The sequence below is a fragment of the Microbacterium sp. WCS2018Hpa-23 genome (genome assembly GCF_031843845.1).
Classification (GTDB): domain Bacteria; phylum Actinomycetota; class Actinomycetes; order Actinomycetales; family Microbacteriaceae; genus Microbacterium.
This window is the reverse complement of record NZ_JAVTIZ010000002.1, coordinates 341176-396102: the sequence shown is the minus strand read 5'-3', so window position 1 is coordinate 396102 and position 54927 is coordinate 341176. Positions and strand designations below refer to the sequence as shown.

Here is a 54927-nt window from a genome sequence, read left to right as displayed (position 1 = left end):
ACGTGATGCCCCACATTCGCGAGCTCGCCGAGTCGTTCGGCGATCGGGTGATCGTGACACGCTGGATGCCGACCGCCGATCGCTCGACATCCTGGGGCGCGTACTTCGCGGCCTGGCCGTTCGCAGACCGGCCCGCGGATGATCCGCTGTTCGACCTTGTACCCGACGCGGTCGGTCTGTCACCGCATCCGACGCTCGACCTGCCGACGTTCGGCAAGTGGGGCAGCGACATCGAGGCGATCGTGGGTCGTGGCGCCCATGTCGTGCTCGCGGGCGTCTCGACGGACTGCTGCGTCATCTCGACGGCGCTGGCCGCAGCGGATGCCGGAGCCCACGTCACGGTCGCAGCCGACGCGTGCGCGGGGTCGACGGCCGAGAACCACGCCGCGGCGATGCAGGTGATGGGGCTGTATCCGCCGCAGATCACGGTCAGCGACACCGCGGCGGTGCTCGCGGTGCGCTGACGCATGCGACCTAGACCGCGCGCACGGCCGCGGCGATGTCGGCGGGCGACCCTTTCCACGGCGCTCCGTGCCCCGGCAGCACCCAGGACGCCGAGACATCTGCCAGCCTGTCGAGAGAGGCCAGCGCCCGTTCGGGCTCATCCGTGAACGGCGCAGGTTGAGCACCGACTCGCCCCGTCAGCACGTGTCGGGTGGTCAGGGCATCGCCGACGAAGACCGCATCCGCACCGGGAACGTGCACGGCGATGCTGCCGGGCGAATGCCCCGGCATCCCGATGACGACCGGGGATCCGGGCAGGTCGAGGACCCGCCCGTCCTCGACCTCCACGACCTCCGAGACAGGACGTGTGCGCAGCGCGTTCTTGCGCACCCCGTACGCGAGGAAGCCCAGCATCGGACCGATCCGGGCCGGCCCCATCGGAGTCTTCGGCTTCTCCCCCGTGCGCACCCGGTGCGCGTCGGCTGAGTGGATGAAGACCGGCACCCCTGTTTCGCTGCGCAGCCGCTCGGCGAACCCGATGTGGTCGCTGTCACCGTGGGTGAGGACGAGCCCTCGGATGTCGGACAGCGGGCGGCCGAGCTCTGCCAGCGTCCGCCGCAGGTCGTTCCAGTGCCCTGGTAGACCGGCGTCGACGAGCGTGATCCCCTCGGGCAGGTCGATCAGGTACGACGCGACGATGTCGTTGCCGAGTCGATGCAGGTGCGGGGCGAGCTTCATGACCGTTCCTTCCAGAGAATGATTGACGATGGCTACCTTACGTAGCTATCATGGCTACTGTCAATAGCCATGAAGGAGCTCAGGATGCCGACACCCGAACGAACCTCCCTGGTCGCGATCGTCGCCGCCGGCCGCGACATCCTCGAATCCGCCGGACCCGCGGGCCTCACGATGCAGGCGGTCGCAGAACGCGTGGGCGTGCGGGCACCGTCGCTCTACAAGCGGATCCGAGATCGTGACGCGCTGATGTCCGCGGTCGCGGAGGCATCTGCCGACGAGCTCACGAGTCGCCTCGAGAGCGCCGGCGACGAACTCGCCGCCCTTGCCGCCGTGTACCGCGGCTTCGCGCACGAGCATCCGGAGTCGTTCCGTCTGCTCTTCACCGCCGCAGCCCCCGAAGAGTCGCTGCACCGCACCTCCGCTCCGGTTCTGCGCGCCTGCGCCCACCTCGTCGGCCCCGAGCACGCACTGGACGCTGCCCGACTGTTCACCGCCTGGGCGACCGGGTTCCTGCAGATGGAGCTCGCCGGCGCCTTCCGTCTGGGCGGAGACGTGGATGAGGCGTTCGACTACGCGCTGGGCCGCATCATCGTCGGGCTGACCGCCGCCTGATCGCCGCCCGTCACCAGGCGGTCCACGCCTTCCACAGCTCGGCGTACGGACCAGCCGTCGTGACGAGATCGTCGTGGGTGCCGGACTGCACGACCTGCCCGTCGCTCATCACGAGGATCCTGTCGGCGGTCATGGCCTGACTCAGTCGGTGCGCGATCACGATGCCGGTGCGGTCGCCGATCGCACCCGACGATGCCTCGTCGAGCGCCTCCGAGTCCGCTGAGCCCGCCTCGGCCGTCGCCTCGTCGAGGATCACGACGGATGCCTCCGACAGCGCCACCCGCACGAGGGCGAGGTGCTGGGACTTCCCCGGCGTGAGCGGATGCCCCGCCTCACCGATCTCGGTGTCGAGACCCTCGGGCAGCCGCAGGATCCACTCCGCACCGAGCTGCGTGATCACGGCCCGCATCCGCTCGTCGTCGGCATCGCTGAACAGCGCGAGGTCGTCTCGGACGGTGCCGGCGAAGACGTGCGGCTCCTGGCTGAGCATCACGACGGCATCGCGCAGGTCATGCGGATGCCAGCGCTCGATGCCGAACCCATCGTGGCGCACGACTCCCTCGCCCACCGGGAGTGCGCCTGCGAGCACGCGGGCGAGCGTCGTCTTGCCTGCGCCGCTCGCCCCCACGATCGCGATCCTCTCGCCCGGCGCGATCGACAGCGAGACCGCGTCGAGGTCGCGTCGGTCGGGGCGGTGGGCGAAGCCGAGCCGGTCGACCTCGATCGCACCCCGGCGCGCCACCGCGGCCTCGGACTGCAGATCGCCCTCCTCACGAGGCCCCGGCGACGGCATGCCGATGACGCCGAACAGACGGGCAAGGCTGGCTCCGGCATCCTGCAGCTCGTCGATGCGGAACAGCACCGCCCCCATCGGTCCGAACAGCCCGAGGAAGTACAGCGATGCGGCTGTCGCCGCGCCCAGCTCGATCTGCCCGCCGGTCACCAGCAGATACCCGACCACGAGCACGGCCGAGAGCCCCACGAGCTCGGCGCCGTTCAGGAACACGTTGAAGTCGTTGCGCACCCTGGTGGCTCGCACCTCGAGCGCGATGGCCTGCTCACTCGCTTCGCCGATGCGCTCGAGGTGCCGCTCCTCGGCGCGCAGAGCGCGGACGGTGTCGACTCCCCGCACGGCCTCGATCGTGCGCTGACCGCGCTCGGCCACGACGACACGGTGCTCGCGGTAGACCGGCGCCGAACGCCGCAGGAACCAGCGGAGCGCGAACACCTGGATGGGAGCTGCGACCAGGGCGGCGAGCGCGAACCGCCAGTCCATCAGTCCCATCCCGAGCAGGCTCAACAGGATGCTGAAGAGCGCTGAGAGGAACGCAGGGAGCGCCTCTTCGACGACCTGCCCGACCGCACGCACATCCCCCGAGAGCCGCGCGACCAGGTCGCCGGTGCCCGCGGCCTCGATGCGCGCCGTCGGCTGCGCGAGCGCCGTGCGGAACGCCGCCTCGCGGACCTCACGGATCGTGCCCTGTCCGAGTCGCGCGAGCAGCACGCGACCCGTCCAGGTCAATCCGGCTCCGGCCGCGATCGACGCGGTCAATGCCAGCCCGAACGGCAGCATCGATGCGCCTCCGGCCACGATGTCGTCGACCATCAGGCCGATGATCCACGGCGCCACGAGAGCGGCGCCGACTCCCGCGCACAGGGTCAGGACCGCGAACACGGCGAGTGCACGTCGATGGCCGAGTGCGGCGAGCAGACCGCGGGCCGTGTCTCGACGCGTCGCGATGGGCAGCTTCTGGTCGCTCACGCGCTCGCTCCCCTCAGGTCGTGGACGCGGTGACAGCTCGACAGCAGGGAGGCCCGGTCGGTGAGCAGCACGATCGTGCGGCCCTCCGCCGCGAGCCCCGCGGCCACCTGCGCCTCGGTGATCGGGTCGATCGCGGTGGTCGGCTCGTGCAGCACGATCAGCCGCTGCGGCTGATGCAGAGCTCGGGCGAGCAGAAGACGCTGACGTTGACCGCCCGAGAGTCGCAGCCCGCGCTCCCCCACCTTCTCGTCGAGTCCGTCGGGGAGTCGATGCAGAACCTCGTCGAAGGCTGCGGCGTCGAGGTGCGCGTGATCGATCCGCGCCGAGATGTTCTCGGCCGCGGTTCCGGTGAACACGGCGGCATCGTGCGGTGGGGCGAAGACCTCGATGCGCAGACCGTCGTGACCGAGGCGGGTCGCATCGATGTCGCCGATCACGAGCTCGCCCACCGCGGGCGTGCGGAGCCCACCGAAGAGACGGGCGAGATCCACGATCCGATCGGGATCTGCACGGATGCCGGTCACCTGGCCGTGCGCGATGTCGATGGTCGTTCCCTCGACCGCCAGGCGGGCCACGATCGCGGAATCGCCGCGGGTCGGTGTGCCTTCCGCCACCACCGTCTCGCCGATCACGGAAGCCGGCGTCGCGACGGCATCCGTCACCGCGCCCGCCTCCGCCGAGAACTCCGCGATGCGGGTCGCCGATCCGTGCTTCGAGGCGATCTGCGCGGGCAGGTATCCGAGTGCTTGCAGGGGGCCGCGGATGGTCTGGGCCAGACCCATCGCGGTGACGAATCCGCCGATCGTGATGACGCCGTCGAGCGCCAGCCAGCCACCGAGCACAGCGATGCCGGTGAAGGCGAGGCCGCTGATGAGCAGGTTCAGCGCAGTGAGACCCGCCGCGGCCTTCTCGGCGCGATACGCGGCCTCGGCGGCGACGGCGCTCTCGGTGACGTAGCGATCGGCCGCCCGCGACGCGCCACCGAGTGCGCCGAGAACGCGCAGGCCGGCGGCGAAGTCGGTGCTGACCGCATCCAGTCGTGCGGCCTGCTTCTGTGCCTCGTACCCTCGGCGTCGCAGCCCGCCGCTCACCAGATGCACGAGCAGGGCCTGAACGAGCGTGCCGATCACGACGGCGACGGCGAGCGGCCAGGCGATCACGAGCAGGGTGATGCAGGCGACGAGCACGGCGGTTGCGGCGGCTGCCTGCTCGGCGATGACCCAGAAGAAGCCGGCCGTCTCACTCGCATCCGAGGAGGAGATCGTGAGCACCTCGCCGGCGGGCCGACGGGTGCGACGGCGGAGCGCGAGGCCGAGGATGCCCTGACGCAGGACATGCTCACCCTGCGCATAGACCTTGGTGCCCGCGCGGTCGCCGACCTGCCACGAGACGATGAGCACAGCGAACACCGCGACGAGGAGCGCCAGCGCCCACCCGAGAGCCACCGGGTCACCCGGCGCGATCGCGCGATCGATCACGACGCCGACAGCCACCGGGACCATCACCTCGGCGAGCTGATGCCCGCAGAATCCGGCGATCGAGACGGCGGCGCGTGCCCGACGGCCTCGCCCCCAGACGCCCTCGCGGAAGACCCCTCCGACGGTCGTGGTCACCGGAGCCTCGCCGTTCTCCGGTGATCGGTGCCCGTATGGGGCGCACGGAACCGGGGGCGCGCGGAGACAGGGCGCGCAGAGATGGAGCGCGCCGAAGCGAAGCGCGCAGAGGCGAAGGGGGACATCGGGGACTCCAGAGACGTTCGAGGGGTCACGCGTGATTGCGGTGAGCACCCAGATTCAACATAAGCGCATGCGATGTCGCGCAGCGGACGAGCTGTGCCGGGCCTACGCCGAATCTCACCGGAATACTGCCAAGATGATGCGCGGAGAGGGGTTTCCGTGACCACCAGTGCGCCCGAAGTCGAGTCCGTCCGCCCGAAGAAGGCCCGTCGGCCGTGGCACCGGACGAAGGTCGCTCTCGCGCTGATCCTCGCCGTCACCGCGGTGATCGCCATCATCGGAGCGCTCACCCCCTGGCCCTCCGCCATGCTGATCCGCGCCGTGTTCACGAAGGGCGGCGACGAGACCGCCGCCGAGATGGACAAGCACGTGCCCGACACGAAGCTCACCGAGCAGCTCGATGTCGCCTACGCCGACGGCGGCGCCGACACCACGATGGACGTCTTCACACCGGCATCCGCCTCCGGCCCGCTGCCGACGGTCGTCTGGATCCACGGCGGCGCCTGGATCTCGGGATCGAAGGAGAACGTCGACCCGTACATGCGCATCCTCGCCGCCGAGGGCTACACGACCATCGCGGTCAACTACACGATCGGCCCGGAGGGCGTGTATCCGCTCGCCGTGCACCAGCTCAACGACGCGCTCGCCTACATCGACGAGCATGCCGACGAGCTCGGCGTCGACCCGAACCAGATCGTGCTCGCCGGGGACTCGGCCGGTGGCCAGCTCGCCAGCCAGATGGCGACGCTCATGACGAGTCCCGACTACGCCGAGATCCTGGACATCACTCCCGCGCTGACGAAGGACCAGGTCGTGGCGACCGTGCTGAACTGCGGCGTCTACGACCTCGCCGCCCTCGCAGCTCTCGACGGAGTGGTCGGCTGGGGCCTCAAGACCTCGATGTGGGCGTATGCGGGAACCAAGACGTGGGCGGAGGACTCGACGGGCTCCACGATGTCGACGATCGACTGGGTCACCGAGGACTTCCCGACGACCTACATCTCGGGCGGCAACGGCGACGGACTCACCTGGCTGCAGTCGATCCCCATGGCGAAGCGTCTCGACGAGCTCGGGGTGGATGTGACGACCCTGTTCTGGCCCGCGCCTCACGAGCCGGCGCTGCCCCACGAGTACCAGTTCCACCTCGACATGCCCGACGCGCAGACAGCCCTGCAGAAGACGATCGACTTCCTGAACGCGCACACCACGCGCTGAGCGCGGCTTGACGGCCCGATCTGCGGATGTCGTCCCATGTGATGGCCGAACTGCGGAGATCCGTCCGCTGTTCGGGACCGGGTCCGCAGATCGGGCGCGGCCGGCCTACTTCATCGTGTCGAGGATGCCGACGAGGTCGTCGAAGGTCGTGAGCGGGTTGAGGATCGCGAACCGCGTGTTCGGACGACCGCGGTGCGAGCTCGGAACGACGAACGCCCGCTGCGAGTCGAGCAGCTCGTCGGACCACCGGTCGTAGTCCTCGCGCTCCCACCCCTCGCGTTCGAAGACGACGACCGAGAGCTGAGGATCCCGCACGAGTCGCAGCTCGGGGCGGGCGGCGATCTCGGCGGCGATCGTCTTCGTGAGCGTGAGCGTCGCACTCACGGCCTCGCGATAGGCGGTCACGCCGTAGGTCGCGAGGGAGAACCAGAGCGGCAGCCCGCGAGGGCGCCGAGTCAACTGGATCGAGTAGTCCGACGGGCTGAAGTCTCCTGCGTCGGTGAGGGTGTCGAGGTACTCGGCGTGCTGCGTGTGCGCACGGCGGCCCGCATCGGGGTCGCGGTAGATCAGCGCACAGCAGTCGAACGGCGCGAACAGCCACTTGTGCGGGTCGACGATGACCGAGTCGGCGCGCTCCACTCCCGCGAAGATGCTCCGAGCCTCGGGCGCGAGCATCGCGGTGAGGCCGTAGGCCCCGTCGATGTGCAGCCAGAAGTCGAACTCGTCCTTGAGCGCGGCGATGCCGGCGATGTCGTCGACGATTCCGAAGTTCGTGGATCCGCCGGTCGCCACGACAGCGCAGATCTCGTCGCCGTGCACGCTCAGCGCCGCGCGCACGGCATCGGCGCGCAGCACGCCGTCGTCACCTGCGGGCACGAGCAGTACGTCGGCATCCATGACCTTCGCGGCCGACTTGTTCGAGGAGTGCGCCTCGACGCTGCACACGATCTTCCAGCGGCGGGGCAGCTCTTTTCCGGCGTCGAGCAGCTTCGCCTTCGCGGCCTCGCGAGCGGCGACCAGCGCCGACAGGTTGCCGATCGTGCCGCCCTGCACGAACACTCCCCCTGCCGTGTCGGGGAGGCCGAACTCGGAGGCGAGGAACGAGAGCACCTCGTTCTCGGCGTGGACGGCGCCGGCTCCCTCGAGCCAGCTTCCGCCGTAGAGACCGGATGCCGAGACCACGAGGTCGAAGGCGATCGATGCGATCGTCGGCGCGGTGGGGATGAACGACAGATACGACGGGTGGCTCGTCGTCAGGCACGCGGGGGCGAGGATGTGCTCGAACACGCTCAGCGCGCGCTGCGAGCCGAGCCCGGCATCCGTGATCGTCGTGCCGACCAGCCTGTCGAGCTCGGCCGGGGTCTGCGGCTTGTCGAGCGGCACGTCGGCCGCGAGCATCCGTCGTCGCGAGTAATCGAGCACGGCGTCGACGATGGCCGTCGATTCGGCCGAGGCCGCGTGCATGCGTTCTGCTCCCATGTGCTGTCCTAACTGTGGTTCTCTGCGAGCGATGTCGCTGCGAGCGATGCCGTCTCGAGCGGATGGGGGGTGGCCGGAGCCTCGACGGGCACGTCGAGCACCGCCGAGAGCGTACGGCGGGCGAGGTCGGCTCGGTCGCGTGGCGCCCAGTGCACCAGCGAGTGCGCGCTCATGCCGTCGACCATGGCCAGCAGCATCCACGCCGATGATGCGGGGTCTATCGCCGATGCCGCGTGCACCCGGTCTTCGGCGATGGCGCGGGCGATGAGGTCTTCGAGGGCGCTGTGCCAGAGGTCCATCTCGGCCCGCACCCGCGCGCCGAGAGCCTCGTTGCGCGCTCCCAGCGCCCACGACTGCACCCAGACCATGGCGACGTCGTCGCGCGAGTCGTCGAGCAGCGTCTCGATGAGTCGCAGCAGGTTCGCGCGCAGGTCGACGGCGTCGTCGTATGCGGCGATGACCTCGTCGCGCTCGGCGGACACGATCGCGGTGAACACCTCGGCGACGAACGACTCCATCACGGGCCGGTAGTGCGCGACGAGGGCGGGAGTCACGCCCACTCGGGCGGCGACGGCACGCACCGTCAGGGCTTCGAGCCCGCTCTCGGAGGCCAGCGCCACGGCACCGTCGAGGATCGAGCGCTCACGCTCCTCGGGCGGCAGCCGGCGAGGTGCGGCAGCTCTTGACGTCGTCTTCATCACGGGCTACCGTATCACCCGTTGGACACGTGTTCAATAGCGATCACGATTCCTCATCCGCGAGGTCGAGATCAGCAGCGAGGGAGACAATCATGGCCTGGCACATGCCCGCCGAGACCGCACCGCACGACCGCACCTGGATGGCGTTCCCCGCCGAGGGGCCGACTCTGGGCGAGACCTCCGCCGAGCGCGAAGAGGGCTATGCCACCTGGACGGCCGTCGCCCACGCGGTCGCCGAGTTCGAGCCGGTCACGATGATCGTCGATCCGGCCGAGCTCTCCCGCGCCCGACGGATGCTGGGCAGTGGCATCGACATCGTCGAGGCGCCCGTCGATGAATTCTGGATGCGCGACTCCGGCCCCACCTTCGTGATCGACGACCACCGCCCCGGCGTTCTCGGCGCCGTCGACTGGATCTTCAACGGCTGGGGTGCCCCCGCCTGGGCGCAGTGGCAGAAGGCGGCGCAGCACGCGCGCATCATCGCCGGTGCGGTCGGCGCAGAGCTCGTGAGCTCGACGCTCGTCAACGAGGGCGGCGGCATCCATGTCGACGGCGAGGGCACCGTGCTGCTCACCGACACCGTGCAGCTCGATCCCCGTCGCAATCCGTTCGCCGACAGGCAGCGCGTCGAGGCCGAGATGGCCCGCACGATCGGCGCGACCACGGCCGTGTGGCTGCCCCGCGGACTCACCCGCGACTACGACGACTTCGGCACGAACGGGCACGTCGACATCGTGGCCACCCTCGTCTCGCCCGGCCGACTGCTGCTCCACGACCAGCCGAACCCCGACCATCCCGACCACGTCGTGACCCGCGAGCTGCGCGCGCACCTCGCACAGCAGACGGATGCCGCCGGCCGCCGGTTCGAGATCATCGACCTGCCCGCACCGACGACACTGCGCGACGACGAGGGCTTCGTCGACTGGAGCTACGTCAACCACCTGGTCACGAACGACGGCGTCGTCGCCTGCGGCTTCGGTGACGAGCAGGCCGACGCCACGGCGAGAGAGATCCTCGCCGATGCATATCCGGGTCGCCGCGTCGTCACAGTCGACGCCCGTCCGCTGTTCGACCGCGGCGGCGGCATCCACTGCATCACCCAGCAGCAGCCGAGCGTGGCAGTGCACTCATGATCGACGTCGTCGAAGCCTCCATCGCCGACCTGCGGCGAGCGCTCGAGACCGGTGCAGCCACCGCGGTCGAACTCGTCGACGCCTACCTCGCGCGCATCGCCGCCTACGACGGGCCCGACACCGCGACGGCTCTGAACGCCGTCGTCGTCAGGAATGCCGATGCACACGTCGAGGCCGCGGCATCCGACGCCCGTCGGGCACGCGGCGTGGCACTCGGCCCGCTCGACGGCATCCCGTACACGGCGAAGGACAGCTACCTGGTGCGCGGGCTCACGGCTGCCGCCGGCAGCCCCGCGTTCGCCGACCTCATCGCGCAGCGCGACGCGTTCACGATCGAGCGCCTGCGTGCGGGTGGCGCGATCTGCCTCGGGCTGACGAACATGCCCCCGATGGCCAACGGCGGCATGCAGCGCGGTGTCTACGGCCGCGCCGAGAGCCCCTACAGCGCCCAGTTCCTCACCGCACCCTTCGCGTCCGGATCGTCGAACGGCTCGGGCACCGCCACTGCGGCGAGCTTCGCGGCATTCGGCCTGGGCGAAGAGACGTGGTCGAGCGGTCGTGGCCCTGCGACCAACAACGCCCTCTGCGCCTACACGCCGTCGCGCGGCGTGATCTCGACCCGCGGCAACTGGCCGCTCGTGCCGACCATGGACGTCGTCGTGCCGCACGCCCGCACGATGGCCGATCTGTTCGAGATCCTCGATGTGATCGTCGCCGACGATGCCGAGGTGCGCGGCGACTTCTGGCGCGCGCAGCCCTGGGTGACGCTGCCCGTGTCGTCCGAGGTGCGCCCGGCGTCGTACACCGCCCTGGCCGACGGCGCGGGGACAGCTCTCCGAGGCGCGCGCATCGGCATCCCCCGCATGTACATCAACGCCGATCCCGATGCCGGCACGGCCGACGAGCCCGGAATCGGCGGCCCCACGGGGCAGCGCATCGAGACCCGTGCCTCGGTGATCGCTCGCTGGAAAGCCGCACGCCGCGACCTCGAGGCCGCGGGTGCGACGGTGGTCGAGGTCGACTTCCCCGTGGTGTCGAACTACGAGGGCGACCGACCCGGTGCACCAACGATCGCGACGCGCGGACTCGTGTCTCCGGAGTATCTGCGGCGCGAGATCGTCGACCTGTCAGCGTGGGGCTGGGAGGACTTCCTCCAGGCGAACGATGACCCGCAGCTGCACTCGCTCGCGGAGGTCGACGGAGCGTCGATCTTCCCGCATCCCGAAGGAGCACTCCCCGACCGCTACACCGGATTTGAAGACGACATCGCCGAGTATCCGGGCTGGGTGCGCGACAACCCGGGCGTCGGATTCGAGGACATGGCCGAGCTCCCCGCCGGACTGCGCGGACTCGAAGAGACCCGTCGCATCGACCTCGAGGAGTGGATGGACGAGAACGAGCTCGATGCCGTCGTCTTCCCCGCCGTCGCCGACGTGGGGCCCGCCGACATGGACGTGAACCACGCGTCCGCCGATCTCGGCTGGCGCAACGGCACCTGGATCGCCAACGGCAACCTGACCGTGCGCCACCTCGGCATCCCGACCGTCACGGTGCCGATGGGCCTCATGGTCGACATCGGCATGCCGGTCGGCTTGACCTTCGCCGGCCGCGCCTACGACGACTCCGCGCTGCTGCGCCTCGCCGCGGCGTTCGAGGCGACGGGAGAGGCCGGAGAGCGTCGCACCGCTCCCCCACGCACGCCCAGGCTGTGACGCAGCGAGCTTCACAGGACATTTCACTATTGTGACGCTCGCCACGATTGTTATATGTTTAGCCTGTCCGTCACGACAGGAAGCGCCCCATGAGCACCGAGAACAACGAGCGCGAGCTCGAGGCCGGCATCGTCACCGATCTGTCCGGACGCATGACCTACGGGTCGTACCTGTCGCTCGACCAGCTGCTCACCGCGCAGAATCCCGTCAGCGTTCCCGAGCACCACGATGAGCTGCTGTTCATCATCCAGCACCAGACCACCGAGCTCTGGCTCAAGCAACTGCTGCACGAGCTGTCCTCCGCGCGAGAGCTTCTCGCGAGCGACGACCTGCGCGAAGCGCTGAAGCGCGTCGCGCGCGTCAAGCGCATCCAGGACGTCATGACGCAGCAATGGGCGATCCTCGCGACGCTCACCCCCACCGAGTACGCGCAGTTCCGCGGTGCGCTCGGCAACTCGTCGGGCTTCCAATCGGTGCAGTACCGTGCGGTCGAGTTCGCCCTCGGTAACAAGAACGAGAAGATGCTGAGCGTCTTCAGCGACCACCCCGCCAACCTCGCGCTGCTCACCGCCGAGTGGCACAAGCCCACCCTCTACGACGAGTTCCTGCGCTACGCCTCTCGCCGCGGCCTGCCGATCCCTGCCGAGATCCTCGACCGCGACGTGCGCCTCCCCTACCGCGAGACGCCCGAGCTGGTGCCCGCGATCCGTGAGATCTACCAGAACCACCAGCAGCACTGGGACCTCTACGAAGCCTGCGAAGATCTGGTCGACCTCGAGGACAACTTCCAGTTCTGGCGCTTCCGCCATCTCAAGACCGTCGCCCGCACGATCGGCATGAAGGTCGGCACCGGCGGCTCGAGCGGAGTCGGGTTCCTGCAGCGCGCCCTCGACCTGACATTCTTCCCCGAGCTCTACACCGTGCGCACCGAGATCGGCGGCTGATGCACGCGGCGACCTTCTTCGACGGCGAAGGATGGCGCGACGGCATCCTCGAGCTCGTCGACGGACGGATGCTGCTGAGCGACGCGACACCCGCGCACGATCTGCCGCGCCTCGACGGCGTGATCGTCGGCGGCTTCACCGACCACCACGTGCACCTGCAGTTGGTCGACCGCACTCTGCTGCACGGGTCAGCGCTCGGTCGCGTCATCGATCTGGGCGCGAACCCGACGGTGATCGCCGCATACGCCGACGCGGCACGTTTCGTCTCGGTCGCTGGCGCTCCCTCGCTCAACGAACGACAGGATGCCGCACCCCGGCCGCACAACCAACAGCACGACACCGTACCCCGGTCGTTGAGCGAGCGAAGCCAGACGAAACGCCCGCACCCCGTCGCGGTCGAGTTCGCCGGCGCATTCCTCACCCCGGTCGGCGGCTACCCGAGCGACCGCGACTGGGCACCGGAAGGGTCCTTCCGCGAGATCGCAGCCAGCGCAGCCGCCGACAGCGCTGTCGCAGAGATGGCGGATGCCGGAGCATCCTGCATCAAGGTCGCCAGCAACGCCGATGCCGGGCCCGTCTTCACCGACGACCTGTTCCGCGCGATCGTCGACGCCGCCTCCGCCCGTGGGCTCCCCGTCGTCGCCCACGCCCAGGGCAGCGGTGAGGCCCAGCGCGTCGCGCGCCTCGGTGCCGCCCGACTGGCACATGCCCCGTTCACGGAACGCCTCGAGGACGCCGAGATCGCCACGCAGGCCGCATCCGTCGCCTGGATCTCGACCCTGTCGATCCACGACGGCGGCACCCCCGACGAGCGCGACACGCTCGCCACGGTTGTCGACAATGTCCGGCGCTTCCACGCGGCAGGCGGCACCGTGCTCTACGGCACCGACATGGGCAACGGCCCGACGCCGGTCGGCCTGAACCCGAACGAGCTCGCCGCACTCCGAGACGCCGGGATCACGGGCACCGCTCTGCTCCGCGCCCTCGCGCCGCAGGATCCCCGCGACACCGAATCCACGCTCTTCCGGCTCCCCGGCACCGACGCCGACCCGGCACTCGCCCGCCCGCTGACCAGCGCAGATCTGAAGGCAATGACATGACCGACACCCGCGACTCCACCCGCATCGACTCCGCTCTGTTCGAGGCCGCCCACGCGCTCGACGCCGCCGACCCACTCCGCGCTCACCTCGACGCGTTCGCCGATGCACCAGGCGTCGGCGCCTATCTCGACGGCAATTCGCTCGGCCGTCCGCTGCGCGACATCCCCGAGAAGCTCGCCGCATTCGTGCGTGATGACTGGGGCACCCGGCTGATCCGCTCGTGGGACGAGCAGTGGATGGCGCTGCCGATGGAGCTCGGCGATCGCATCGCCGACCTCACTCTCGGCGCGGCCGCCGGTCAGACCGTCGTCGCCGACTCGACGAGCGTGCTGATCTACAAGCTGATGCGCGCCGCGGCGACCGCCGATGCGTCGCGCACCGAGCTGGTGATCGAGGCGGGCAACTTCCCGACCGACCGGTTCATGGCCGAGGGCGTGGCCGCCGAGACCGGCATGACCGTGCGCTGGATCGAACCCGACCCGGTGCTCGGCGTGCAGATCGCCGATGTGATCGCCGCGATCTCCGAGAAGACGGCCCTCGTCTCGCTCAGCCATGTCGATTACCGCTCCGGCGCCCTGGCCGACATGCCGGGGATCACGGATGCCGTGCACGAGGTCGGCGCCCTCATGATGTGGGACCTCTGCCATTCGGCGGGGATCATCCCGATGCAGCTCGACGCCTGGGGTGTCGACATGGCGGTCGGATGCACATACAAGTACCTGAACGGCGGCCCCGGCTCCCCCGCGTTCGCGTATCTGCGGCGCGAGCACCAGGGCGTGCTTCGCCAACCGATCCAGGGCTGGTGGAGTGCCGCCGACATCTTCGCGATGGGGCCCGAGTACGTTCCCGCGGGCGACATCCGCCAGCTCCTCAGCGGCACCCCGCCCATCACCTCGATGGTCGCCATGCAGGGGATGCTCGACCTGATCGAGCAGGCGTCGATCGAGGGAGTACGGGCCAAGGCCATCTCGCTCACCGACTTCGCCGTCCGCGCGTACGACGAGCTGCTCGCCCCGCTCGAGGTGCGACTGCTGAGTCCGCGCGACGCCGACCTCCGCGGAGGTCACGTGACGATCGGGCACCCGGACTTCCGCGCCGTGACGCAGAGGCTGTGGGCCGACGGGATCATCCCCGACTTCCGCTTCCCCGACGGCATCCGCCTGGGGCTCTCGCCGCTCAGCACCTCGCATGCCGAGACGCTCACCGGCGTGCTCGCGGTGCGCGATGCGCTGGAGTCGCATGATCGCTGACACCGCCGCATCCCCGTCGACCGCGACTGCGACCGTGACCGCCGCACCCAACGCCGCACCGGACATCGTCGCCGGGCCCGTGCTCGACGACATCGACGCGCGTCCTGGCAGCACTGCATCCCTCCTCCGCACGATCGTCGGCCTGTACCTGCGTCCGCTCGGCGGATGGATCTCGGCGGCCGATCTCGTGGCTCTCGCGGACGACCTCGGGATCCCCGCCGCCCAGGCCCGCACCGGAATCACCCGCCTCAAGCAGAAGGGCCTGCTGCTCGCCGAGCGCAGGCACGCGATCGGGTATCGGCTGAACCCGAATGCCACCACGATGCTCGAACGGGGCGATCGGCGGATCTTCGAGATGCGCGAGATGACGGATGCCGACAGCTGGTGCCTCATCTCGTTCTCGATCCCCGAGAGCGCACGCAGCATCCGCCACCAGCTGCGACGCCGACTGCAGTGGATCGGCGCGGGCGTCGTGTCGCCCGCGCTGTGGATCTGCCCCGGCCACCTGCAGCGTGAGGTGCAGGAGATCGTCGACGAACTCGACGCGAGCGAGTGGGTGACTCTGTTCCAGGCCGGCACCCCGACGACGGTGCGCACACTGCCCGAGGCTGCCGCCGACTGGTGGGATCTCGAGTCGCTGCGCGCCGAGCACATCGAGTTCCAGACCTCGCTCGCGACTCTGCCGGCCGCACCGTTCGCCGCCTATGTGCAGCTGCTCGACCGCTGGCGCGTTCTGCCCTACGTCGATCCGGGGCTGCCGCCGTCGATGCTGCCGGCCGAATGGCCGGGTCGGCGCAGCGTCGCCGAGTTCCAGAGACTGTCGACGGAGTTGTCGGATGCCGCGTGGCAGCGCGTGCTCGACGTCACCGGGGCATCTGCGCGCAGTGCCCGCGCTGCCGGCGCCGAGGTCACCGAGGTGGGGCCGCCGTCGTAGCCCTCACGACGAGCCGGGTCGGCAGGATCACATGCATCTCGTCGACCTCCCGGCCGGAGAGCAACGTGAAGACCATCTCTGCCGCGACCGCCCCGAGCCGGCGCATCGGCTGCTGGATGGTCGTGAGCGGCAGAGCGCGACGCGTGGCCTCAGGCACATCGTCGAAGCCGACGACCGAGAGATCCGCGGGCACCCGCAGGCCGAGCTGGTGGGCGACGTCGATCACCGCGATCGCCGAGAGGTCGTTCGCGGCGAACACCGCGGTCGGACGCGAGTCGGAGCTCAGCATGACCCTGGCGGAGTCGCGGGTCGCCTCCAGTTCGTAGCGTCCGATGCCGATCAGGGACGGATCGAGCGGGATCCCCGCGTCGGCGAGAGCGCGCCGGTAGCCGGCGTCGCGCAGCCCCGCCGATCGCAGATCGGGGCGTCCGGCGAGGAATCCGATGCGACGGTGCCCGAGCTCGATCAGGTGCCTGGTGGCCGCGAGCGCACCCCCGAAGCTGTCGGACTCGACGGTCGGCAGGTCTGCCCGACCGGTGTGCGGGTCGACGGCGACGACGGGAATCTCGGTGCCCGCGCTCACGACGGTGGGGGTCACCATGATCGCCGCGTCGATCAGCGTGCCCGACAGGCGGCTGAGCGACCTGCGCTCCCATCCGTCGCTCGCGCCGTGGTGCGAACCGGCATACGCGAGGAGGTCGAAGCCCATGTCGTGCATGGCCGTGCCGACGCCCTTGAGGATCTCGGCGCTGAACGGCTCGAAGTCGGCGAGGAGCACCCCGATCACCCCGGTGCGCCGCGCGCGCATGCTGCTCGCGACGAGGCTCGATTCGTATCCGAGCTCCTTGACGGCGTCCAGCACGCGCTGCACCGTGGCATCCGCGATCCCGTATCTTCCGTTGACCGCCTTCGAGACGGTCGACACCGAGACTCCGGCCGCGTTCGCGACATCGTGGATCGTCGTTCGAGCCCCCATGAGACGCCAGCGTAGCGGGGCTCGAACCCGGATGGAAACTGTTTTCGAAAACGTTTGACGAACCTCGACGGTGACTGAAGACTGCATCCCACTGCGGTCTCACCCGAGCTGCCGCAGGCGCCCCGCAGTGACGCGGCGCGCAACTCGATGAGGAGAACGATCACATGAACAGCAGAAGGCTCCCCCTCGCCTCCGCGGTCGCAGCACTGGCCGTCGGAGCACTCGCGCTCTCGGGCTGCACCGCGGACTCGTCGGGCACCGGCGACGGCGGCGACACCACGATGACCCTCTGGCACAACTCGACGACGGGACCAGGAGTGAAGTTCTGGGAGAAGACGGTCGCCGACTTCGAAGGCGACAACCCCGGAGTCACGATCGAGATCCAGTCGATCCAGAACGAGGACCTCGACGGCAAGCTGCAGACGGCGCTCAATTCCGGCGACGCCCCCGACATCTTCCTGCAGCGGGGCGGCGGCAAGATGGCGGCGATGGTCAAGGCCGGCCAGCTCAAGGACCTCACGGACGTGATCACCGGCGGGGCGAAGGACGAGATCCCGGATGCCGCCTACTCGGCCAACAGTCTCGACGGAAAGGTCTACGCGATGCCGGTCGCCGTGCTCCCCGGCGGCCTGTTCTACAGCCAGGATCTGTTCGATCAGGCAGGCATCACCGAGAACCCGACCACTCTCACCGAACTCGAGGACGCCACCGAGGCGCTGAAGTCCGCAGGCATCGACCCGATCGCCCTCGGCGCCAAGGACGCCTGGCCCGCCGCGCACTGGTACTACTGGCTCGCCCTGCGCGAGTGCAGCTCCGACACCCTCGCCAAGGCCGCAGACGAGATGGACTTCAGCGATGAGTGCTGGGTGCGCGCCGGTGAGGATCTGCAGACGTTCGCCGACACCGAGCCCTTCAACTCGGGCTTCCTCACGACCCCCGCACAGCAGGGCGCAGGCAGCTCTGCGGGCCTGATCGCGAACCACCAGGCCGCGATGGAGCTGATGGGCGCATGGAACCCCGGAGTCATCGGCTCGCTGACCCCTGACCAGAAGCCGCTGGCCGACCTCAGCTGGTTCCCGTTCCCCGAGGTCGACGGCGGAGACGGCGAACCCGGTTCGATGATGGGCGGCGTCGACGGGTACTCGTGCTCGGTCGACGCGCCGGATGCCTGCGTCGACTTCCTGAACTACCTCGGCACCTCGGCGGTGCAGACCGAGTACTACAAGGCCTTCAACGCCCCGCCGGTCAACACCGTCGCGCAGGAGGCCGTCACCGAGCCGTACCTGCAGGACATCCTCACGGCGTACAACGCCGCACCGTACGCGACGCAGTGGCTCGACACGGTCTACGGCCAGAACGTGGGCAATGCGCTGAACGTCGCCGTGGTCGACCTGCTCGCCGGCAACAGCAGCGCAGAAGACCTCGTCAAGGCTGTGCAGGATGCCGCAGCGAAAGCGTGACACGCGTGCCCGGCTGGAAGTGATCCTTCTGGCCGGGCCCGCCCTGCTCGTCTTCCTCGCCTTCGTCATCTTCCCGGTGCTGATGGCGGCGTACTACGGGTTCTTCAGCTGGCAGGGCTACGGCCCTCCCACCGACTTCGTCGGGCTGAAGAACTACCTCACGATCCTCCAGGATCCGCTGTTCCATGACGCGCTCGCGCACAACGGCTTCATCCTGGTGTTCTCCCTCGTGCTCCAGGGGCCGATCGCGATCGTGCTGGCGCTGCTGCTGAACCGCAAGATGCGCGGCCAGTCGCTGATCCGCGTGCTGATCTTCGTCCCCTACGTGATCTCCGAGGTCGTCGTCGGCACCGGCTGGAGCCTGATGCTGCAGACCAACGGCGCGATCAACGCGATGCTGACGAACATGGGGCTCGGGTTCCTCGCGACCGACTGGCTGTCGGACCCGGGCATCGCGATCTGGACGCTGATGACCATCATCACGTGGAAGTACATCGGCTTCGCGGTCATCCTCTTCCTCGCAGGTCTCCAGGGCATCCCGGAGGAGCTGCACGAGGCGGCGGCGATCGACGGCGCGTCCTACTGGCAGATCCAGTGGCGCATCACCCTGCCGCTGCTCGCCCCCACGCTACGCATCTGGGCGTTCCTGTCGATCATCGGCTCACTGCAGCTGTTCGACCTCGTCTACATCATCTGGGGCCAGTACATCGCGTCCACCGCCGGCACATCGACGATGGCGACGTACATGGTCTCGGAGGGGCGCAACGCCGGCAACTACGGCTACGGCAACGCGGTCGCGGTCGTGCTCTTCCTCATCTCGCTCGTGGTCGCGCTGATCTATCAGCGAGCGGTGCTGCGCAAGGACACCGACGGCGCCCTCACCGGCGCCTCTGGCCGCAAGCGCGGCTCGCGATCGCGCACGCCGCAGGATGCCGTCGCAGATGCCGGCTCAGACGCAGACGCCGACTCCGGTGCAGACGCCACCACACAGAAGGAGTACGTCCGATGACCGCCACCTCGGTGCTCGTCACCCAGCGCCCCTCACGTCTGGGACGTGCGGGCCGCAACGCCAAGCCGCGGCTGCCCTGGGCGCATCCGACCGTGTACTTCGTCGCGCTGATCGCCGTGGGGCTGATGCTCGCGCCGATCGCGTACATCATCACCGGCGGGTTCCGCACGAACGCGCAGATCACGACCGACCCGTCGGGGTTCCCGTCTCCCTGGGTGGTGTCGAACTACCTCGACGTGCTCACCGGCGACGTGTTCTGGCGGCTGGTGGGCAACTCGACGATCGTCGCCCTGGCCACGACCGTCGGCACCGTGGCGCTGGCGCTGATGGCGGCCTACGTGCTCGCGCGCTATCGGTTCGCCGGTCGCGGCGTGCTCTACGCCTTCTTCGCCGCCGGCCTGATGTTCCCGCTGACCGTGGCGATCACGCCGCTGTACATCGTGGTGCGCAGTCTCGGGCTGATGAACTCGCTCGGCGGAGTGATCCTGCCGCAGATCGCCTTCGCCCTGCCGACGACCATCATCATCCTGGTGCCGTTCCTCCGGGCGATCCCCGACGAGATCGAAGAGGCCGCGTTCATCGACGGATGCAGTCGCATCGGGTTCTTCTGGCGGATGGTTCTGCCGCTCTCCCTGCCGGGGGTCATCACGACCGGCATCCTGGCGTTCATCGGGAGCTGGAACGGCTATCTGCTGCCGCTCTTCATCCTCAACGACGCCTCCGCGTTCACCCTGCCGCTCGGCGTGCAGTCCTTCGCCTCCCAGTACTCGGTCGACACCGCGAAAGTGCTCGCCTTCACCTCGCTGTCGATGATCCCGGCGCTGATCTTCTTCAGCCTGTTCGAACGGCGCATCGTGGGAGGGCTGACCGGTGCCGTCAAGGGCTGATGCAGTCACCGTCGCGACACCCCGCGTCGACGAGCAAGAGAACGAGAAAGAGAACACGATGTCGCAGTACGCAGGTCCCGCGCCGCACTCCCCCCGCGTCGAGGCACTCCTTGCCCGAATGACGCTTGAGGAGAAGCAGGCCCAACTCGTCGGCTACTGGGTGGACCAGGGCGTCGAGGTCGTCGCTCCGATGTCCGGCGAGAAGAAGAGCTCCTCGCGCTACGAGGATGCTTCCGCGAACGGCATCGGCCACCTCACCCGCGTGTACGGGACCAGGCCGGTCGACCCGGTGGAGCGTGCCGCATGGCTATGGGCCGAGCAGCGCCGACTGCAGCGGGAGACCCGGCTCGGCATCCCCGCCATCGTGCACGAGGAGTGCCTGACGGGGCTCGCCGCGTGGAAGGCCGCGACCTTCCCGACGCCGCTCGCCTGGGGCGCCTCGTTCGACCCCGAGCTCGTCGAGGAGGTCGGCCGGGCGGTCGGCTCGTCGATGAGCGCACTCGGGATCCATCAGGGCCTCGCTCCCGTGCTCGACGTCATCCGCGACCCCCGCTGGGGTCGGGTCGACGAGTGCATCGCCGAGGACCCGCTCGTCGTCGGCCGGGTGGGCACGGCGTATGTCCGCGGCCTGCAGTCCGAGGGCGTGCATGCGACCCTGAAGCACTTCATCGGGTACTCCGCATCGAAGGCGGGACGCAATCACGCGCCCGTGAGCGCCGGCCTGCGAGAGATCGAGGACGTTCTGCTCCCGCCGTTCGAGATGGCGATCCATGAGGGCGGCGCCCGGAGCGTGATGAACTCGTACGTCGACATCGATGGTGTTCCGGTCACCGCAGACGCGCGCTACCTGACCGGCATCCTGCGCGATCGCTGGGGGTTCGACGGCGTGGTCGTGTCGGATTACTTCGCGGTCGACTTCCTGTACAGCATGCACCGAGCCGCCGCCGACTCGGCGGATGCCGCCAGGCTCGCGCTCACGGCCGGAATCGATGTCGAGCTGCCCTCGCCCGACGCCTTCGTCACGCTCGCCGATCAGGTGCGCGACGGTCGTCTCCCGGTCGAGGTCCTCGACAGGGCCGTGGGGCGGGTGCTCGCGCAGAAGGAAGAACTCGGGCTGCTGGATGCCGATTTCGACACGCCTCCGACAGCCATCGATCTCGACCCCGCGGAGCATCGTGCCCTCGCCCGACGGCTCGCCGAGGAGTCGGTCGTGCTGCTGAGCAATGACGGAGCACTTCCCCTGGATCCGCACGTGGCATCGCGCATCGCGGTGATCGGCCCCAACGCCGACAGCGCGGAGGCGCTGATGGGCTGCTACTCGTTCGTCAACCACGTGCTCGCCCACCACCCCGAGACCCCCGCGGGGATCGAGCTGCCGACCGTGGTCGAGGCGCTGCGCGAGGAGTTTCCCCGCTCAGAGATCACCTCGACGAACGGATGCGATGTCGAGGGCGCCGGTCGTTCAGGCATCCCCGCTGCGGTCGATGCGGCGGCGAGAGCGGATGTCGCGGTCGTCGTGGTGGGGGACCGTGCCGGCCTGTTCGGCCGTGGCACGGTCGGCGAGGGCAACGACGTCGACGATCTCGAACTCCCCGGTGTCCAGCGCGAGCTCGTCGAGGCCGTCGTCGCGACCGGCACACCCGTGATCCTGATCACGATGACCGGGCGACCGTATGTCCTCGACTGGGCGCTGCCGCCGCGTGCCGGCGCCGCGGGAACGACGACGGGGTTGGGAGTGGTGGATGCCGTGGCGAGCACCTCAGCCCCTGCCGGCATCCCCGCTGCGGTCCTGCAGACGTTCTTCCCCGGAGAGGAGGGCGCACCCGCCCTCGCCGGGCTGCTGAGTGGTCGCGTCACTCCGTCGGGACGACTCCCGGTGTCGCTGCCACGATCGGCGGGGGCGCAGCCGTACTCGTACCTGCACCCCGTGCTCGGCGGCCGCGCCGATGTGACGAGCGCCGACCCGACCCCGGTACGTCCTTTCGGATTCGGCCTCAGCTACACGACGTTCGAGCACGACGGCCTGACCGTTCCCACGACCGTCGCCGCCGGCGACACATTCCGCGCGACCGTGCGGGTGCGCAACACCGGCCGCGTCGAGGCGGCCGATGTCGTGCAGCTCTACGCCCACGACGAGGTCGCGAGCGTGACCCGCCCGGTTGCCCAGCTGCTGGACTTCCGTCGGATCACGCTCGCCCCCGGCACCGAGACGCTGGTCGAGTTCGACGTGCCGGTCGACCGACTCGCCTTCACGAACCGTGACGGCGTGAAGCGCGTCGAGCCGGGGACGATCCGCCTCTGGGTCGGCGGCGCCTGCGACGACGAGGAGACCGTGACTCGATTCGAGATCGTGTGAGGTTCAGCCCTTCACCGCGGCGATGAACGCGGCGACGTGCTCCTGCAGCCTGACGATCCGCATCTCGCGAGCGAGCTCGCGGTCGTACCCGTCGTAGGCGAGGGGCGGCAGCACCCGGACGTTCTTCGAGCATCCGAATTCCGTGCACACGAGGGTGCCGATGGTGTCGCCCTTGCGACCGGCAGCCCCCGCCTTGCGGGCGACGTACAGCTGCACGTCGTTGCGCAGGGTGACGTCTTCGCACCACGAGCACTGGGCCCTGGCGATGACGCGCTGCTCCGCCCGCTGCAGGATCACGCCGGTGAGCACGTCGTCGACCCACGCGACGACGTACGAACGACGAGGGAGCTTCGGGTCGACCCAGCCGAGGTAGTCGAGCTTCTCGAAGTCGACGTCGGCGAAGCCAGGCGGCAGGGTGAGGTCGGAGACCTCTTTGCGGGAGGCGTTGAGGAAGGAGGCGCGCAGGACGCGCTCGTCGATGGGACGCATGAGGAGAGTGCTTTCGTGAAGGCCGCCGAGTGCGGCGGAAGGAGAAGAGGTGGGCGACATCCGAACCGATGCCGGGTATGACGTATCTCCGGGGACGGGATGTTCCGCCTCCGGCCGATCGTCAGCCTCTGTCCGTGGCGCTGAACGCGCCCACGGCTCCATTCCGCGCTCGATCCGGCATCCGGAGAGCGCTCATCGACAACAGCACCCGGCGAGTCTACGCCCGTTTGTTTCACACCGTGTCAGCGCGGGTTCCGTCTCGCGCGGCCCCGACCTACTCTTGCCGGAACGTCCGCTCACAAAGGAGACCACCGTGTCCACGCCGCTGAACCACCTTTCGCCCCTCTCGGTGCGTGAGCGTTCTGCGTGCATGTGCCGTCACGGATTCGCCTGCTCCTCGTTCGCGGCGGGTCACGCGCTGCACCTGATCCAGGCTCGCATCGCCTCTGCGACGCCGTCCGAGTGGACGGACGCGATCGTCGAGCACGCCGATCCGACGTCCGGCGACCTGGTCGTGCGCACGCTCGACGGCACGGGCCACGTGCTGTGGAACAGTGCGGGCGCAGCGCTCGAGGCTCCGGAGGGCACGCCGATCGCCCTGCACGTGCGCTATGGCGTGCTCGCCGTCGGCCGCACCCAGTTCAACGTCGCGCTCTCCTGATCACGACGCATGCTGCGCGGCTGTTCAGGCAGCCGCCATCATCATGTTCTTGACCGCCATGCAGGCGTCCATGCAGGCCTTGCACGCCTGAGCGCACATCCTGCAGACCTCGCTGCTGTCGGCGTGCTGCATGCACTCGTCCATGCACGTCTGGCACATGGCGATGCAGGCGTCGAGCATCGCCATCATCGATGCGGGAGTCATGCCCTGCATCCGCATCATCGAGCGCATCATGGTGTTGCACATGTCGGCGCAGTTCATGCAGGCCGGCGAGCAGTCCATCATCTGGGTCGAGCACACCGTGCACGCCTGTTCGCAGGCCGAGCACGCGTCCATGCACGCCTGCATGACGGACATGTCCATCATGGCCATGTCGGGCATCGACATCATGTTCGAGCGCATGGCGCCCATCATCATCGAATCCATCTCGTACCGCCTCCGTCGTCGGCCGCAGCCGAGGTGAGAGCGGGCAGGACCACCCGCCTGACGCCAGGTTAGCCCTCGCGATGGCCCACGTCGATGGCCGGCGTCGATGGCCGATCATGTCTGTCACGCGCAATCGTCATTGTCAATCCCGTGTGCAGGATTCCGGGCCCGTGCGACGGTGGTCATCCATTGATCGACGGATGAAAGGAATCTCCCCATGAGTGGTGCAGACGACGTCAAGAACGCAGCCGAGAAGGCCGGCGGAAAGATCAAGGAGGGCGTCGGAAAGGCGACCGACAACGAGAGCCTCGAAGCCGAGGGTCGCGCCGACCAGACGAAGGCTTCGGTCAAGCAGGCCGGGGAGAACGTGAAGGACGCCGCTCGCAATGTCGGCGACGGCCTGCGGGACTCTTCCAGGGACTGACCCCGGAACGGAGTGAGGCCCGCCGAAGCGGGCCTCACTGCGTGGATCAGCGGGTGCGGCTGCCGGAGATCGCTCGGATCAACCAAGCGATGACCGCGATGGCCAGCAGCACCAGTCCGACCCACAGCAGGAACTGCAAGGACTGAACCAGTCCGCCGGTGATCGCCAGAATGACGGCGACGACGATGACGATGATCAGCAGGATGTTCATCGGAATTCCCTTCTCGAGGACGCAGGGGGGCGTCCGTCTACGGTGAATCAACCTAGACCCGCGCCCCCTGCACCCCAGAGCCCCTTGACGCGGGGGTTCCCGACGTGCGAGAGGAAGACAGGACATGCCAGGACGCAGGAACAACTCCCTGAAGGACCCGGAGCTGTACGAAGAGCTTCGTGATGACGGCGCCTCGAAGGAGAAGGCGGCGCGCATCTCGAATGCCGCAGCCAAAGAGGGTCGCAGCGCCGTGGGTCGCCGAGGCGGAGAGCACGGCGACTATGAGGACTGGACCGTCGACGAGCTGCGCAAGCGCGCGAAGGAACTCGGCCTCACCGGGTACAGCGGCAAGCGCAAAGCCGAGCTCATCTCGGCGCTGCGCGACCATTAGGGCCGCCCTCCGTGGCCCGGTTCGGCATCGAAGAGGAGTTCGTCCTTCTCGATGAGCAGACTCTCGTCCCGTCGGCCATGAGCACGTCCACCCGACAGCGCCTCGCAGAGGAGGTGGGCGCCGGGCTCACCCCCGAATACCTGACTTGTCAGCTCGAGTCGGCGACCGAGCCGATCGAGAGCAGAGCGGATGCCGAGGCGCAGCTGCGCCACACGCGACACCTGATCGGCACCTATGCCGCCGACCAGGATGCGATCATCGGCGCGACCGGCACACCGTTCATCTCCCCCAACCGCTTCACTGTGTCCTCATCGCCGCACTACGACGCCGTCTCGGCCCAGCTCGTCGAGATCACCCGCGAGCACGAGGTCAACGGTCTGCACGTGCACGTCGAGGTCACCGACGACGAGGAGCGGGTCCGCGTGGTCAACCGCGTGAGCGCCTGGCTGCCGACGCTGCTCGCCCTCACCGGCAACGCCCCCTTCGCGCACGGCAGGGATTCGGGCTTCGCGAGCTGGCGCAGCATCCTCATCCGCCGGCTCCCGTCATCGTGGAGTCCGCCGCGCTTCCGGGATCTCGACGACTATCACGCCCACATCGCACAGCTCGTCACCATGGGAGCGATCGCCGAGGCGAGTTCGCTGTCGTGGACGGTGCGACTGTCGGAGCGATTCCCCACAGTCGAGGTCAGGGTGTTCGACGCGCAGCTGACGGTCGAAGACACCCTGTTCGCCGCTGCCCTCACTCGCGCGCTCCTCGTGAGCGATGCCCTCGACGGCCTGCCCGAGCTCGGCCTCGACGCGATCGATGCGTCGCTGTGGACGGCGGCGAGGTACGGCCCCGAGGCGTTGCTCGTCGACCCGGCGAGCGGCGACACGGCGCCCGCCCGGACGGTCGCCGACGGCCTTCTCCGGCGGCTGCGTCCGACGCTCGCGCACCTGGGCGACGAGGACTTCGTCGCGGAAGGGATCGCGCGCATCCGCACCGAGGGCACCGGCGCCCAGCGCCAGCGCGACGCATATGCCGAGAACGGAACAGCGGGCCTCCGCGAGCTGTACCGCACGAGCACCGCGACCGGCTGACCGCCCACAGGCCTTCAGGCGGCAGTAGTGTCGGCCTGTGGCATCCTCTCGCTTCGCACCCCTGCAGCGGCTCGTGATCTCGGTCGCCGTGCTCGCGTCGTTCGTGACCTTCCTCGACGGCACGGTCGTCACCGTCGCCCTCCCCGCCATCAGTCGAGAGCTCGGCGGCGGGATCACGACCCAGCAGTGGGTCGTCGACGCATACCTCATCACGCTGAGCGCGCTCATCCTGCTCGCGGGTTCGCTGTCGGACGCCTACGGGCGCGTGCTCGTGATGCGCGTCGGCCTCATCGCGTTCGGAGTGGCGTCCGTCGCGGTCGCCGCTGCTCCCGATCCGCTGATCCTGATCATCGCCCGCGCGGCGCAGGGCGCGGCAGGCGCGCTGCTGGTGCCGAGCTCCCTCGCCCTGATCACGGCGACCATGCGCGCAGACGTGCAGTCACGGGCGATCGGCGTCTGGACCGCGTTCACGACCGCCGCGCAGCTCGTCGGACCCCTGCTCGGCGGGCTCTTCGTCGACTTCCTGTCGTGGCGGTTCGTGTTCCTCATCAACGTCTTCCCGATCGCGGTGACCCTCCTTCTGCTCTCCCGGCTGAAGCTGAAGGAGCACCCGAGCGGGGTGCGCGTCGACTGGGTCAGCGGCGCGCTGTGCGCGATCGGACTCGGCGCCGTGGTGTTCGCGCTGATCGAGCAGCCGAACATGGGCTGGCAGTCTCCCGCGATCTGGTTGCCGGGCGTCCTCGGAGCCGCGCTGTTCGCCTGGTTCCTGATCCGGCAGCAGCGGTCGTCGGCGCCGCTCATGCCGCTGTCGCTGTTCCGCGTGCGCGATTTCGCCTGGGGCAACCTCGCGACCCTGTTCGTCTACGCCGCCCTGTCGCTCAACGGCTTCGTGGTCGGCGTCTACCTGCAGCAGGGTGCCGGGCTCAGCGCCACCGCCGCCGGCCTCGCGAGCCTGCCGATGACGATCCTGATGATCCTGGTGAGCTCGCGCGCGGGTTCGTGGGCCGGGCGCTTCGGGCCGCGCATCTTCATGACCGTCGGGCCGCTCATCATGGCCGTGGGCGCCCTCATGCTCCTGCTCGTCGGCGAGGACTTCGACTACTGGTGGCAGGTGCTCCCCGCCATGATCGTGCTGGGTCTGGGCCTCTCGCTCACGGTCGCGCCTCTCACCTCGGCGATCCTCGGTGCGATCGACGAGTCGCGCTCGGGCATCGCGTCCGCCGTGAACAACGCCGTCTCCCGTGTCGCGGGCCTGCTCGTCGTGGCCATGCTGTCGACCATCATCGGCGGCACGCTCGACCTCGCGGGCTTCCACAACGCCGCGTGGGTGACGGCGGCACTGCTCGTGCTCGGTGGGGTCGTGTCGTGGATCGGCATCCGGCGGAACCCTGCAGAGGACCCGGCGCCCGAGACGGTCGACGGCACACCCTCCCCGATCGGTTGACGATGTCGGCGGTCGGGCGCACACTGGGGGCATCGTCTCCCCGAGCATCCGGAGGTCCACCGTGAGCACGACCCAGACGCCGCTCCCGCCCGTCGTCGACGCCGACACCTGGCGGCGTGAGCTCGACGAGCTCCGCGTGCGCGAGAAGGCTGCGACACGGGAGCTCGATGCGATCGCGGCGCAGCGACGACGGCTTCCGATGGTCGAGCTGCCCGAGTACACCCTGGTCGGCGAAGAGGGGCCGGTGCGTCTCTCCGAGATCTTCGACGGCCACCCGCAGCTCATCGTCTACAACCACATGTGGACCGACGGCAACGAGTGGCAGTGCCCCGGCTGCACGGGCTTCACCTCGCAGTTCACCCGCCTCGATTTTCTCGAGCGCCACTACGACGCCCGGTTCGTGATCGTCACGAACGGGCCGATCGATGAGGCACTGGCCTACCGCGACAGGGTGGGCAACCGCATGACCTGGTATTCAAGCGCCGGCAGCCCGTTCGGATCCGACATGGATGCGGGGCCGAACGAGGGGTTCGGCGTCAACGTGTTCCTGCGCGACGGCGACACGGTCTATCGCACGTGGCACACGAACGGGCGGGGCACCGAGCGGATGAGCCAGCTGCAGGGGCTCGTCGACCTGCTCCCTTACGGCCGCCAGGAGGCGTGGGAGGACTCACCGACCGGGTGGCCTCAGCACGGCACGTACGATCAGGGGATGGGTTCGAAAGAGGTCGCAGAGCTGTACGGGGCGCGCAACTGAGGCGGGCGACGGTCGTACTCGCCACGACGTCGCTCTTGTCTCTCGCCGTGTCGGGGTGCACGACGACCGCCTCTGACGCGACCTCGACCTCGACCTCGACCGTCATGCTGCCGCCGGCCGGTGCGACCCCCGACTATCAGCTCGGCGGCGCCTACGAGCCGGCCGACGGCGTCGGCATCGTCGGCCGCGACCGATCGGACGAGCCCGCAGACGGCCTGTACTCGGTCTGCTACGTGAACGGGTTCCAGACCCAGCCGGGAGAGCTCGACGCCTGGCCGACCGACCTGCTGCTGCAGCGCGACGGCGAGGCCGTCTTCGACCCCGACTGGCCCGATGAAGCCCTGCTCGACACCTCGACCGATGACCGTCGCGAGCGCATCGCCGACACGGTGGCGCCGTGGATCGAGGGCTGTGCGGATGCCGGTTTCGACGCCGTCGAGTTCGACAACCTCGACTCGTACACGCGCTCCGACGACGCGCTGACCCTCGACGACAACCTGGCCCTGGCCGCGCTGCTCGTCGACGTCGCTCACGATTCAGGTCTCGCCGCAGGGCAGAAGAACGCGGCAGAAGATGCTGCGGTGCTGCACGAGCGCGCCGGGTTCGACTTCGCCGTGGTCGAGGAGTGCGCCGCCTACGAGGAGTGCCCCGCGTTCACCGACGTCTACGGCGACGCCGTGATCGACATCGAGTACTCCGACGAGCTTCCTCGCACCTTCGCCGCGATGTGCGCAGACGACGACTCCCCCGCCTCCATGGTGCTGAGAGATCGCGATCTCGTCACGCCGGGGCATGAGGAGTACGTGTTCGAGACGTGCCGCTGACCGCTCGGGCCTCGACGCGGTAGGCGCGCTCGGTAGGCTGACCCCGTGAGCAAGACGGGGGATCACGACGGCACCGCGCCGAAGATCGACGTGCGTGCGATCGTGTCACGCTGGGCGCGTTCCCTCGCCGAGGTCCCCCGCTGGATCTGGGTCGTCGCCGCCGCGCTCATCGCCCTGATCCTCGTCGTGGTCGCGATCGGCGGTTTCGCGCAGGCGCAGACGGCCCCGATTGAACTCGGCGTGGACGACGAGGCGCGCGCCTCGGTGTACGCCGTCACCGTGCTCGATGCCGAGTTCACCGACGCGGTCGAGTCCGAGTACCTCGAGGCCGACCCCGGCGAGACGCTGCTCGTCATGACGATGCGCATGGAGAATCTCTCCGATGCCCCGATCGGCGTCGGCACGACGGCCGACCGCACCAAGGCCGGCCTCGTCAACACCGACGACCCGCTGATCGAGCTCACCGGGGTCACCGCGACCGATTCGGTGTCGGTCTGGCGCGCCGACGGCTCCTCGGGCCAGGTCATCCTGCAGCCCGGCGTTCCGAGCGAGGTCATGCTCGCCTGGACCGTGCCGGACGATGCCTTTCCCGACGGAGGCGTCTCCCTCGACATCCACGAGGTCGAGATCCGCCGCGGAGCCGTCATCCTGTCGTCGAGCGTCGTCACCTGGCGCGCGATCGACACGTTCGCCCGCATCAGCGTCACCCCGACGGAGGCGCCATGAGACGCGCACTGCCGTGGATCCTCGGCGGCCTGCTCGTGATCGCCGCGGGTGCGGTCACCGCGGTGACGCCTGACGACGAGTCCCTGGTCGGGCCGACCGTCCAACGCGGCTCCTTCGGCGAGGCGGTCGGATCGCGCACCCTCGTCGCGACGGCAACCGAGGCGACCTTCGCCGACGAGGTGGCCGTGACTTCGTCCGACTGGAGCGCCGAGGGCAACTGGCTCGTGGTGACGGTCGTCGCCTCCGCACCGACCACCGAGCTGGATGCCGCGATCCAGCTCGCGACGCTGGTGGTCGGCGATCGGGTGTTCCATGCCAGCGAACGCCCCTCGGCGTCGCTCAAGGCCACCCCGCTGCGCGTCGGACTCGACACCGTCGGCATGCTCGCGTTCGAGCTGCCGCCCGAGGTCGATGCGGGAACGGCCGAGCTGCGACTGACGACCTCGTACTTCACGGCCGAGCTCGACGACCTCGTCGCGATCCCGCTCTCCCTCGACGATCTGCCCCGCACTCCGAGCGTCGAGCTCATCGACTCCGAGCTGGTCGCGCCGTGACCTGGTGGCGCGAACAGCGCACAGCACTCATCGCCCTCGTGATCGCGGCCGTCGCCGTGGTCGGGGCGACCGTGTGGCTCGACGTCGTCCCGAGCATCCGCCCGACCAACCGGGTCATCGAGGCCGAGTCGACCGTCGACATCGCGGGGCAGACACTCTCGCTGGGTCCCACCGAGTGGGGCGAGTTCGACGCCCCGCAAGGATCGCGCACGCTCAGCGTGCGCCTGAGTTCGACCGGTGGGTTCGACGCCTCGGTGTGCGGCACGGCGACGCTCACCGAGACCGACTCGTCTCGCACGTGGGTCAGCTCGCGAGCGGGCCTCGATGTGTCCTACGACGACGGCGAGAGCTCATGCACCATCGAGACGGAGGCGTACCGGATCCTGCTCGTCTTCCTGGTGCCGGATGACGCCGACGGGCCCTTCCGCCTCGACATCGAGGGCAGCGATGCCGACGTCGCCCGTTTCGTCATCGAGCCCTGACGGACGCGTGTCGAGACCGGCCTGCGGCCGCCCGATCACGCCGTCGTACGCTGTCGCGACGATCGCGACCCGCAGAGGCTCTGCCACTGCGGCGACCGCGACGGTGACGAGCGGGAAGAATCCGGCCCAGAACGCCGACTCGTGGCCGCCGACGAGCAGCAGCACACCGCGGGTGCCCACCTGCTCCGCGAACCCCCAGGCGGCGTACGCCAACGCATAGACGCCGAAGAGCAGCGGCCCGCCCCGCCAGATCACGGTGACAGCGGCCCAGAGTCCTTCGAGTCGCATCACGAGTGTGCGGGCGACGCTCATCGCGGCACCGCGCGCCGCTCCCCCGCCCCAGCGTCCGAACGACGGGGTCGAGTCGAACGTCGTCCCGAAGATCACACCGGCGACCGTCAACCACGCCGCCGGAACGATGAGGGCGGCGATGAGGATGCCGAACAGCCAGGTCGCACCCTCCCAGATCGTGGCCACGGGCTGGAGGTTGACGGCGAACCAGTCTCCGAATCCCTGCACCCAGCCGACCGCCTCGCGATCCGCGAACCAGGCGAGAACGCCGTTCCACCACCGGGCGACCATCGTGAACAGCATGAAGGTCCACAGCACCTCGGCGTAGGTTGCGAGGATGACCGTCCACCGCGGCAGCCGGTCGGCGAAACGGGTGAACAGCAGGCGCGCGATCAGGGCGACGACGAGAACCGTCACCGGCAGCACGCCCACGGCGATCAGACCGCCGCGATCTCCGATCTGCGCGAGGTCGTAACCCGAATCGGCCAGCGCGATCGCACTCGCGATCCGGAAGAAGTCGATCTGGTCGACGTCGAGCAGACCCCACGCCGTGTAGAACGCGAAGAACGGCAGGATCGCCGCGAGTGTGGCCGAGCCGAACTCGCGGATGCCCCCGGCATCCTCTCTGCGACTGTGCGGCAGCGACGGCCGCACAGTGAGGTACATCGCGACATACGAGACGAGACGAGCGGCGACCGCGAGCGGCAGCAGCAGCAGACCACCGAGCGTGGTGTGGCCCCCGACGAAGCCGGCGAGCTCGACGAGCACGCGGTGCAGGGCCTCGCCGCCGAGGTACCAGGCCATGAGCGCAGGCCAGTGCCTGGCGACGATGCGCCCGAACGTCCGGAGGGCCTGTGACATGTGCCCTACCGTAGCCGGTCGCTCGCCCTCGATGATCCGGCGCGGCGGTGCGGCTCGGCGATCCGGTGCGGCGATGCCGCCGATCGTCCACCCCGGCGGCCTACTCCGCCGCGCATCGACCGTCAACCCGGTTCTCGTCCGCGAAACTGCGCGGCAGCATGGCGTCGTGAACGCACCGACGAGGCCTCTCCTCCGCGCGATCTCGGCCGCGGTGGCACTGCTGCTCGCCGCCGCGCTTTCGGGCTGCGGCCTGACCATCCCGGCCGATCCGGACGGCACTCTGGAGTCTGTGACAGGCGCCGAGCTTCGAGTCGGCCTCTCGGCCGATCCCGGGCTGGTCGGCACCGACCGCGACACACCCACGGGCAGCATCCCCGATCTCGTGACGGGCTTCGCCGACGGCATCGACGCCGAGATCGATTGGACCTACGGCTCGGAGGAGACGCTGGTCGGGATGCTCGAACGCGGCGACCTCGACCTCGTCGCCGGCGGTTTCACCTCTGACACTCCCTGGATCGACAAAGCGGGTGTCACCCGCGGCTACCCCGAGATCGACGGGGCTGACGGTCGCGAGATCGTGATGCTCGTTCCGCTCGGCGAGAACGCGTTCCTCAGCGCTCTCGAACGCCACCTCGACGAGAGGGTGGGCTCGCGATGACCGTGCAGCGGATCGGCCGCACCGAGCTCCCGGACGAGCAGCGAACGGCGTTGCGCCGAGCGATCGGTTGGGAGTGGTTCACGATCGCCTACACCTCGGTGACGATCGCGGTGATCGCCCTCGTCGTCGGCAATTCGCAGGCGATGCGCACGGCGTGGATCGAGGACATGCTCTCGCTGATCCCGCAGATCGCCTTTCTCGTCGCGCTGATCTTCATCCGCAGGCGCCCCTCGGTGAAACATCCGTACGGGCTGCACCGGGTGATGGGCATCGGACACCTCGTGGCTGGCGTGGCACTCCTGGCCGTCGGACTCAACCTGGCTGTCGAAGCCGTCACCGGACTCATCGCCCGAGAGCACCCGACCATCGGCACCGTGCAGCTGTTCGGGCAGACGATCTGGCTCGGCTGGTTGATGGTCGCCGTGATGACCGTGGTCATCGTCGGGCCGGTGTTCTTCTACGGACCTGCGAAGGCGAAGCTCGCCCCCACGCTGCACAACAAGCTGCTCTATGCCGACGCCGATATGGCGAAAGCCGACTGGCAGACCACGGTCGCCTCGATCGTCGGTGTGCTCGGCGTGGGTGCCGGCGTGTGGTGGCTCGACGGTGCGGCTGCGCTCGTGATCTCGCTCGGGATCGTGTGGGACGGGTGGCGTAACACCAAGACCGCCGTCATCGACCTGATGGATCAACGCGCCAGGACGTATGACAGCACGCACCCGCATCCGCTCGCCGGCGATGTGCTGTCTACGATGCACTCCCGCCCCTGGGTGAAGGAGGCGGGGCTGCGGATGCGGGACCAGGGTCAGGTGTTCCACATCGAGGCGTTCGTCGTGCCGCACCGAGGCAAGGTGTCGCTCGATCACACGACCGACCTGGCTGAGCGCATCACCGACCTCGACTGGAAGGTGCAGGATGTGGTGATCGTCCCGGTGGAAAAACTGCCCGACGGCGTCGACACCTCGGGGCGCGACTGACGGTCACCGATGGAAGGGACACCCGCCGGATGCGGGTGCGGATGCCGATCGCACCTTTCCGCCCGAGCGCGGCTTGGTGGGGAGTCGGCGGCGGTTGACACCGAGTCCTTCGTCGAGGATCCGCAGGTCAGGATCGCTGAGCACCGTGATCGCGGCGGCGAGGCCGGCGATCGCGAGCTTCTCACCCGGGCAGCGGTGGCCGGTCGCGACGTCGGCGCCGCCGTGCGGGACGAATGCGGCGAGCGCCTCGTAGTCGTCTCCGACGTCACGGAACCGCTCGGGGTCGAAGCGATCCGGGCGTGCCCAGAAGCGGTCATCGGTGTTCGTGCCCTGCAGGTCGAGCACGACGCGTCCGCCGGCATCCACCCGCTGTCCGTCGATCTCGACGTCGGCGATCGCCCAGCCGGGGAGCATCGGCACGAACGGCGAGGTGCGGCGGATCTCCTGTGCGAACATGACCGACAGCGCTCCGCCGACGAGCGAGCCTCGCTCGGCGGCCTCGGCCGCGATCCGCTCACGCCAGTCGGGGCGCTCGTGCAGCTCCTTCGCCGCGAACGCGACGAAGCGCGCGACCGCGATCATCGGACGGATGCTGTTCTGCAGCTCGACGCCCGCGATGCGGGCGGGGAGCAGTTCGCCGTTCTGATCGCGATGGTGCGCCCACTGCTCGAGCGCGGTGTCCGCTTCGGCGCTCAGCGCTCCGTGGCGGACGGCCTCGATCAGTCGGGCGGAGTGCCGGTCCGACCACCAGCGGTTGGTCAGGGCCGCGATGTACTCCGGTGAGTAGGGGGAACCGAAACCATCGACGATCTGCGCGAGGCGGGCGGCCCACCGGGTCTTCGCGGCCGGGGTGCCCGGCACTCCGGCCCACCCCATGATCGCCCGGCCCAACGCGCCGACCGCCGCGTCGTAGGCGCTGCGCGTGCCGCCGTGCAACCAGGCCTGCCGCTCGCTTCGCCATTCGCGTTCGAGCCACGGGGCCAGACGGGCGACCTGCGCATCCTCGTAGGCGACCTCGACGAAGGTGGCCTTGCGATGCTTGTGCGCATCGCCGTCGAGACTGTGCACGGAGCCGTGTCCGAACAGGCTCTCCTGCACGATGGCAGGCATGGCCCCGGAGCGAGCGATACGGGTCTCGTCGTAGAAGAGCTCGACACCCTCCACTCCCCTCACGAAGACGGCATCGCTGCCGAGCAGGCGCATCGGCGCCGACCTCGCACCCGGTCGCACGCGTCGCCAGATGCGGGGACCGAACCCGTAGCCGCGCGTGAGCAGCGTGGGAGCGTCGTCGTGAACCAGCGAGCCGAGCTTTTGCGCCGCGCGCGTGGGGATGTCGATGAGTGCCATGAGCCGACGTTCGCAGAGAGTCCGCCTCCGTTCCAGGGGGAGGCGCGGATGCCGTGCGTGTGGTAGCACGCCGCAGCATCCGCGCATCCCGCCGCGTCAAGCCCCTGGGCCGAACCGTGGCGGGCGCGAGAGCATGCCGCAACGAGAGAAGGAGGCCGACATGGCGAAGAACGTCCGCACGATGAACTGCCGACCCGCCGATGTGTTCGAGGTGCTCGCGAACGGTTGGCTCTACCCGGCGTGGGTCGTCGGGGCGTCGCGCATGCGCGATGTGGATGAGGCCTGGCCGCAGCCGGGGGCAGAGCTCCATCACTCGGTCGGCGTGTGGCCCGCTCTCCTCGACGACACGACGGTGGTCGAGGAGTGGTCGCCGCCGAACCGCATGGTCATGCGCGCGAGAGGATGGCCGATCGGCGAGGCCCGCGTCACTCTGCGGGTGCGTTCGTACGACGGCGGCACCATGGTGCGCATCGACGAGGAGCCCGTCACCGGACCCGCGGCCCTGCTGCCGAGCATCCTGACCGCGCCGATCCTGCGCGTGCGCAATGCCGAGACCCTGCACCGTCTCGCCTACCTCGCCGAGGGGCACGCCTCCTGACGCGACCGCTCACCCATATATTGGTCAGGTGCCGCGACCTCCGCGGATGCGGAGGGGTGCACGATGACCGATGTGACGCAGTCCAGCTGGCGACGGTTCTGGGAGAAGGGCGGCTGGTGGCGTGCGCTCGTCCTCGTCATCGTCTACTTCGTCCTCTACAACGGCCTGTCGCTCCTGCTGACGCCTCTGGCAGAGCAGATCACGGATCCGCAGAGCGCAGAAGCGATCCTCGTCTTCTACGTCATCCCGATCTTCGTGGGCAGCCTGCTCCTCGTCGGGTTCGCGCTCTCGGTCGGTTGGCTGCGGGAGATCTTCGGACCCCAGCCGATCCGCGGGCGAGGGTGGATGTGGATCGCGATCGCCGTCGTGCTCGTGTTCAACGTACTGCGCATGCTGTCGATCGATTACGGCGCAGCCGGGTTCGAAGTCGTCGCGACGTGGCTGCTGGCCGGAGTGTTCATCGGCTTCGCCGAGGAGGTGCTGACACGTGGGTTCGTGGTGAACCTGCTCCGCAAGGCCGGACAGCGCGAAATCGCCGTCGCAGCGATCTCCTCCGCGCTGTTCGCCCTCCTGCATGCGGGCAATCTGCTCACCGGGCAGTCGCTGTTCGCGACGGCCATCCAGCTGGTCTACACCTTCGGATTCGGCGTCTGCATGTACCTCGCGATGCGGGTCACCGGCACGATCATCGCCCCGATCCTGCTGCACGCGAGCACCGACCCGAGCATCTTCCTGCAGACCGCGTACCCGGTCGAGGGCGGACTCGGCGCGCTCGCGGGGCTCGGCAACCCGGCCGTCATCATCGTGGGCATCGTCCTGCTGTTCTTCATCCGCGGCAGGGTCCAGCCGACCTCGACCGTTCCGCAGTTCGACGCGACGCGCTGACGCCCACGCGCTGAGGCTCAGACGCGCGACGGCTCAGACGCGCGACGGCTGCAGCACGACCTTGATGCAGCCGTCGTCTTTGCGCTGGAACGTCTCGTAGAGTTCCGGCGCGTCCTCGAGCGGCGCGGTGTGGGTCGTGAGATCCATGACGCCCAGCGGATCGCTGAGGTCTTCGACCAGCGGCATGAGGTCGTCGATCCAGCGCTTCACATTGCACTGCCCCATGCGAATGCTCACCTGCTTGTCGAACAGGGTCTTCATGGGCATGATGTCGGCGTCGCCCGCATACACCCCGCTCAACGAGACCGTGCCGCCACGGCGCACGACGTCGATCGATGCGTACAGCGCGGCCAGGCGATCGACGCCCGCCTTGTCGAAGACCTGTCGGGCCGCCGCGTCGGGGAGCAGTCCGACTGCCTTCTGCACGAGCGAGACGCCCGGGTTGCCGTGCGCCTCCAAGCCCACGGCGTCGACGACGGCATCCGTTCCTCGCCCTCCGGTGAGATCGCGCAGCTGCTCGACGACGTCGTCGGTGAGGTCGAAGACCTCGGCGCCGTGACGCGCGGCCATCTCGCGGCGCTCGACGACGGGATCCACCGCGAGCACCCGATAGCCACGGTGCGCACCCACCCGGGCGACGAACTGCCCGACCGGACCGAGGCCCATCACCGCCAGCGTGCCGCCGTCGGGCACGTTCGCGTACTCCACGCCCTGCCAGGCGGTCGGCAGGATGTCGCTGAGGAACAGGTAGCGCTCGTCGGGAAGGTCTGCAGCGACCTTGATGTGGTTGTAGTCCGCGAGCGGCACCCGCAGGAACTCGGCCTGACCTCCGGGCACCTGCCCGTAGAGCTTGGTGTAGCCGAAGAGCGAGGCGCCGCTGCCGTACTCCTTCACCTGGGTCGTCTCGCACTGAGACTGCAGGCCCCGCAGGCAGAAGAAGCAGTGACCGCACGAGATGTTGAACGGCACGACGACGCGGTCGCCGACCTTCAGCTCCCGCACCGCCTCGCCCACCTCGACGACGACGCCCATCGGCTCGTGGCCGAGGATGTCTCCCTTGTCGAGGAACGGGCCGAGGAGCTCGTACAGATGCAGGTCCGAGCCGCAGATCGCCGACGAGGTGATCCGCACGATGGCGTCCGTCGGGTGCTCGATCACCGGGTCGGGCACCTCCTCGACCGTCACTTTGCGCGTGCCCTGCCAGGTGAGTGCCTTCATGCTGCGTCCTCCTCATTCGGATGCCGAGTGTCCACCCTCCGTCGCGCGCGCCCGATGCGACAGAGGGTTGACAGCGTCGGTCAATGAGAGGCAGTGACGCCGAGGTGCGCCCGCTGATCCACGAGCGGGCACGAGAAGACGTCGCGCTCCCCGAGACCCACCCGATTGATGTACCGGACGACGACCGCGTACGAGGTGAACAGCCCGACCTGGGTGTACCTGACCTCGTGCGCATCGCAGTAGGCCGCGACGATCGGCGCTGCCCTGCGCAGGTGCGGCCGGGGCATCGACGGGAACAGGTGGTGCTCGACCTGGTAGTTCAGACCACCCATCACGACGTCGAGCACGCGGCTGCCTCGCACGTTCCGACTCATCAGCACCTGGCGCCGGAGGAAGTCCAGGGTCAGGTCCTTCGGCACCACCGGCATCCCCTTGTGGTTCGGCGCGAAGGCGATGCCCATGTAGAACCCGAACAGACCCAGCTGCACCGCGAGGAACACGACTGCGATGCCCGGAGACAGGACGATGAACACCAGCGTCACGAATCCGATCATCCGGGTCGCGAGGAAGGCGATCTCGGCCCAGCGCCGTTCGAGTCGACCCCGCGTGACCACCCGCCGCACGCTGGACGCGTGCAGGGAGAGTCCTTCGAGGAACAGGATCGGGAAGAACGCGAGTCCCTGGTGAGCCTGCAGCCAGGTGATCGCCGGGCTGTGCTGACGCGCCGCGGTCTCGGCGGTGACAGCGATCACCGGGAGCTCGATGTCGGGGTCGGCCCCGAGCTTGTTCGGGTTCGCGTGGTGGCGGGTGTGCTTGTGCTGCCACCACCCGTAGCTCATGCCCACGAGCAGATCGCCGAGGATGATGCTGATCCAGTCGTTCCACCGCCCGGACACGAAGATCTGCCGGTGGGCGGCATCGTGCCCGAGGAACGCAATCTGGGTGAAGACGATCGCGAGCACGGCAGCGGTGAACAGCTGCCACCACGTGTCGCCGATCCACACGAAGGCCGTGAGGCTGACGGCGACCATGAGCGGAGCGGCGATCAGCTTCGTCCAGTAATAGCCGTACCGACGGCGCAGCAGGCCGCGTTCGCGGATCTGCTGCGCCAGCTCGGTGAAGGTGCTGGATCCGCCCCGGGCGCTGTCGCGCGGCCGGGTGCGGACGGTCGGACGGATGCCGTCCATGATGACCTCTTCTCCGGCGTCGTCCGCTCTAGGAGCGGAAGGCACCGCCCTCTTCGACCCAGTCCTCGATGCGCGCGTCGTCATCGAGGACGGCGGCGATCGGACGGCGGGCGAAGACCACCGATTCGGCGAGAGCCGCGACGGATGCCGCGCGCTCCTGCTCCCGATCGGTGGCGTCCTGGAAACGCAGGGCCGCGATCTCGCGAGCGGCCACGAGGGCCCCGCTGATCTCGGCGAGGCGTTCCGCGATGACGGCAGCGAGGCCGTCGCGGAGTTCTTCCAGGTTGGTGTTCGCGATCTCCAGACGACGATCGGCGACATGGAGCTCGACGGTCGGGAATCCGTTCGCGGACAGGTGGGCGCGCGTCTCGCTGCCCTGGATCGCGGCGACCTCGTCGCGATCGGTCTTGCGCGTGAACACCGCTTCGACGGTGTAGCGGTCGGGAGCTTCGTCGGTCATCAGGGCCGCCGGAAGCGAGCCGATGAGGATGGATTCCAGACCCAGCAGTTCGGAGCTCTGCCCCGCGATCTTCAATTGTGCGTTCATGTGCTGACGTTACGCCTGCATGCTGTACGCGCTCACAGTCTCAGAGCCCGTTCCGCGCCCGTCTCCCGCCCGTTCCGCACCCGGCCCGCAGCGATATATGGGAAACTGGACGCACCACCGATGATCATCCGATCGCGCCTCATCGCAGGGGTCGTGGCGAACCGAGGAGACCATCATGGGAAAGCTCGTCTACGAAGGAAGCGTCAAGGCCGACATCGAAGACCGCGCCCTCACGCACCTGCAACTGGTCATGACCGCGAAGCTGCGCCGGGGCGAACCCTTCGCCTTCACCTGGCGTGAGGACATGAGCGTCGGCGGCGGCCGCACGACCGTCTGGGTGCACGCGGGAAGCTCCCTGGTCTTCAAGTACAGCGGCAGCCGGCAGCCCTCGATCAACCGCGCCTGGGTCGAGGCCCTCGCGTTCACGGCCAGCGCTCCGAGCGGCCTGTACCTCGTGCACGAGCCCGCGGAGGGCAGCGCACCTCCCGCAGAGCGCCTGGACGTTCCCGCGCACGCCTGACTCAGCGCACGCCTGACTCAGGGAGAATGGGGAGATGTCCCCGAACCCCCAGCGGCGACTGCTCGCCTCCGTGCGCAGGATCCTGCACACCGACCCGTCGACCGTCGCCCACACCGAGGCCATGCCCGTCATCGACGAGCGCACGGTGCCGCGCGTGCTCGACCTCGCGACCCGCATCGGCGAGTCGATGTTCGCGGTCGGCGCCTCCGCGCACGAGGTCACGCTCGCCATCACACGCGTGTGCTCGGCGTACGGGATGCGCGACGTCCAGGTCGACGTCACCTACAACTCGATCACCGTCTCGTTCCACCTGAGCGGCGAGGTCTGGCCCGAGACCCTCGTGCGCGTCGTCCGCGTCGCGGCTCCCGACCACGCCAAGCTGCAGCGCGTGCAGGCGCTCGTCGCCGACATCGACGGCGGGCTCGACCTCGAGTCCGCCCGCACCGCGTTCCGCGTGCTCCGACGCGTGCCCTTCCGGTATCAGCAGCCGGTCGTCATCGTCGCCCGTGCGCTGCTCGCGGTCGGCGTCAGCATCATGCTCGGCGCCTCGCCGATCATCGTGGGCCTCACCTTCGTCGCCGCACTCTGCGCGGCCCTGACCCAGGCGGGTCTCGCCAGGGCTCGGGTGCCCCTGTTCTTCAGCCAGATCGCCGGAGGCTTCGTCACCACCGTCGTCGCCGTCGCGGTGACGGCACTCGGCTCAGCGGGGATCGAGCCTTTCGTCGGCATCCGCCCCTCGATCATCGTGGCCTCGGGCATCGTGCTCATGCTCGCCGGCCTCACGGTGGTCGGCGCGGCCCAGGATGCGATCGACGGTTTCGCGCTCACGGCGGGCGGTCGCATCCTCGATCTCACGATGCAGACGCTCGGCGTCGTGATCGGCATCCTCGTCGGGCTCGAACTCGGCAGCGTGCTCGGATTCACGATGGGGCTGCCCGACGACCCCGCGCCCTTCGGGCCGCTGCTCAACCAGTTCGCGGGAGCGATCATCATCGCGGTCGCCGTCGCGGTGTTCAACGGCGCCGGCATCCGGATCATCCTCGTGAGCGCGCTGCTCAGCGCCGTGACGATCGCCGGCTACTCCTTCATGGTCGGCCTGAACCTGCATCCGGCTGCGGCGAGCGCGATCGGCGCACTGCTCGCGAGCTTCATCGGCATGCTGATCGCGGTGAACCTCCATGTGCCGTCGGTCGCGGTGACGACCGCGGCGATCGTGCCGCTCGTGCCCGGTGTCGCGGTGTTCCAGGGGCTCCTCGAGATGATCCACTCCGCGGGTTCTACCGCCGGCGTCGTCGGGATCGGCGGCTCGCTGGTCGACGCCGTGGTGATCGGCATCGGTCTCGCCTCCGGAGCGTCGCTCGGCCTCTACCTCGGCACGCCCGTGCGCGCGACCCTCAGCAGCGTCGCGAAGACGCGGGCGCGCGCCGTGCGACGCTGAGGTCGATCAGGCCGGACCGCCCGAATACGTCTCCCCCACCGGCACCGCGACCTGCAGCACGTTGCCCGGCTGCGCCAGAGGGCAGGCCCACGCCGGGTCGTAGGCGCACGACGGGTTGTACGCGAAGTTGAAGTCGAGGACGATCGTGCCGCGCTCGGCATCCGATCCGAGGTCCGCGCCCTTGATCGTGTCGATCAGGTAGCGACCACCGCCGTAGGTGCCGCCGGGGCGGCCGGCGAGTGCGTCGCGCACCGGGATGAAGAGTCCCCCGCCGTAGGTCGTCAGACGCCAGACGTCGAGCGACCCGGTGTCGGGGATCTCGACCCTGCCGACGCGCTCGAACGGCACGACCCCGTCGGTTCCGGTCGCGAAGTCGAAGCCGCCTGGTTCAGCGGGCAGGATCGGCAGCTCGAAACGCCACTGCGGATCGTACGAGGCGATGGGCAGCCCCTCGAACAGAGCCCTGTCGCCCGGCAGCAGCGGAGTCGCCGGGTGGTGCAGCATCAGGTCGTCGCGCTCGATGCGCCAGAGCTCGTGCGCCTCCTCCGGCGATTCCGCCCGACGAACGGCGTCGTAGAGGGCGAACACGCGACGTCGCCAATCGACGACCTCGGCGGCGGTGCGGGCTTTCGTGAACGTCATGGGGTTCAGGCTACGCGCCCGTGCCCGCCGGGTCGCTCAGGTTCGCGGTCCGAGGGCCGAGGGGTCCGCCTCGCCCGCAGCATCGCCCTTCAGCTCGATGAGGATCGTGTGCGTGGGCGTGGTGCCGGTGTTCTCTCCCGAGTGGCGCTGCGCCGCCAGCCACACCGCCTGCCCGGTCGTCAGCGCCGTGTCGAAGACCCTTTCACCCGCAGAGAGCCGACGCGAGAAGTCGCTGAGAGTGACCATCACACTGTTCGGATGGTCGTGCGGCGTCGTGCGATCGCCCGGCTCGTCGGTGTAGTCGAGCACCCGGACGAAGTCGTTCTCCCACAGCGTGCGGTAGTGATCGGGATTCGTCAGGGTGGGATCGTCGGTGACCATGGGCTCACGGTACGCCCGGCGATCCCGCCCCGACAGGGGGTCTTGCGACGCTCAGCTGTCGGTCGAGCGCGGCAGGACCGTGAGGACCCGTTCGATGTGGTCGCGGAACTCCGACATGTAGTCGCGCAGGAATGTCGCAGTACCCGCGTTCTTCACGGTGCCGTCGTCGGCGAAGGTGTCGGTCGAGAACTGGATGTACGCCTCGGGAGCCGTCATCTGTCGGGCATTGCAGAAGCTGAGCACACCGCGCAGGCTCTGCTGGGCGACCGCCGTGCCTATCGCACCGACGGACGCGCCGATCACCGCGGCCGGTATGTGGTCGAAGGAGTTCTGCCCCCACGGACGGGATGCCCAATCGATCGCGTTCTTGAGTCCGCCCGGGATCGATCGGTTGTACTCCGGGGTGACGAACAGCACCGCATCCGCCGAGTCGATGGCCTCCTTCAGCGCCACCGCGACCGGCGGGTAGTCCTCGTCATAGTCCTGGCTGTAGAGCGGGAGATCACGGATGGGGATCTCGAAGAACTCCAGACCATCCGGAGCCAGCCCGATCAGAGCCGTCGCGAGGATGCGGTTGATCGACGTGGACGAGAGACTTCCGACGAAGTAGCCGACTCGGTATGTCATGACATCTCCTCTGCTCGTGTCGCGCCTCCTGCGACGCTGGTTTCAGTCTCGTCGCGCCGCGCATCCGCGTCCAGTGCCGTCTGCGCTCAGGCGCCGGCGCGCACCGTCTCGAGCGAGGGATAGTCGGTGTAGCCCTCGGCGGTGCGGCCGTAGAACAGCGCGGGCCGCGGCTCGTTGAGCTCGGCATCCTGACGCCAGCGCTCGACCAGGTCGGGGTTGGCGATCACGGGGCGGCCGGCGGCGACGGCATCCGCCCATCCGTCTGCGACGAGGCCCTCGGCCTCTTCCCGGCTCGTGGCGACGCCGAAACCGGAGTTGATGATCAGGGGCGCGCCCAACGTGCGGCGGATGCGCTGCACGAGCTCGCTCGTCGGCGCGGCGTTCAGGATGTCGACGAAGGCGAGTCCGAGCGGACGGAGCCCTTCGGCGACGGCGAGGTAGGTGGCGAGCGCGTCGGCGTCGTCCTCTTCGAGGACGCCCTGGATGTTGTGCTGCGGCGACAGACGGATGCTCGTGCGGTCGCCGCCGACCGCCTCGGCGACGGCGGTCGTGACCTCGATCGCGAACCGCGCACGGTTCTCGGGCGACCCGCCGTACTGATCGTCCCGGACGTTCGACACGGGCGAGAGGAACTCCTGCACGAGGTAGCCGTTGGCGCCGTGCACCTCGACGCCGTCGAGACCGGCGGCGATCGCGTTGCGTGCGGCCTGCACGAACTGCTCGACGACCTCGGGGATCTCGTCGAGCGTCAGGGCGTGCGCGACCGGCATGTCGACCTTGCCCTCGGGCGTGTGGGTCTGACCGGGAGCCGCGAGCGCACTGGGCGCCACGACGCGGGGCTCACCGGAGATCGCCGGGTGCGAGACGCGACCGCCGTGCATGAGCTGCATCACGATCGTGCCGCCCTCTTCGTGCACGGCGTCGGCGATGCGGCGCCAGCCCTCGATCTGCGCGGGCGTCACGATGCCCGGCTGCCCGGGGTACGACTTGCCCTCGGCCGCGGGCCACGTGCCCTCGGTGATGATGAGACCCTGCCCCGCGCGCTGGCGGTAGTACTCCGCCATCGTCTCGGTGGGCACACCCGCATCATCCGCACGCGTGCGGGTGAGCGGCGCCATGACGACGCGGTTGGACAGTGGAAGGGCGCCGAAGGCGGCGGGCTCGTAAAGACTCACAGTGAGGGGTAAGGCTCACCGCTCATCGGGTATTCCCCGATCAGGAGGCCTGGGTGGTGCCGTCAGCACGATCGGATGCTCCGCCACCGAGCTCCGAGAGCATCTCCGCGAAGCGATCGAGGTCTGCCTGCGACCAGCGACCGAGCCGTTCGGCGAGCCTGGCCTCGTAGCGCGAACGAGCGGCCGTGACCCTTTCCTGCGCGAGCTCGGTGGCGACGAGGACCCGCGCTCGCCGATCGTCGGGGTCGCGGACGCTCTCGACGAGGCCCAGCTGTTCGAGCTGTCGCACCTGGCGACTGACGGCGGTCTTGTCCGTCTGCAGTCGTTCGATGATGGCGCCGGCCGAGGTGGCCTTGCCCGTCGCGATCGACGTCAGCACCTGGTAGCCGAGGGGCTGCAGGTCGGGATGCACGGTCTGAGCCGCCTCACGCCAGCTCACGCGGATGCGGGCGAAGAGCCGCCCGAGTTCGTGCTCGACCCTGGCCACCGCCTCGTCGATGTCCGGCGCTGCGTGCTCGATGTCCGGCGGCGCCTCGCGGTCGGTCGCAGCGGCGGGCTCGCCCGTGCGGGCGGGTTCGTCGGACGAGGCGCTCATGGTGGCCAGCTTACGGCGAAGCCCCGCCGTCGTAGGAGACGGCGGGGCTTCGATCGAGAGAGGTTCGGGGGTGGGGTCACACCTCGGCGAGAAGGCGGAAGACCTTCGAGGCTGCCTGGATCTCATCGGGGGTGAGTTCGGCGACGACGGTGCGCAGTCGCGAGGCGTGGTCGCGGCGCAGCTCGACGAGCGCGGCGCAGGCGGCCGGTGTCGGCGTCAGCACCCGAAGCCGTCCGTCGCGCGCGTCGGGCCGCGACTCGATCAGGCCCAGCTCCTCGAGCATCCGCACCTGCCGGCTGATGACCGACTTGTCCATCTCGAATCGCTCCGCGAGCTCGTGGGCGTTGGCCGTCTCGGCCCTCTCGATGAAGGTGAGCAGCTTGTAGCCGCCCACCTGCAGCTCGGGGTCGATCCGTGCCGCCGACTCCTTCCAGAGCGTTCTGGTCCTCGCGAAGATGAGGTTCAGGTGCGTCTGGAGATCGCCGAGCGCGGTGTCGACGTCGGCAGACGTCGACACCGCGTCCGTGGTGACCATGTCAGCGCCTCGAGTCCGGGTCCTCGCGCTCGAGCACGGTCACCGAGTTCGTGTTCGTGCTCGGCGACGCGGACTCGACGCCCGAGATCCGGATGGTGCCGGTCGACATCGTCGCACCGACCTCTGCCTCGGAGACCTCGATGACCGACTCCTCGGCCTGCTCGCGCAGCTGCTCGGCGGCGTTCTTGGTCGAGAGCGGCTTGTTCTTGATGAACGCGATAGCGATGATGGCGATCACGGCCAGCGGGATGGCGATGATGAACGCGTCGGCGATCCCGTGTCCGTACGCACCCTCGACGATCGCGCGGATCGTGTCGGGCAGCTGCGTGACCTTCGGCACGTCACCCGACGCGAGGTGCTGCAGAGCATCGACCTCTTCGGGAGTGGTCGGCGTGAATCCGTCGAGCGCGTCGGTGATGTAGTTCGCGACGCTGGTCGACAGCGTCGCCCCCATGACCGTGACGCCGATGGTGCCGGCGATCGTGCGGAAGAAGTTCACGTTCGACGAGGCCGCGCCCAGCTGCTGCGGAGCCGTGTCGTTCTGCACGATGAGGGTGAGGTTCTGCATGACCATGCCGAGGCCCGCGCCGAGGACGAACATGTAGGTCGCCACCAGCGGGAACGGGGTGTCGTAGCGCAGCGTGGCCATGAGCGAGACACCGACCGTGGTCAGGACGGAGCCCGTGAGCATCCACCCCTTCCACTTGCCGAACCGGCTGACGAGCTGACCGATGATGATCGACGCGCCCATCTGGCCGATGATCATCGGGATGGTCATCAGGCCCGATTCGGTGGGTGTGGCGCCACGGGCGAGCTGGAAGTACTGGGCGAGGAACACCGAGGTCGCGAACATCGAGACGCCGATGGCGATCGAGGCGATGACCGACAGCGTGAAGGTGCGGTTGCGGAACAGCGACATCGGCACGATCGGTTCTTTGACGAAGAACTCGACGGTGATGAAGGCGGCGATCGCGACACCCGCGATGACGGCGAGCATGATGCTCGTCGAGGAGTCCCAGTCGAACTGGCTGCCGCCCATCGAGACCCAGATCAGCAGGGTCGAGACACCGACGGCGAGGAGCACGATGCCGAAGTAGTCGATCGACACCTTGGTGTCGCGCTGGGGCTTCGGCAGGTGCAGCGTGAACTGCAGCAGCACGAGGGCGAGGATCGCGAAGGGCACGCCGACGAAGAAGTTGGAGCGCCAGCCCCAGACGTCGGTCAGGAGTCCGCCGAGAAGCGGGCCGCCGATGGTGCCGAGGGCCATGATGCCGCCGACGACGCCCATGTACTTGCCGCGCTCGCGCGGCGAGATGATGAGGGCGACGGCGATCATCACGAGCGACATCAGACCGCCGACGCCGATGCCCTGGATGACGCGGACGGCGATGAGCATGTTGGTGTCGGTCGAGAAGCCCGCGATCACGGTGCCGACGGTGAAGATGATGAGCGACAGCTGCACGAGGATCTTGCGATCGACGAGGTCGGCGAGCTTGCCCCAGATGGGCGTCGAGACAGCGGTCGCCAGAAGGCTCGCGGTGATGACCCAGGTGTACTGGGACTGCGTGCCGCCGAGGTCGGCGATGATGACGGGCATCGAGGTCGACACCACGGTGCCCGAGAGCACGGCGACGAACATGCCGACGACGAGGCCGGAGATCGCGGTGAAGACCTCGCGCGGTGAGCGCACAGGCTCAGCGATGGAGGAAGAAGAAGGCGTGGTCACAGTGGAAGAGCTCCTGCGTAGAAAGTTGATTCGTGTCAACTATACGCTTATAGTTGCAAAAGTGCAACTATCGACCCGGGTCAACCATCCTGCGTCGCCACCGAGTGTCAGACCCGAGCGGCCCCTGAGCCGTCGAGGTCGAGATCCACGTCGAGCTGCCACTCATGGTCGGCGTCGTCGTTCTCGGCACCGGCATCCCTCTCGGGATACAGGCGGTGCGCCCGCAGTCTGGCCGCGTGCGCACTGAAGTCCGGCTCGGACTCCTCGGAGTCGTGCGGGCCGACGAGCAGGTCGTTGCCGACCCCCACGACCAGATCGGCGGCGTCCTGCCGTCCGTTCAGGATGATGGGGATCTCGACCGCATCCGACTCCCCTTCGTTGGCGATGGCCGCAGCGAGCGTGACGAGCGAATCCGCCACGTCATCCGTGGTGACCAGTTGCTGACCTGCGTACGAGACGATCTTCATGAATCGATCATCGCCCGATCCGGCGATTTGCGGTTCGGGGTTGCACGCGTGCCCCTCGTTCGATAGTGCGCAGAGTCAGGACCCCGGGCCGGATGATCACATGCGGGCGTAGCGCGCGCGGGCGAAGCAGAACAGGCCGTAAAGCACGAGACCCGCACCGACGACCCAGAGGATGACGGCGCCGAAGGGCAGCTCGGCCAGGGCGCGGAGAGCCGAGTCGAGGCCGCCTGCCGTCTCGGGGTCGTGTGTGAGCGCGGCGATCACGAACAGCACGCCTGCGACTCCGACGGCGATGCCCTTCGCGATGTAGCCGGCGACGCCGAACGCCACGATGCCCGACCGCGCCGCTCCCCCGGGCACCGAGAGGTTCTTCATGAACGCCTGCGTGATGCCGCGGACGATGAAGGCGATGCCGATCGCGGCGACGATCAGGCCCACGAGCACCAGCAGCGCGACGCCGGCAGGAACCGCGAGGAGCTCGGCACTGAACGACTGCGACGACTCGGATGACTGCGACTGCCCGCCGAGGGCGTAGACGAGGGCGGTGGCACCGATCGCGAGGTACGCGGCGGCGGTGCCGAGGAACTTGACCCGGTGCCCCCACTTCTTCTTCGAATCGGGGTCGCGTTCGATCACGGCCTCCGCGATCTGCCAGACCGCGAGTGCCAGCAGTCCGAGCACGATGAGCCAGAGCAGGAAAACGCCGGCGGGCGACTGCTGGATCTGCTCCATGGCACCGCCCTGGTCGGCGTTCTCGCCACCCCCGCCGGTCGCGATCGAGATCGCGATGCCGCCGATGAGCAGATGCAGGATGCCGAGCACGACGTAGCCGATCCGGGCGAGGACGCGGAAGGTCGTGGAGTCCTGCGCGGCGCTGGCGGCCGAGGCCGCGGAGTTTCGGGTGTTCATGAGGTCACACTGCTTTCGATCGTCTCTTCGCCCGCCGATTCGCCGGCCGATGCCGTCGCGGTCCTACTGGCATGCCGAGCCCTGGCGGCATCGACGCAGACCCACACGAAGCAGGCGACGGCTATGCCTTCGAGCAGGCCCGCCACCACATCACTGAGCCAGTGCGCGTGCAGATACGTGCGGCTCCACATCATCGTGACGACCCAGATCGCTCCCAGCGCCCACACGTACCAACGCCGGAATGTCAATGCGAGGATCACCACGACCGTGGTCGCCACGGCGGTGTGCCCCGACGGGAAGGACGTCGCCACGCTCTCGGCGAGTGAGTCCTCGGGGCGAGTGCGGCCGATCACTGCCGCCATGGTGGCGCCGATCGCGACGACGGCCGCCATGGCGATCGCCAGCGTCGCGGCATCCCACCGGCGCCTGCGCCACACCAGCCACGCGATCAACACGACGCCGATCACGATCATGCCCAGGGTGCCGCCGACGACGGCGGGCACCCAGGCCACGACGACCCACGCGTCGCTGGACAGCGACACCACGAGGTCGTGCCACCAGACGTCGACCGCGAGCGGCTCGTGTCCGCCCATCGCCACGACGGTGCGGAGCACCACGAAGGCGACGGTCGCCGAGACGCCCGCGATCAGGACCGCGGTGGATCGTGCGACGCCGGCCACGCGGGGATCAGACGATCGGGTCGTTGTTGCGGATGCTGCGTCGCGTCACACGCTCGCCGGTGGCGGGGTCGACTGCTGTGCGGTCGACGGTCTCGGTGCGACGACTGCGCATCACGAGCACGAGACTGATCAGGAACACGATGACGCCCGCGCCCATGAGGATGTAGCCGATGAGGTCGAGATCGACGTAGCCGCCGGTGTCGATGTTGATCGCGAAGACGAGGATCGCTCCGATGACGAAGAGCGCGATTCCGCTGCCGATACCCATGTTGTCCATTCCTCTCCGAGACCGCCCCTGCGGTCTCGCGACGACAACAGTAGGGTCAATCACGGTTGAGTCAATGCCCATGGACACATTTCATGAAGCGTGGTAGTGATGAAGACGATGACTGAGCTCGAGCGACGTGCGGGGATCTTCGCGGCCCTCGCCGATCAGACGCGACTGCGGATCGTCGATCTGCTCACCCTCGGGGATCTCTCCTCATCCGAGATCGGTACGACGCTCGAACTGCGGTCCAACCTGATCGCCCACCACCTCGGCGTGCTCGAATCCGCTCGGATCATCTCGCGCACGAGATCGGAGCTCGACAAGCGCCGCAGCTACATCGGCCTGCGCCCCGAGGTGTTCGACACTCTCGCGCCGACCAGCGTCACGCCCCCTCGTCGGGTGCTGTTCGTCTGCACGGCGAACTCCGCGCGATCGCAGCTCGCCGAGGTCATCTGGCGCGACGTGAGCGACATCGATGCCGCGTCCGCAGGAATCCGGCCGGCCGCAGTCGTGCATCCCGAGGCCGCTGCGGCCGCCGCCCGTCACGGGCTGGCGCTCGATCCCGGCCGCCCTCCGCGTCACGTCGACGACGTGCGCAGCGACGGCGATCTCGTCATCACGGTCTGCGACGACGCGCACGAGCGGCTGCGCTTCCGCGACGATCTGCACTGGTCGATCCGCGACCCCGCCCGCATCGGCACCCCCGCCGCGTTCGACGCCGCCTTCGACACCCTGTTCCAGCGGATCCGCGCTCTGTCGTCTCGACTCATCGCCGCCTGAGGCGATGTCCCCGGTGCGTGCGATCATCTGCACGTCGATCGGAGGACGGGATGCGGGGCGAAGCCACCGTGCTGCACGCCGACCTCGATGCGTTCTACGCCTCGGTCGAACAGCGCGATGCGCCCGAGCTGCGCGGCAGACCGGTGATCGTGGGCGGCGGTGTGGTGCTCGCCGCGAGCTACGAGGCCAAGGCGCGCGGGGTGCGCACCGCGATGGGCGGCCGCCAGGCGCTCGAGCTCTGCCCTGATGCCGTGGTCGTGCCGCCGCGCATGCAGGCGTACTCGGCGGCGAGCAAAGACGTGTTCGCGATCTTCCGCGACACGACGCCGCTCGTCGAGGGACTCTCGATCGACGAGGCCTTCCTCGAGGTCGGCGGGCTTCGGCACATCGTCGGCACGCCCGAGCAGGTCGCGATGCGGCTGCGTGAGCGGGTGCGCGCCGAGGTCGGACTCGCGATCTCGGTGGGCGTCGCCCGCACGAAGTTCCTCGCCAAGGTCGCGAGCGCGGTCGGCAAACCCGACGGGCTGCTCGTGGTCGAACCCGAGCGAGAAGAGGAGTTCCTCCTCCCCCTGCCGGTCGAGCGGCTGTGGGGCGTCGGAGCGGTGACGGCCGAGAAGCTGCACCGCTACGGAGTGCGCACGGTCGGTCAGCTGGCGGAGCTCGAAGCGGCGACGGCCGAGCGGATGCTGGGCAGGGCCGTCGGCTCGCATCTGCATGCTCTCGCCCGACTGCGCGACCCTCGCCCCGTCGACACGACTCGACGCCGAGGGTCTATCGGTTCGCAGCGCGCGCTCGGCAGCAGTCCGCGGTCGAGGGAGGAGCTCGATCTCATCCTCACGCAGATCATCGACCGACTGGCCAGGCGTCTGCGGGACGGCGACCGGGTCTGCCGCACGGTCGTCCTGCGTCTGCGCTTCGGGGACTTCACGAAGGCCACGCGGTCGCGCACCCTCGGCTCGCCGACCGACCGCACCGCGATCCTGCTCACGGTCGCGCAGACACTGCTCGACGCCGCGCGGCCCGAGATCGTCGAGCGGGGCATCACGTTGATCGGCATCTCCCTGTCGCAGCTCGACCAGGCCGACAGCGTGCAGCCCGAGCTGCCGATCGACTGGGGCGACGAGCAGCGTCTCGACACGGTGCTCGACTCGCTGCGTGATCGCTTCGGCGCGGCATCCGTCTCGCGCGCCGCGCAGCTCGGCCGCGATCCCGGGTGGTCGAGTCCGATCCTCCCTGAGCACGAGTGATCGGCATGGCCGTCCTGGCGCCGCTTTGGCAGAACCGGCACCGGATCTTAGGGTGGTGTGCATGGCAGGACCAGAGACCATGATGCAGACCGAGATCGTGCTCGACGGAGAGAGCTATCTCCTCGCGCAGATACAGGATCTCGGCGACGTGAAGCATCGCATCGAGGAGGCTGTGAAGACCGCCGGCAGGTTCGTCGACTTCGTCGTGGTCGGCAACCGCGAGGTGAGCGTGCTCATCACCCCGCACTCCCGGGTGAGCATCAGCGTGTCGACGGTGCTCTTCGACTCCCGCGACACCGGAGACGTCGACTTCCCGTATGGCGGGTTCTACGACGGACTCTGATCAGAGCTGATCGAGCACGAGCTCGCCGCGCGAGTTCAGCTGCTCCATCATGTGCGTCACGCGCTTCGGGTCGATCGTCGCCACCGTCGGCTGGTCGAACTCCAGCACCAGCGGGATGCTCGGATGCACCCAGATGGTCAAGCGCCCTGACGAAACCTCGGGCTTCGGAAGCCACGTCATCATGAAACTCTCGTTGCGGCGCAGCTTCGTCCCGATGACGATCTTCAGGTGCGCCAGAGTCCCGTCCTCGATGTCGATCGCGGGGCGCGAGCTGTTGTACTCCAGTGTTCCCATGTGAGAACTGTACGCGGGGTCGGCCGCGCGCACCTCACTCGTCGATGCTCGCGCGCGGCATCGCGCACGCCGCGGTGCCGCCGGGGAGGCGATGCCGGAAGCGGGCGATCAGCGAATAGCCGAGCGATGCGGCCCACGAGAACGGCGGGGTCACGAGGAGGTGCCCGAGGAGGCGCAGCATCCTCTGCGGCTGCATCTGCAGCAGGGCGGCGAATGCCGCGTGGCCGCGGAATCGCCGACCGCCCGCCAGCAGCCAGGCGTAATGGGTCACTTCGTCATGGCTGAGTGCGAGTGCGTCGAGGTCGAGCCACTGCCACGGCTGCGCGTCCGGAAATCTGTCGAGTGTGTTCTCGAGTCGCCGCACCCACATCGTGCAGAAGGCGCAGTCGCCATCGAAGACGAGCAGCGGTTCGGTGGGCATGGCTCCGACACTACGCTCCCGAACCACAGGACTCTCACGATCTCAACCCCCTGTTCCCGGGCACGGGCATGGCGGAGTCTGTGGGCATGAGCCACCCAGACGACATCAAGCAGCCCCTCGACCATCTGCCGCCGCTCGATGAGCGCGACAAGGCGATCGACATCGACGAGCCGAGCTATCCGACCTCCGAGGCACCGACCGGCCCCGCGCACGCATCACCCGAGACGGCTGCAGAGCCCGACAAGCCGAACCGCCACGGCGTCGACAAGCTGCCGCCGACCTCGCGCTGAGTGCTCGGCCACGTGGAGTCATCCTCCGACATCCCGACGTCGATCCCGCTGGACGACTGGCTCGCGAAGCTCGGTCAGTCCACCGGGGCGCCGGGAGGCGGCGCCGCGTCCGGTGTGATGCTCGGCATCGCCGCATCACTGTTGAGCATGGTCGCCGCATACACGCCCGATGGTCCGCGCGCAGCGGAGTGCGGGCGCCGAGTGGCGCGTTTGCGCGACGAGTCGCTCCAGGGCTCCGAGAGCGATGGAATCCTCTCCGCCGAATTCGGCGCGGCGCTCGCTCTTTCCGCCGACGACCCGGGTCGCGACGCCCGGGTGCGCACTGCAGCCGTGCGCGCCGCGGAGTCGGCGGCGCGACTCGGATCATCCGGAACGGTGCTTCTGAGTGAGCTGCGTATGCTCCGCGAGATCGGGAATCGGAGCCTGTCGGCGGATCTCGCCGTCGCAGCCGCTGCGCTCAGCGCTGGTCTCTCAGGGTCCTCGATCAACCTTCGCGCGAACCTCCGGACCGCTCGAGCACACCACGCGTCGGCCTCAGAGCTGGCCGAGCTGCACGCCAAAGCCGCGCTGCTCACTGAAGCGCACCGGAGCGCCACTCAGATCACCGACGGGCTCTCAGCAGAGTTCGAGGACTGATTCGCCGGTCGATCTCGGGCCGGTCTAGTCGAGGTGGTGCTCCTGGCCCTCGGGGGCGTCGAGCGGTGGGCCCGAGGGCGATTCGGCACCGCGGGTGAGCGCCCGCAGACGATCGACGAGTTCGCGGTCCTCCAGCTCCGGGCCACTGTCGCTGATCGCCTTCGCCACGATCTGGCTGGCTGGGCCGATCAGGAACTTAGCCCTCACCACGGTGCCGTCGCGCTCCCGTACCGGTATCTCGACGATTTCCGCACGGTCCTCATCGCCCAGCGCCCGCCCGTATGCCAGCAGAGCATCCGCGATGTCATCACCGGTCAGGAACTCATCGCCGCTGTACAGTATCGATTGCATACTGCCGTTCTAGGCCCCCGTGGCCGGATCGCCGCGCCCCTTGCCGACGCGCTCGACGGGTGCTAGCGATGCCGTCCTCGGAGCGCGGACGAGAAAAGGGTACGCCCACCCGAGACCATCCGCCATGGGATGCCGAAACGGGCCGATCGCGCGTATCGTCACCACCTGAGAGCCGGCACCGTAGGCGTCATGGGGATCGCCCCCGGAGGGGCTCCGGTCGAGGGGCTCTGTGCCGACGGTTGCGAAACGCCCGTCGAGAGAGAGTCCCTCCACTGTGGGTGGTGACGGGTGAGAACACTCACTGTCGTTGCATTGCGCCGTGCGAGCGGACCTCCTGCTCGGCGACGGCGATGATCGTGCCGATGCTCGGCGACGCGTCCACCGAGCATCCGCTCTCGTCTGCTTTCAGTGGTTCGAGCGTCGCCAGTTGAGAATCGAGCAGGGCGAGCGGCATGAAGTGCTCCGACCGCACGACCATCCTCTTGGCGATCACCTGCTTCGAGGCCTCGAGGTGCACGAAGAGGACTGCAGGTGCGTGCTGACGCAGGACATCCCGGTAGGCGACCTTCAGCGCGGAGCAGGCGATGACCATACCTGCCGCGCCGTGTGCGGCCAGTTCCTGGCCGACAGCCACCAGCCAGGGGGCGCGGTCCTCATCGGTGAGCGGGATCCCTCGCGACATCTTGGCGACGTTCGACGCGGGATGCAGGTCGTCGGCGTCGCGGAACGGAACACGGAGTCGATCGGCGAGGGCGAGGCCGACGGTGGACTTGCCACACCCCGAGACACCCATCACGACGATCAGGGGCGGCGACGTCACGACGGCGCTCATCGTACGCGGCCGAACTTCAGCAGCACCTTGCTGGACTGCGTCGGATCGGCGGCGATCGCGAACGCGGTTTCGGCCGACTTCCATGACTCCACGTGGCTGATCACCGGAGCGATCTTCAATCGCCCTGCGGCGAGCGCTTCGATGACCTCGTCGATCTCGTCGTTGAACCGGAAGGAGCCGAGCAGGTCGAGTTCCTTCGCGATCGCCAGGGCGATCTGCACGGGCTGCGGACCGCTGGGGAGGAGTCCCACCATCGCCACGACACCGCCCCGCGTGACCGCACGG

63 protein-coding genes (2 of these 63 cut by a window edge) are annotated in these 54927 nt (G+C 68.8%); 34 read left to right on the top strand and 29 right to left on the bottom strand.

Annotated features, from left to right (window positions below; genetic code table 11):
* On the top strand, positions 1-464 hold the 3' portion of the coding sequence (locus RQG77_RS05455; protein ID WP_311243799.1) for an isochorismatase family protein. 109 nt of this gene lie to the left of the window's left edge; 464 of the gene's 573 nt are visible here — the last part of the coding sequence; its start codon lies off the left edge, out of view; the stop codon is at positions 462-464.
* Between the two features lie 10 nt (positions 465-474).
* Here RQG77_RS05455 and RQG77_RS05450 read toward each other — a convergent pair whose 3' ends face one another.
* Entirely contained in the window at positions 475-1182 is a 708-nt protein-coding gene (locus RQG77_RS05450; protein ID WP_311243798.1) for an MBL fold metallo-hydrolase, read from the bottom strand.
* An 84-nt stretch (positions 1183-1266) separates the two neighbouring features.
* On the opposite strand from RQG77_RS05450, the gene RQG77_RS05445 reads away from it, so the two are divergent.
* Complete coding sequence (locus RQG77_RS05445) at positions 1267-1794, top strand: WHG domain-containing protein (RefSeq protein WP_311243797.1); 528 nt, start codon at positions 1267-1269, stop codon at positions 1792-1794.
* 10 nt (positions 1795-1804) lie between these two features.
* On the opposite strand, the gene RQG77_RS05440 is transcribed toward RQG77_RS05445, so the two are convergent.
* Both RQG77_RS05440 and RQG77_RS05435 read right to left on the bottom strand, forming a co-directional pair.
* Positions 1805-3556 carry an ABC transporter ATP-binding protein gene (locus RQG77_RS05440; RefSeq protein WP_311243796.1) on the bottom strand — a complete coding sequence of 584 codons (1752 nt, stop codon included), beginning with the start codon at positions 3554-3556 and terminating at the stop codon, positions 1805-1807.
* Positions 3553-5169, bottom strand: coding sequence for an ABC transporter ATP-binding protein (locus RQG77_RS05435; protein ID WP_311243795.1), 1617 nt, complete (start codon positions 5167-5169; stop codon positions 3553-3555). The genes RQG77_RS05440 and RQG77_RS05435 overlap by 4 nt, the downstream gene beginning before the upstream one ends.
* A gap of 282 nt (positions 5170-5451) precedes the next feature.
* On the opposite strand from RQG77_RS05435, the gene RQG77_RS05430 reads away from it, so the two are divergent.
* A complete protein-coding gene (locus RQG77_RS05430) occupies positions 5452-6507 on the top strand; it encodes an alpha/beta hydrolase (RefSeq protein ID WP_311243794.1) in 1056 nt (351 codons plus the stop codon).
* A gap of 105 nt (positions 6508-6612) precedes the next feature.
* Here RQG77_RS05430 and RQG77_RS05425 read toward each other — a convergent pair whose 3' ends face one another.
* Both RQG77_RS05425 and RQG77_RS05420 read right to left on the bottom strand, forming a co-directional pair.
* Positions 6613-7986, bottom strand: a complete 1374-nt coding sequence (locus RQG77_RS05425) for an aminotransferase class V-fold PLP-dependent enzyme (RefSeq protein WP_311243793.1) — start codon at positions 7984-7986, stop codon at positions 6613-6615.
* 8 nt (positions 7987-7994) lie between these two features.
* Positions 7995-8684, bottom strand: coding sequence for a TetR/AcrR family transcriptional regulator (locus RQG77_RS05420; RefSeq protein WP_311243792.1), 690 nt, complete (start codon positions 8682-8684; stop codon positions 7995-7997).
* Between the two features lie 92 nt (positions 8685-8776).
* Between RQG77_RS05420 and RQG77_RS05415 the strand changes: the two genes are divergently transcribed.
* The 6 genes from RQG77_RS05415 to RQG77_RS05390 all read left to right on the top strand — a co-directional run bounded on the left by RQG77_RS05415 (position 8777) and on the right by RQG77_RS05390 (position 15757).
* A complete protein-coding gene (locus RQG77_RS05415; protein ID WP_311243791.1) occupies positions 8777-9817 on the top strand; it encodes an agmatine deiminase family protein in 1041 nt (346 codons plus the stop codon).
* Positions 9814-11529, top strand: a complete 1716-nt coding sequence (locus RQG77_RS05410) for an amidase (RefSeq protein ID WP_311243790.1) — start codon at positions 9814-9816, stop codon at positions 11527-11529. Before RQG77_RS05415 ends, RQG77_RS05410 begins: the two co-directional genes overlap by 4 nt.
* A gap of 89 nt (positions 11530-11618) precedes the next feature.
* Entirely contained in the window at positions 11619-12473 is an 855-nt protein-coding gene (locus RQG77_RS05405; RefSeq protein ID WP_056313088.1) for a tryptophan 2,3-dioxygenase, read from the top strand.
* Positions 12473-13573, top strand: a complete 1101-nt coding sequence (locus tag RQG77_RS05400) for an amidohydrolase family protein (protein WP_311243789.1) — start codon at positions 12473-12475, stop codon at positions 13571-13573. Before RQG77_RS05405 ends, RQG77_RS05400 begins: the two co-directional genes overlap by 1 nt.
* Positions 13570-14823: an aminotransferase class V-fold PLP-dependent enzyme gene (locus RQG77_RS05395; RefSeq protein ID WP_311243788.1), complete on the top strand. Its 1254-nt coding sequence runs from the start codon at positions 13570-13572 to the stop codon at positions 14821-14823. The genes RQG77_RS05400 and RQG77_RS05395 overlap by 4 nt, the downstream gene beginning before the upstream one ends.
* Positions 14813-15757 (top strand): PaaX family transcriptional regulator C-terminal domain-containing protein, encoded by a 945-nt coding sequence (locus tag RQG77_RS05390; protein ID WP_311243787.1) that lies wholly within the window; start codon positions 14813-14815, stop codon positions 15755-15757. Before RQG77_RS05395 ends, RQG77_RS05390 begins: the two co-directional genes overlap by 11 nt.
* Here RQG77_RS05390 and RQG77_RS05385 read toward each other — a convergent pair.
* Positions 15732-16733 (bottom strand): LacI family DNA-binding transcriptional regulator, encoded by a 1002-nt coding sequence (locus tag RQG77_RS05385; protein ID WP_056514482.1) that lies wholly within the window; start codon positions 16731-16733, stop codon positions 15732-15734. The genes RQG77_RS05390 and RQG77_RS05385 overlap by 26 nt on opposite strands.
* A gap of 164 nt (positions 16734-16897) precedes the next feature.
* On the opposite strand from RQG77_RS05385, the gene RQG77_RS05380 reads away from it, so the two are divergent.
* From RQG77_RS05380 to RQG77_RS05365, 4 genes are read left to right on the top strand one after another with little or no spacing between them, the layout of a single operon-like run.
* On the top strand, positions 16898-18193 hold the full coding sequence (locus tag RQG77_RS05380) for an extracellular solute-binding protein (protein WP_311243786.1): 1296 nt from the start codon (positions 16898-16900) through the stop codon (positions 18191-18193).
* On the top strand, positions 18174-19202 hold the full coding sequence (locus RQG77_RS05375; RefSeq protein ID WP_311243785.1) for a sugar ABC transporter permease: 1029 nt from the start codon (positions 18174-18176) through the stop codon (positions 19200-19202). The genes RQG77_RS05380 and RQG77_RS05375 overlap by 20 nt, the downstream gene beginning before the upstream one ends.
* On the top strand, positions 19199-20089 hold the full coding sequence (locus tag RQG77_RS05370) for a carbohydrate ABC transporter permease (RefSeq protein ID WP_311243784.1): 891 nt from the start codon (positions 19199-19201) through the stop codon (positions 20087-20089). The genes RQG77_RS05375 and RQG77_RS05370 overlap by 4 nt, the downstream gene beginning before the upstream one ends.
* Positions 20090-20147: 58 nt before the next feature.
* Positions 20148-22445: a glycoside hydrolase family 3 N-terminal domain-containing protein gene (locus RQG77_RS05365; RefSeq protein WP_311243783.1), complete on the top strand. Its 2298-nt coding sequence runs from the start codon at positions 20148-20150 to the stop codon at positions 22443-22445.
* A 3-nt stretch (positions 22446-22448) separates the two neighbouring features.
* Here the strand turns inward: RQG77_RS05365 and RQG77_RS05360 are convergent, their stop codons facing one another.
* Complete coding sequence (locus tag RQG77_RS05360) at positions 22449-22934, bottom strand: FBP domain-containing protein (RefSeq protein WP_311243782.1); 486 nt, start codon at positions 22932-22934, stop codon at positions 22449-22451.
* Positions 22935-23247: 313 nt separating this feature from the next.
* On the opposite strand from RQG77_RS05360, the gene RQG77_RS05355 reads away from it, so the two are divergent.
* The 3 genes from RQG77_RS05355 to RQG77_RS05345 all read left to right on the top strand — a co-directional run bounded on the left by RQG77_RS05355 (position 23248) and on the right by RQG77_RS05345 (position 24445).
* A complete protein-coding gene (locus RQG77_RS05355) occupies positions 23248-23595 on the top strand; it encodes a hypothetical protein (protein WP_311243781.1) in 348 nt (115 codons plus the stop codon).
* A 130-nt stretch (positions 23596-23725) separates the two neighbouring features.
* The gene (locus RQG77_RS05350; protein ID WP_311243780.1) at positions 23726-24058 is read left to right on the top strand and encodes a hypothetical protein; all 333 of its coding nucleotides are present in this window, start codon (positions 23726-23728) and stop codon (positions 24056-24058) included.
* A 180-nt stretch (positions 24059-24238) separates the two neighbouring features.
* A complete protein-coding gene (locus RQG77_RS05345) occupies positions 24239-24445 on the top strand; it encodes a CsbD family protein (RefSeq protein WP_311243779.1) in 207 nt (68 codons plus the stop codon).
* Positions 24446-24491: 46 nt separating this feature from the next.
* Here the strand turns inward: RQG77_RS05345 and RQG77_RS05340 are convergent, their stop codons facing one another.
* A complete protein-coding gene (locus tag RQG77_RS05340; RefSeq protein ID WP_311243778.1) occupies positions 24492-24656 on the bottom strand; it encodes a hypothetical protein in 165 nt (54 codons plus the stop codon).
* A 124-nt stretch (positions 24657-24780) separates the two neighbouring features.
* Here RQG77_RS05340 and RQG77_RS05335 point away from each other — a divergent pair, with 124 nt between their 5' ends.
* The 7 genes from RQG77_RS05335 (at position 24781) to RQG77_RS05305 (ending at position 30434) form a co-directional block, all read left to right on the top strand.
* Positions 24781-25047 carry a Rho termination factor N-terminal domain-containing protein gene (locus RQG77_RS05335; protein WP_311243777.1) on the top strand — a complete coding sequence of 89 codons (267 nt, stop codon included), beginning with the start codon at positions 24781-24783 and terminating at the stop codon, positions 25045-25047.
* Between the two features lie 11 nt (positions 25048-25058).
* Positions 25059-26129, top strand: coding sequence for a YbdK family carboxylate-amine ligase (locus RQG77_RS05330; protein WP_311243776.1), 1071 nt, complete (start codon positions 25059-25061; stop codon positions 26127-26129).
* A gap of 37 nt (positions 26130-26166) precedes the next feature.
* On the top strand, positions 26167-27573 hold the full coding sequence (locus RQG77_RS05325) for an MFS transporter (protein WP_311243775.1): 1407 nt from the start codon (positions 26167-26169) through the stop codon (positions 27571-27573).
* A 61-nt stretch (positions 27574-27634) separates the two neighbouring features.
* Positions 27635-28330 carry a DUF899 family protein gene (locus RQG77_RS05320; protein WP_311243774.1) on the top strand — a complete coding sequence of 232 codons (696 nt, stop codon included), beginning with the start codon at positions 27635-27637 and terminating at the stop codon, positions 28328-28330.
* A 47-nt stretch (positions 28331-28377) separates the two neighbouring features.
* Entirely contained in the window at positions 28378-29154 is a 777-nt protein-coding gene (locus RQG77_RS05315; protein ID WP_396653390.1) for an endo alpha-1,4 polygalactosaminidase, read from the top strand.
* A gap of 45 nt (positions 29155-29199) precedes the next feature.
* Positions 29200-29880 (top strand): hypothetical protein, encoded by a 681-nt coding sequence (locus RQG77_RS05310; RefSeq protein WP_311243773.1) that lies wholly within the window; start codon positions 29200-29202, stop codon positions 29878-29880.
* A complete protein-coding gene (locus RQG77_RS05305; RefSeq protein ID WP_311243772.1) occupies positions 29877-30434 on the top strand; it encodes a hypothetical protein in 558 nt (185 codons plus the stop codon). The genes RQG77_RS05310 and RQG77_RS05305 overlap by 4 nt, the downstream gene beginning before the upstream one ends.
* Before the next feature lie 350 nt (positions 30435-30784).
* On the opposite strand, the gene RQG77_RS05300 is transcribed toward RQG77_RS05305, so the two are convergent.
* A complete protein-coding gene (locus tag RQG77_RS05300) occupies positions 30785-32068 on the bottom strand; it encodes a hypothetical protein (protein ID WP_311243771.1) in 1284 nt (427 codons plus the stop codon).
* A 73-nt stretch (positions 32069-32141) separates the two neighbouring features.
* On the opposite strand from RQG77_RS05300, the gene RQG77_RS05295 reads away from it, so the two are divergent.
* Both RQG77_RS05295 and RQG77_RS05290 read left to right on the top strand, forming a co-directional pair.
* Positions 32142-32726 (top strand): hypothetical protein, encoded by a 585-nt coding sequence (locus RQG77_RS05295; RefSeq protein ID WP_311243770.1) that lies wholly within the window; start codon positions 32142-32144, stop codon positions 32724-32726.
* On the top strand, positions 32723-33703 hold the full coding sequence (locus tag RQG77_RS05290) for a cation transporter (protein ID WP_311243769.1): 981 nt from the start codon (positions 32723-32725) through the stop codon (positions 33701-33703). Before RQG77_RS05295 ends, RQG77_RS05290 begins: the two co-directional genes overlap by 4 nt.
* A gap of 3 nt (positions 33704-33706) precedes the next feature.
* Here the strand turns inward: RQG77_RS05290 and RQG77_RS05285 are convergent, their stop codons facing one another.
* On the bottom strand, positions 33707-35050 hold the full coding sequence (locus RQG77_RS05285) for a cytochrome P450 (RefSeq protein WP_311243768.1): 1344 nt from the start codon (positions 35048-35050) through the stop codon (positions 33707-33709).
* Positions 35051-35210: 160 nt separating this feature from the next.
* Between RQG77_RS05285 and RQG77_RS05280 the strand changes: the two genes are divergently transcribed.
* Both RQG77_RS05280 and RQG77_RS05275 read left to right on the top strand, forming a co-directional pair.
* The gene (locus RQG77_RS05280; RefSeq protein WP_311243767.1) at positions 35211-35648 is read left to right on the top strand and encodes an SRPBCC family protein; all 438 of its coding nucleotides are present in this window, start codon (positions 35211-35213) and stop codon (positions 35646-35648) included.
* 63 nt (positions 35649-35711) lie between these two features.
* Complete coding sequence (locus RQG77_RS05275) at positions 35712-36533, top strand: CPBP family intramembrane glutamic endopeptidase (RefSeq protein WP_311243766.1); 822 nt, start codon at positions 35712-35714, stop codon at positions 36531-36533.
* 33 nt (positions 36534-36566) lie between these two features.
* Here RQG77_RS05275 and RQG77_RS05270 read toward each other — a convergent pair whose 3' ends face one another.
* From RQG77_RS05270 to RQG77_RS05260, 3 genes are all read right to left on the bottom strand, one after another.
* A complete protein-coding gene (locus RQG77_RS05270; protein WP_311243765.1) occupies positions 36567-37751 on the bottom strand; it encodes an alcohol dehydrogenase catalytic domain-containing protein in 1185 nt (394 codons plus the stop codon).
* An 80-nt stretch (positions 37752-37831) separates the two neighbouring features.
* Positions 37832-38938, bottom strand: coding sequence for an acyl-CoA desaturase (locus tag RQG77_RS05265; protein ID WP_311243819.1), 1107 nt, complete (start codon positions 38936-38938; stop codon positions 37832-37834).
* A gap of 28 nt (positions 38939-38966) precedes the next feature.
* Positions 38967-39485: a hypothetical protein gene (locus RQG77_RS05260; RefSeq protein WP_311243764.1), complete on the bottom strand. Its 519-nt coding sequence runs from the start codon at positions 39483-39485 to the stop codon at positions 38967-38969.
* 175 nt (positions 39486-39660) lie between these two features.
* Here RQG77_RS05260 and RQG77_RS05255 point away from each other — a divergent pair, with 175 nt between their 5' ends.
* Entirely contained in the window at positions 39661-40005 is a 345-nt protein-coding gene (locus RQG77_RS05255; protein ID WP_056313687.1) for a hypothetical protein, read from the top strand.
* A gap of 34 nt (positions 40006-40039) precedes the next feature.
* Complete coding sequence (locus RQG77_RS05250; RefSeq protein WP_311243763.1) at positions 40040-41443, top strand: threonine/serine exporter family protein; 1404 nt, start codon at positions 40040-40042, stop codon at positions 41441-41443.
* A 6-nt stretch (positions 41444-41449) separates the two neighbouring features.
* On the opposite strand, the gene RQG77_RS05245 is transcribed toward RQG77_RS05250, so the two are convergent.
* From RQG77_RS05245 to RQG77_RS05195, 11 genes are all read right to left on the bottom strand, one after another.
* Positions 41450-42085, bottom strand: a complete 636-nt coding sequence (locus RQG77_RS05245; protein ID WP_311243762.1) for a DUF1684 domain-containing protein — start codon at positions 42083-42085, stop codon at positions 41450-41452.
* Between the two features lie 36 nt (positions 42086-42121).
* On the bottom strand, positions 42122-42466 hold the full coding sequence (locus RQG77_RS05240; protein ID WP_311243761.1) for a cytoplasmic protein: 345 nt from the start codon (positions 42464-42466) through the stop codon (positions 42122-42124).
* A 51-nt stretch (positions 42467-42517) separates the two neighbouring features.
* Entirely contained in the window at positions 42518-43093 is a 576-nt protein-coding gene (locus tag RQG77_RS05235) for an NADPH-dependent FMN reductase (protein WP_311243760.1), read from the bottom strand.
* Positions 43094-43179: 86 nt separating this feature from the next.
* Positions 43180-44268 carry an alkene reductase gene (locus RQG77_RS05230; RefSeq protein WP_311243759.1) on the bottom strand — a complete coding sequence of 363 codons (1089 nt, stop codon included), beginning with the start codon at positions 44266-44268 and terminating at the stop codon, positions 43180-43182.
* 40 nt (positions 44269-44308) lie between these two features.
* Entirely contained in the window at positions 44309-44863 is a 555-nt protein-coding gene (locus RQG77_RS05225) for a MarR family winged helix-turn-helix transcriptional regulator (protein ID WP_311243758.1), read from the bottom strand.
* Positions 44864-44939: 76 nt separating this feature from the next.
* Complete coding sequence (locus tag RQG77_RS05220) at positions 44940-45398, bottom strand: MarR family transcriptional regulator (protein ID WP_311243757.1); 459 nt, start codon at positions 45396-45398, stop codon at positions 44940-44942.
* 1 nt (position 45399) lies between these two features.
* The gene (locus tag RQG77_RS05215; RefSeq protein ID WP_311243756.1) at positions 45400-47124 is read right to left on the bottom strand and encodes an MDR family MFS transporter; all 1725 of its coding nucleotides are present in this window, start codon (positions 47122-47124) and stop codon (positions 45400-45402) included.
* Between the two features lie 107 nt (positions 47125-47231).
* Positions 47232-47591 carry a hypothetical protein gene (locus tag RQG77_RS05210; RefSeq protein WP_311243755.1) on the bottom strand — a complete coding sequence of 120 codons (360 nt, stop codon included), beginning with the start codon at positions 47589-47591 and terminating at the stop codon, positions 47232-47234.
* Between the two features lie 96 nt (positions 47592-47687).
* Positions 47688-48500 carry a DUF1206 domain-containing protein gene (locus RQG77_RS05205; RefSeq protein ID WP_311243754.1) on the bottom strand — a complete coding sequence of 271 codons (813 nt, stop codon included), beginning with the start codon at positions 48498-48500 and terminating at the stop codon, positions 47688-47690.
* Positions 48497-49180 carry a phosphatase PAP2 family protein gene (locus tag RQG77_RS05200; RefSeq protein ID WP_311243753.1) on the bottom strand — a complete coding sequence of 228 codons (684 nt, stop codon included), beginning with the start codon at positions 49178-49180 and terminating at the stop codon, positions 48497-48499. Before RQG77_RS05200 ends, RQG77_RS05205 begins: the two co-directional genes overlap by 4 nt.
* 7 nt (positions 49181-49187) lie before the next feature.
* Complete coding sequence (locus RQG77_RS05195; protein ID WP_311243752.1) at positions 49188-49448, bottom strand: DUF6458 family protein; 261 nt, start codon at positions 49446-49448, stop codon at positions 49188-49190.
* A gap of 108 nt (positions 49449-49556) precedes the next feature.
* Between RQG77_RS05195 and RQG77_RS05190 the strand changes: the two genes are divergently transcribed.
* The 3 genes from RQG77_RS05190 (at position 49557) to RQG77_RS05180 (ending at position 51818) form a co-directional block, all read left to right on the top strand.
* Complete coding sequence (locus tag RQG77_RS05190) at positions 49557-50228, top strand: ArsR family transcriptional regulator (RefSeq protein WP_311243751.1); 672 nt, start codon at positions 49557-49559, stop codon at positions 50226-50228.
* A gap of 50 nt (positions 50229-50278) precedes the next feature.
* Complete coding sequence (gene dinB, locus RQG77_RS05185; protein ID WP_311243750.1) at positions 50279-51475, top strand: DNA polymerase IV; 1197 nt, start codon at positions 50279-50281, stop codon at positions 51473-51475.
* A gap of 61 nt (positions 51476-51536) precedes the next feature.
* Entirely contained in the window at positions 51537-51818 is a 282-nt protein-coding gene (locus RQG77_RS05180; RefSeq protein ID WP_311243749.1) for a hypothetical protein, read from the top strand.
* Here RQG77_RS05180 and RQG77_RS05175 read toward each other — a convergent pair whose 3' ends face one another.
* Positions 51819-52112, bottom strand: coding sequence for a hypothetical protein (locus RQG77_RS05175; protein WP_311243748.1), 294 nt, complete (start codon positions 52110-52112; stop codon positions 51819-51821).
* 34 nt (positions 52113-52146) lie between these two features.
* Positions 52147-52533, bottom strand: a complete 387-nt coding sequence (locus tag RQG77_RS05170) for a DCC1-like thiol-disulfide oxidoreductase family protein (protein WP_311243747.1) — start codon at positions 52531-52533, stop codon at positions 52147-52149.
* 86 nt (positions 52534-52619) lie between these two features.
* Here RQG77_RS05170 and RQG77_RS05165 point away from each other — a divergent pair, with 86 nt between their 5' ends.
* Entirely contained in the window at positions 52620-52823 is a 204-nt protein-coding gene (locus tag RQG77_RS05165) for a hypothetical protein (RefSeq protein WP_056313699.1), read from the top strand.
* A 12-nt stretch (positions 52824-52835) separates the two neighbouring features.
* Positions 52836-53459 (top strand): cyclodeaminase/cyclohydrolase family protein, encoded by a 624-nt coding sequence (locus RQG77_RS05160; RefSeq protein WP_311243746.1) that lies wholly within the window; start codon positions 52836-52838, stop codon positions 53457-53459.
* 24 nt (positions 53460-53483) lie between these two features.
* On the opposite strand, the gene RQG77_RS05155 is transcribed toward RQG77_RS05160, so the two are convergent.
* The 3 genes from RQG77_RS05155 to RQG77_RS05145 all read right to left on the bottom strand — a co-directional run.
* A complete protein-coding gene (locus RQG77_RS05155) occupies positions 53484-53810 on the bottom strand; it encodes a hypothetical protein (RefSeq protein WP_311243745.1) in 327 nt (108 codons plus the stop codon).
* A gap of 298 nt (positions 53811-54108) precedes the next feature.
* A complete protein-coding gene (locus tag RQG77_RS05150; RefSeq protein WP_311243744.1) occupies positions 54109-54630 on the bottom strand; it encodes a gluconokinase in 522 nt (173 codons plus the stop codon).
* Positions 54631-54638: 8 nt separating this feature from the next.
* Positions 54639-54927, bottom strand: partial view of an L-idonate 5-dehydrogenase gene (locus tag RQG77_RS05145; RefSeq protein ID WP_311243743.1) — the 3' end only. It continues 752 nt past the right edge of the window; the window shows 289 of its 1041 coding nt (coding positions 753-1041); the start codon falls outside the window, past its right edge — the gene reads right to left on this strand; it ends in the stop codon at positions 54639-54641.

Excerpts from the sequence above, each read along its gene's own strand:
- dinB (WP_311243750.1), top strand. The coding sequence starts at position 50,279 with ATGCGGGGCGAAGCCACCGTGCTGCACGCCGACCTCGATGCGTTCTAC.
- RQG77_RS05270 (WP_311243765.1), bottom strand. The coding sequence starts at position 37,751 with ATGAAGGCACTCACCTGGCAGGGCACGCGCAAAGTGACGGTCGAGGAG.
- RQG77_RS05235 (WP_311243760.1), bottom strand. The coding sequence starts at position 43,093 with ATGACATACCGAGTCGGCTACTTCGTCGGAAGTCTCTCGTCCACGTCG.
- RQG77_RS05285 (WP_311243768.1), bottom strand. The coding sequence starts at position 35,050 with ATGGCACTCATCGACATCCCCACGCGCGCGGCGCAAAAGCTCGGCTCG.
- RQG77_RS05225 (WP_311243758.1), bottom strand. The coding sequence starts at position 44,863 with ATGAGCGCCTCGTCCGACGAACCCGCCCGCACGGGCGAGCCCGCCGCT.
- RQG77_RS05380 (WP_311243786.1), top strand. The coding sequence starts at position 16,898 with ATGAACAGCAGAAGGCTCCCCCTCGCCTCCGCGGTCGCAGCACTGGCC.
- RQG77_RS05210 (WP_311243755.1), bottom strand. The coding sequence starts at position 47,591 with ATGAAGATCGTCTCGTACGCAGGTCAGCAACTGGTCACCACGGATGAC.
- RQG77_RS05205 (WP_311243754.1), bottom strand. The coding sequence starts at position 48,500 with ATGAACACCCGAAACTCCGCGGCCTCGGCCGCCAGCGCCGCGCAGGAC.
- RQG77_RS05375 (WP_311243785.1), top strand. The coding sequence starts at position 18,174 with ATGCCGCAGCGAAAGCGTGACACGCGTGCCCGGCTGGAAGTGATCCTT.
- RQG77_RS05370 (WP_311243784.1), top strand. The coding sequence starts at position 19,199 with ATGACCGCCACCTCGGTGCTCGTCACCCAGCGCCCCTCACGTCTGGGA.
- RQG77_RS05335 (WP_311243777.1), top strand. The coding sequence starts at position 24,781 with ATGCCAGGACGCAGGAACAACTCCCTGAAGGACCCGGAGCTGTACGAA.
- RQG77_RS05220 (WP_311243757.1), bottom strand. The coding sequence starts at position 45,398 with ATGGTCACCACGGACGCGGTGTCGACGTCTGCCGACGTCGACACCGCG.
- RQG77_RS05245 (WP_311243762.1), bottom strand. The coding sequence starts at position 42,085 with ATGACGTTCACGAAAGCCCGCACCGCCGCCGAGGTCGTCGATTGGCGA.
- RQG77_RS05360 (WP_311243782.1), bottom strand. The coding sequence starts at position 22,934 with ATGCGTCCCATCGACGAGCGCGTCCTGCGCGCCTCCTTCCTCAACGCC.
- RQG77_RS05280 (WP_311243767.1), top strand. The coding sequence starts at position 35,211 with ATGGCGAAGAACGTCCGCACGATGAACTGCCGACCCGCCGATGTGTTC.
- RQG77_RS05165 (WP_056313699.1), top strand. The coding sequence starts at position 52,620 with ATGAGCCACCCAGACGACATCAAGCAGCCCCTCGACCATCTGCCGCCG.
- RQG77_RS05450 (WP_311243798.1), bottom strand. The coding sequence starts at position 1,182 with ATGAAGCTCGCCCCGCACCTGCATCGACTCGGCAACGACATCGTCGCG.
- RQG77_RS05175 (WP_311243748.1), bottom strand. The coding sequence starts at position 52,112 with ATGGGAACACTGGAGTACAACAGCTCGCGCCCCGCGATCGACATCGAG.
- RQG77_RS05395 (WP_311243788.1), top strand. The coding sequence starts at position 13,570 with ATGACCGACACCCGCGACTCCACCCGCATCGACTCCGCTCTGTTCGAG.
- RQG77_RS05340 (WP_311243778.1), bottom strand. The coding sequence starts at position 24,656 with ATGAACATCCTGCTGATCATCGTCATCGTCGTCGCCGTCATTCTGGCG.
- RQG77_RS05345 (WP_311243779.1), top strand. The coding sequence starts at position 24,239 with ATGAGTGGTGCAGACGACGTCAAGAACGCAGCCGAGAAGGCCGGCGGA.
- RQG77_RS05180 (WP_311243749.1), top strand. The coding sequence starts at position 51,537 with ATGGCAGGACCAGAGACCATGATGCAGACCGAGATCGTGCTCGACGGA.
- RQG77_RS05290 (WP_311243769.1), top strand. The coding sequence starts at position 32,723 with ATGACCGTGCAGCGGATCGGCCGCACCGAGCTCCCGGACGAGCAGCGA.
- RQG77_RS05265 (WP_311243819.1), bottom strand. The coding sequence starts at position 38,938 with ATGGACGGCATCCGTCCGACCGTCCGCACCCGGCCGCGCGACAGCGCC.
- RQG77_RS05300 (WP_311243771.1), bottom strand. The coding sequence starts at position 32,068 with ATGTCACAGGCCCTCCGGACGTTCGGGCGCATCGTCGCCAGGCACTGG.
- RQG77_RS05260 (WP_311243764.1), bottom strand. The coding sequence starts at position 39,485 with ATGAACGCACAATTGAAGATCGCGGGGCAGAGCTCCGAACTGCTGGGT.
- RQG77_RS05295 (WP_311243770.1), top strand. The coding sequence starts at position 32,142 with ATGCCGCCGATCGTCCACCCCGGCGGCCTACTCCGCCGCGCATCGACC.
- RQG77_RS05445 (WP_311243797.1), top strand. The coding sequence starts at position 1,267 with ATGCCGACACCCGAACGAACCTCCCTGGTCGCGATCGTCGCCGCCGGC.
- RQG77_RS05350 (WP_311243780.1), top strand. The coding sequence starts at position 23,726 with ATGCACTCGTCCATGCACGTCTGGCACATGGCGATGCAGGCGTCGAGC.
- RQG77_RS05275 (WP_311243766.1), top strand. The coding sequence starts at position 35,712 with ATGACCGATGTGACGCAGTCCAGCTGGCGACGGTTCTGGGAGAAGGGC.
- RQG77_RS05400 (WP_311243789.1), top strand. The coding sequence starts at position 12,473 with ATGCACGCGGCGACCTTCTTCGACGGCGAAGGATGGCGCGACGGCATC.
- RQG77_RS05420 (WP_311243792.1), bottom strand. The coding sequence starts at position 8,684 with ATGAAGACGACGTCAAGAGCTGCCGCACCTCGCCGGCTGCCGCCCGAG.
- RQG77_RS05255 (WP_056313687.1), top strand. The coding sequence starts at position 39,661 with ATGGGAAAGCTCGTCTACGAAGGAAGCGTCAAGGCCGACATCGAAGAC.
- RQG77_RS05425 (WP_311243793.1), bottom strand. The coding sequence starts at position 7,986 with ATGGGAGCAGAACGCATGCACGCGGCCTCGGCCGAATCGACGGCCATC.
- RQG77_RS05385 (WP_056514482.1), bottom strand. The coding sequence starts at position 16,733 with ATGGGGGCTCGAACGACGATCCACGATGTCGCGAACGCGGCCGGAGTC.
- RQG77_RS05390 (WP_311243787.1), top strand. The coding sequence starts at position 14,813 with ATGATCGCTGACACCGCCGCATCCCCGTCGACCGCGACTGCGACCGTG.
- RQG77_RS05405 (WP_056313088.1), top strand. The coding sequence starts at position 11,619 with ATGAGCACCGAGAACAACGAGCGCGAGCTCGAGGCCGGCATCGTCACC.
- RQG77_RS05170 (WP_311243747.1), bottom strand. The coding sequence starts at position 52,533 with ATGCCCACCGAACCGCTGCTCGTCTTCGATGGCGACTGCGCCTTCTGC.
- RQG77_RS05410 (WP_311243790.1), top strand. The coding sequence starts at position 9,814 with ATGATCGACGTCGTCGAAGCCTCCATCGCCGACCTGCGGCGAGCGCTC.
- RQG77_RS05250 (WP_311243763.1), top strand. The coding sequence starts at position 40,040 with ATGTCCCCGAACCCCCAGCGGCGACTGCTCGCCTCCGTGCGCAGGATC.
- RQG77_RS05195 (WP_311243752.1), bottom strand. The coding sequence starts at position 49,448 with ATGGGTATCGGCAGCGGAATCGCGCTCTTCGTCATCGGAGCGATCCTC.
- RQG77_RS05415 (WP_311243791.1), top strand. The coding sequence starts at position 8,777 with ATGGCCTGGCACATGCCCGCCGAGACCGCACCGCACGACCGCACCTGG.
- RQG77_RS05155 (WP_311243745.1), bottom strand. The coding sequence starts at position 53,810 with ATGCAATCGATACTGTACAGCGGCGATGAGTTCCTGACCGGTGATGAC.
- RQG77_RS05305 (WP_311243772.1), top strand. The coding sequence starts at position 29,877 with ATGAGACGCGCACTGCCGTGGATCCTCGGCGGCCTGCTCGTGATCGCC.
- RQG77_RS05365 (WP_311243783.1), top strand. The coding sequence starts at position 20,148 with ATGTCGCAGTACGCAGGTCCCGCGCCGCACTCCCCCCGCGTCGAGGCA.
- RQG77_RS05190 (WP_311243751.1), top strand. The coding sequence starts at position 49,557 with ATGAAGACGATGACTGAGCTCGAGCGACGTGCGGGGATCTTCGCGGCC.
- RQG77_RS05240 (WP_311243761.1), bottom strand. The coding sequence starts at position 42,466 with ATGGTCACCGACGATCCCACCCTGACGAATCCCGATCACTACCGCACG.